We start from the raw sequence: 55,189 nt of genomic DNA on the forward strand, positions 1-55,189 counted from the left end.
GCCGCGCCATGCTCGGCTGGGGCGTTACCGGTAGAGCCTTTGCCGAGCATGGCTCGGCACTACGCCGGGTTTGCTTGTAAGGCCTCTGCCGAGCATGGCTCGGCACTACGCTGCTATGGCTTGCCGGCCTGGCGCTTGCGTTGCTGGCGGATGTAGGTCATTTCGTTCTCGGCGACTTTATTGCCGGGTTCCAGTGCCAACGACGCTTCGTATGCGGCCTGGGCCGCGTCCAGATCGCCAAGCTCAATCAAGGCGTAGCCGGTTCCGCGCAGGGCCAGCGCCTCGGCGTACGCGGCTTCAGGGTGGCTTCGGGTGAGTGCCAATGCCTGCTGGTAGCTACTCAGGGCGGCGGGCCAATCCTTGCTGATGTTCAGCGCCGCGCCGCGCTCGGTCAGTGCCTCAGGTTCATAGGGCGCGGTGGCATGGGCCTTGTCCAGCCACTGTATTGCGTGCGGCGCATCGCGCAGTTCAACGGCGATGTAGCCTAGTTGGATGTAGACGTTGGCACATGCGCTGTCCAGCCAGTCGATGGGCTCGCCGTCGCCGTGGTCGCGCAGGTAAAGCTCGTACTGGCGTTGGGTGCGGAAGCTCAGCGAACGTCGTCCTGGCGCTGCACGGTAAGCGTCACATTGTCGTGCGACGTCGAGTAGCAGGGCTTTGGCCTGGGCATGTTCACCCTTCAGATTCAGGGCGCTGGCCTCCTGCACGGAAGCGCGCAACTCCTTGCCCAGCGCTGGCTCACCGGGCCGGGAGTAGATCTGTGTGGTGCTGAGTCTGACTGGATCGTCGGGTTCGTCAGCAAGTGCGTTGGCGCAGGCCAAAGCCAGGGCAATACAAAGCAGATAACGCATACGTCCCCCGCGCAGCGATGTGGAGGCCAGCGTAGCCGGAGCCGCGGCGAATCGGTAGGGGGCTCCGGTGCAGGTGCTTAGCTGCGCGGTGCGATTGCCAGGATTGCCAACTGCTGCTGTGCTTCTTCATTGCCAGCTGCGGCAGCGGCCTGCACTTGAGCCAGGTCCGGGTGCTGAACCACCAGCAGCGGGTACTCGCATTCGGGGCAGGCGTATTCGGTCTGCTCGTCGTGCAGTTCCATTTCCATCTGTCGTGAGCTGCCTTTCCATTCGCAGGCCGGGCAGTTGTGCAGGTCATCGCGCCAGCCGGTCTGGTAGTAGTCGCTGACAGTGATGGTCATGGGTAAGGCCTGAAGCAAGGGCGGGGAAGTGTAGCCCGGGTAAGCGGAAGCGCACCCGGGGCTTTATGTGCGGAGTTCCCGGGTGCGTTTGCGCTTACCCGGGCTACGGCTCCTGCGGCGCCGCGACTAGTGCAGCAGCACCAACGTGGCCAGGCCGAGGAAGGTGAAGAAACCCATCGAGTCGGTGACTGCGGTCAGGAAGATGCCGCTGGCCAAGGCAGGGTCGAACCCCAGCCGCTTCAGCGTCAACGGCACCAGCACGCCGGCCGATGCGGCAAACAATAGATTGAAGGTCAGCGCGATGGCGATCACCAGCGACAGCCCGGGCATATGGAACCAGGCCAGTACGATCAGGCCAAGCACGGTGCCCAGTACCACGCCATTGAGCAGGGCTACGCGTAGTTCTTTCCACAGCAGGGTGCGGGCATTGGAGGCGCCTACCTGGCCCAGCGCCAGGCCACGGATCATCAACGCCAGTACCTGCGTACCTGCATTGCCGCCAAGCCCGGCGACAATCGGCATCAGCACCGCCAGCGCCACCAGCTTGTCGATGGTGCCTTCGAAATGGCCGACCACGCTGGAGGCGAGGAAGGCGGTGCAGAGGTTCACCGACAACCACATCAGGCGCCGGCGCATGGCGCGCCAGACCGGGCTGAACAGGTCTTCGTCTTCATCCAGACCGGCCGCGCCCAAGGCCTGGTGATCGGCCTGGCCACGGATGATGTCGACCACGTCATCGATGGTGATGCGGCCGATCAGGATGTTGTTGTCATCCACCACCGGTGCCGACACCCAGTCATGATCGGAGAACTGGCGGGCCACTTCGTCGGCGCTTTCGCCCACGTCGATGGCCGGCTGCTCGTCGTCGATCAGGCGGTTGATCGGGGTGGTGTCTTCGTGGGTGACCAGCGAGGCCAGCGACAGTCGGCCAAGATATTGGTGACGGCGGCTGACCACGAACAGGTGATCGGTGTGGTCGGGCAGTTCGCCGCGCAGGCGCAGGTAGCGCAGCACTACATCGACGTTGACGTCGGCGCGCACGGTGACCACGTCCGGGTTCATCAAACGGCCGGCGGTGTCTTCCGGGTAGGACAGCACCTGCTCCAGCCGCTCGCGGTTCTCGCGGTCCATCGACTTGAGCACTTCGTCGATGACGGTATCGGGCAGGTCTTCGACCAGATCGGCAAGATCGTCGATGTCCAGGTCTTCGACCGCGGCGATGATCTCGTCCGCGTCCATGTCCGCCAGCAGGCTTTCGCGCACGTCTTCACCGACATGCACCAAGACCTCACCGTCGTCCTCGGGGTCGACCAGACCCCACACCACTTCGCGCTTGCCCGGCGGCAGCGATTCGAGCAGATTGCCGATCTCGGCCGGCGACAAGGTGTTGACCAGGCGACGCACCGGTCCAAGCCGGCCACTGTCCAATGCATCGGAAAGCAGGCGCAGCTGGCGTGCGGTCTTGTCGTGGCGTACGGCTTCAGCCATGCGCAGCTCCCGGTATGGTGATGGCCGCTGTCCGTGGCGGTTGGGCGCCAACGGCGGTGTTTAGCCCGCCATTATCACGTGCGATGCGCAGGCTTGCATACAACCGTTGCGCCCGGAATCAGTTCCCGGCGCTGCCGGTGATCCAGCGTTCAATGCCGCGGCGGTCGCGTGCAGCCAGCAATTGCGGGGCCTGCAGGCGGAGCTCGGCCAGGTTGACCTCCCGGATGGCGCGGCGCACTTCCAGCAAGGTGGCCGGGTGCAGACTGAATTCGGTCAGCCCCAAAGCCAGCAGCAGGGCTGTCATGCGCGCGTCACCTGCCATTTCACCGCAGACCGCTACCGGGGTTTCATGCCGCTGTGCGGTTTCAATCACCTGGTACAGCAGCCGCAGTACTGCCGGATGCAGCGGCGAGTACAACTCGGCCACGGCGTCGTTGTTGCGGTCGGCGGCAAGCAGGTACTGAACCAGATCGTTGGTGCCGATCGACAGGAAGTCGACCTGGTCGATGAAGGTCTCCAGCGCGATAGCTGCTGCCGGCACTTCGATCATCGCCCCGACCGGGATGTTCTCCGCCACCTCATGGCCGTCATTGCGCAGGATCGCGGCCAATCGCGACAGCCGGCGCCGTACCGCCATGATTTCCTCACGGGTGGTCAGCATCGGCACCAGGATGCGCAGCGGCCCGTAGCCGGAGGCGCGCAGGATTGCCCGCAGCTGGGTGTCGGACACCTTGGGCCTGGCCAGTGACAGGCGCACGCCACGCAGGCCCAGTGCGGGGTTTTCTTCGCTGCTGAGCACCAGCCCGGTGCGATCGGCCTTGTCCGCGCCCAGGTCCAGGGTGCGGATGGTGACCGGGCGCCCGCTCATGCCCAGTACGGTGTCGCGGTAGACGTGGAACTGTTCTTCTTCGTCAGGCAGCTGGTTGCGCTGCATGAACAGGAATTCGGTGCGATACAGGCCCAGGCCACGGGCGCCCAGCGCATGCGCCTGGGCGACGTCGTCATGCGACTCTGCATTGGCCAGCAGGGTGATTTCGGCGCCATCGAGGGTGCGCGTGGGCTTGGCCCGCAAACGTCCCAGTTCGCGTTGTTCGCGCGCCAGCTCGCGCTGGCGCAGGCGGTACTGGCGCAGATCGTCCGGGCCCGGATCGACCACGATCTCGCCACTGCCGCCGTCCAGTATCAGTACGTCGCCATCGCTGACTTTCTGCAGCACCGCATTGGCCGCCACCACCAGCGGCATGTGCAGGCTGCGGGCGAGGATGGCGCTGTGCGAGAGCACGCTGCCGGCGCTGCTGACGATGCCGACCACGCCCTGCGCTTGCAGCTGGGCCAGTTCCGACGGAGCAACGTTCTCGCAGACCAGGATTTCGCCGGCCAGCCCCTTCATGGTGGTGGTGCGTTTGTGCAGGAAGGACTGGATGCGGCCGATCACATGGTCCAGATCATCCATCCGGCTTTTCAGGTAGGCATCTTCCATGCCTTCAAACACCTGTGCCAGGCGGTCGCGCTGCACGCGCAATGCATGGCTGGCGCTGTAGCGCTTGCTGCGTACCAGCTCGTCCAGGCCGGTCAGCAGCTCGGGGTCGTCCAGCAGCATGGCGTGCAGGTCGAGGAACTCGCCTACTTCGGCCGGCAATGCACCTTGCAGGCGGGTGCGCAGATCGCGCATTTCCTGGCGTGCCGCATCGGTGGCACGGTGCAGGCGCTCCAGTTCGTGTTCCACCGCAGCAGCCGCAACGCGCTTTTCACCAATGTCCTGCACATGTGGAAGGCGCACGCGCGCGCGGCCCAAAGCAGAGCCACGGGACGCCGGTAGGCCCGTTAGACGAGTCACCACTGCAGGCTCCTCATCATGGCTGCAGCTGCGCGCGCGGCTTGTGGCATCAGCTGTCCTCGTCGAAACGACGCTCGAACAGAGCGGCAACCGCCTCCAGTGCGGCAGCTTCGTCTTCGCCGTCCACGCGCACCGTTACCGGCGTGCCTTGGGCGGCGGCCAGCAACATCACGCCCATGATGCTTTTGGCGTTGACCTCGCGGCCCTTGGCCACAAGCGTGGCATTGGAGCGGAAGGCCGACAGCACCTGCACCAGTTTGGCGGTGGCCCGGGCATGCAGACCCAGCCGGTTGGAAACCATGAGTTCTTGTTCAAGCATCGTCGGTGATGACTCCGTTGCGAGCGCCCGCCGCCGCAGTGGCGGGCAGTTGGTCCAATCCCTGTTCCGGATAGTTCATTACCCGCAGCAACATCGCCAGACTCAATCCCGATACACGCCGGGTAGGTGTGCCCAAACGCGCCAGTTTGCCGGCAAGATTGCTCGGGCTGGCACCGTACAGATCGGTCAGTATCAACACGCCGCCTTCACCTTCCACCCGCCGCATCGCCGCCGAAGCAGCAGGCAACAGGGCATCAAGGTCGGCGTCGAAAGGCACTTCGAACGCTTCTGTTTTCAGCGGCAGTTGCCGCAACAAGGCCGTCGTCACTTCCAGCAGGGAAGTGCCGACACCGGTATGAGTTACTAGGAGAATGCCGCAGGTCATCCCTGAACGTTAACAGGTCAGGGCAAGTCCGCGATAGCGCTTAAAACTGTCTTCTGTGTGCCATTCAGGGCATGCGCGGAGAACCCGCATGCGCCCTTTCAATCCTGTTCGCGATGGAAGGTGGCCACATCCTGCCAACCCTGCTCACGCGCATGCCGGGCCAGGCGTTCGGCCAGGTAGACCGAGCGGTGTTTGCCGCCGGTGCAGCCAAAGGCCACGGTGACATAGCTGCGGGTCTCGCTGCCCAGCTTGGGCAGCCAGGTGTCGAGCAGGTCCTGCAGTTGGGTGACGTAGCGCACCACCTCGGGTTGGGCGTCCAGATATTCGCGGACTTCGCGGTCGCGCCCGGTCAATGAGCGCAGCTCGGGGTCCCAATGCGGATTGGGCAGCACCCGTGCATCGAATACGAAATCGGCTTCGGCCGGCACGCCACGCTTGTAGGCGAAAGACTCGAACAACAGCGACAGCTTGCTCTCATGGCTGAGTGCGAATTCGGTGATTACCCTGCGTCGCAGCTGGTGCACGTTGAGGCGGGTGGTGTCGATGATGGCATCGGCTTCGCGCCGCAGCGGGGCGGTCAGTTCGCGCTCGCGGGCAATGGCTTCCGGCAGCGACAGGCCAAGGTGGCTCAGCGGATGACGACGGCGGGTGTCGGCGTAGCGGGCCAGCAAGGTGTCGTCGTCGGCTTCGAAGAACAGCAGGCGCGCCTCGATGCCGTAATCCAAAGCGGTTTTACGCCAGGCAGCAAGTTGGCTGAGGTCGCTGCGGCCGCGTACGTCGATGCCGACCACCAGCCGCTGCGGGCGGTTCTCATCACGTTCGCCGAGTACACCGCGTACGAACTCCGGCAGCAGGTTTACCGGGATATTGTCCGAGCAGTAGTAGTCCAGGTCTTCAAAGGTCTTCAATGCCACCGATTTGCCCGAGCCGGACAAGCCGCTGACGATGATCAGTACCGATGCAGGGTGCGCACTCATGAACTACGTTGCTCCAGCAGGTTGCTATGGCGGGCGATGAACATCGCCGCCGGGTCGATGCCCTTGGTTCGCAGTATATGCAGGCGGGTGGCGGCTTCGGTCAGCACGGCCAGGTTGCGGCCGGGCATCACCGGCAAGGTGATCAGCGGCACGTCCAGGTCCAGCACGTGTCGCTTGCCGGAATCGCCGGTGAGGCGCTCATAGCCATAGCTGCTGGGCTCGGTCATCGGCTTGGTCAGGTGGACGATGAGGCGAAGGTACTTGTTCTTCTTTACAGACGTGTCACCAAACATCTGCCGCACATTCAGTACGCCCAGCCCGCGCACTTCCAGCAGGTCCTGCAGCAGCTCCGGGCAGGTGCCGTCGAGCACGTCGGGGGCGATCTGGGTGAATTCGGGGGCGTCATCGGCAACCAGGCGGTGGCCGCGTGACAGCAATTCCAGCGCCAGTTCGCTCTTGCCCGAGCCAGCTTCGCCGGTGATCAGCACGCCGATGGAGTAGATCTCCATGAATACGCCATGCAGGATCACCCGCGGCGCCAGCGTGCGGGCCAGGTGGTAGCTGAGGTGGTTGAGCAGCTCGTGGCCACGGCGCGGTGACACCCACAACGGGGTCTGCGATTCATCGGCGGCCGAGCGCAGGTCTTCCGGGCAGCCGTGGCTCTTGGTGATGACCATCGCCAGTGGCCGCGCCTGGATGATGCGCTCGATCACTTCCCAGCGCTGGCGGGCATCCAGCGAATCCAGCCAGGTGAGTTCCTCGGTGCCGAGGATCTGCACTTTGTTCGGGTAGATGGTGTTGAGGTAGCCGGCCAGCGAGGGCCGTCGCGAGACCGTATTGCCGGCCTCCAGCTCACGTTGCGCACCGGCATGGCCGGCGACCCAGCGCAGGTCGAGCTTCTCGCGTTGGTGGTCGAAGAGTTCCTGGGCGGTGATGCTGGTATTCATCCGCTACGCGCCTGCTGCGGGTTGATGATGATGTTCTTGAGGGTCTGCGCATCGGGGGCAATACGCAGTGCCTGACGGATGTCGGGGTCGGAGAAAATCTCCGCCAGCTCGGACAGTAGCATCAGGTGTTGATGGGTGTAATGCGCGGGTACGGCCATCGCAAAGACCAGGTCCACCGGTTCGTCGCCGCCGAAATCAACGGGTTGTTGCAGCCGTAGCAGGGCGCCGCGGGGCTCCTGCAGGGTTTCCGAACGCCCGTGGGGGATGGCGATACCGTGGCCAATGGCGGTGCTGCCGACGATTTCACGTTCGCGCAGGCTTAAAAACAGGCTGTCCGCACCGGCCTCACGACAGGCTAGCAGGCGGGAGGCGGCAATCAGGGTGCTGTCTCGATCAGCGACCGCGAGTACCTGGGTACTCACGGCCGCCATCAGGTCGGTCAACGGCATGTTGGCTTACGGCTGGGTATAAAGATCAGCCATTGTCGCGCAGAGCATGCGATGCGTGGGGAAGATGCTTTTCCTTGTGCTTTATGACCAGTCGGTCGAGCTTGTCGGCCAGCACGTCGATGGCTGCATACATGGTGGGTTCTGCAGCATCGGCGTGCAGGGTGCGCCCGGGTAAATTCACCGTGGCGACGACGAGGTAGTCAGGCTTGCGGGTGGACAACTGGACTCGTACTTCGCAGTGCTGGTCAAAGTGTCGACCCAGCCGCTCCAGCTTTGTTTCCACGTACTCCTTCAGGGCAGGCGTGACTTCAACTTGCTGGCCATACGTCTCGATACGCATCGGATTCCTCCTGTGGTTCGGGGTTGCCTAATGAACCCTGCGCTGCTCAACGAATGCTTCAGGCGATGCGGACGCGTTCGTGAGAGGCACAGATGTTCATGGCCTCACGATACTTCGCAACGGTGCGGCGCGCTACCGGTATGCCACTTGTTTTGAGCATCTCAGCCAGCTTGGCGTCAGAAAGCGGTTTGCGCGGGTTTTCCGCATCGATCAGGTTGCGGATCATCGATTGGATGGCGGTGCTGGAGGCCTCACCACCGCCTTCGGTATCAATGCCGGAGGCGAAGAAGGCGCGCAGCGGCAGGGTGCCGCGCGGGGTGCGCACATACTTGCGGGCGATGGCGCGCGAAATGGTGGATTCGTGCAGCTCAAGTTCGCCGGCGATTTCACGCAGCGTTAGCGGACGCAGTGCCTGTTCGCCAAATTCCAGGAAGCCTGCCTGGTGATGCAGCAGGCTGCTGACCACCCGTAACAGGGTTTCGCCACGCGCCTGCAGGCTCTTCAGCAGCCAGCGTGCCTCCTGCAGCTGTGCGCGCAGATAGCTGGCATCGGCGTCGCCACAGCGGCGGATCAGTTGCTCGTAGCTTTGATTGATGACCACCCGCGGACCTGCGTGGCCGGCCAGCGCACAGCGCCAGATGCCACGCTGGCGCCAGACCACGCAATCGGGCACCACATAGGTGTCCGAGGTCATCTGTCCCAATTGTTTGCCCGGGCGCGGGTCGAGAGAGCGCAATAGCTGCACGGCTTCTTCGACGTCGGCAACCGGCTGCTTGAGCTCCTGCGCGATGCCGCTGATGCCTGCGCGCGGCAGGCGCTCCAGTGGGCCATCGGCGATGCGCCGGGCCAAGGCCAGGGCAGGGGTTTGGCAGGGCAGTACGTCCAACTGCAGGCTCAGGCACTCGCCCAGGCTGCGTGCGCCTACGCCGGCCGGGTCAAAGCGTTGGATCTGACGCAGTACTGCGACGATCTCGTCTTCGTCGGCGCGGATCTCGGGCAACAGCGTCTGTGCGATTGCCGACAAGGGCTCGCGCAGATAACCGTCTTCATCCAAAGCGTCGATCAAGGCCACGCCGATGGCGCGATCACACGGACCCAGATGGGTCAGGTGCAGTTGCCACAGCAGGTGATCGGCCAGGGTGTCGCCGTCTTCGGCCTGTTCGCGCTCGTCGTCTTCGTCACCATCGAAGGAGCCGGAGCGACCACTGCTCCAGTCCTCATCGCCGCCGTCCCAATCTTCGCCATCGGCGTTGATGTCGCCTTGTGCGGGATCGATCGGGGCATCATCGTTGGCGCTGCTTGCGGGAGCTTCGTCGCCGTCGGCGCCTTCGGAATTCTCGGCCCATTCCAGCAGTGGATTGGTCTCCACCGCCTCGGTCAGTTCCAGTTCGAGCTCGGTGCTGGACATCTGCAGAAGACGGATGGCCTGACGCAACTGCGGCGTCATGACCAGGTTCTGTCCCATCGATGTCTGCAGCCGAGCTTTCATGCCTGATCCGTTCGGGTAGGGCCCGACGTGGCGCTGCGACTCAGAGGGTGAAAGCGTCCCCGAGGTAAACACGGCGCACGTCAGTATTGGCAAGCAGATCTTCCGGTGCCCCCTGCGCCAGTACGCTGCCTTCAGCGAGGATATACGCCCGGTCGCAGATTCCCAAGGTTTCGCGCACATTGTGATCGGTGATCAACACACCGATGCCGCGTTGCTTGAGGTGGGTCACGATGCGCTGGATCTCGCCGACCGAGATCGGATCGACACCGGCAAACGGTTCGTCGAGCAGGATCAGGCGTGGCTTTGCGGCCAGTGCGCGGGCGATTTCGCAGCGGCGGCGCTCACCGCCGGACAGGCTGGCGCCGGTCTGGTCGGCGACATGGCTGATCTGCAGTTCGTCCAGCAGCGAGGACAGTTCGCGCTCGCGGCCGACGTTGTCGAGGTCGGTGCGCAGTTCCAGCACCAGGCGGATGTTGTCGGCCACGCTGAGCTTGCGGAACACCGATGGCTCCTGCGGCAGATAACCCACGCCCAGCTTGGCGCGCTCGTACATCGGCTCGGAGGTGATGTCCTTGCCATCGAGCACGATGCTGCCGGCATCGGCGGCGACCAGCCCAACGATCATGTAGAAACAGGTGGTTTTGCCGGCACCGTTGGGGCCGAGCACGCCGACCACTTCGCCGGCATCCAGGGTCAGCCCGAAGTCCTTGACGACTTCGCGGTTCTTGTAGCGCTTGCGCAGGCCTTGGGCAACGAGCATTACTTGGCTTCTCCTGCCGCTGCCGGCGCCTTGTTCTTGGGCTGGATCACGGTGCGCACGCGGGTGCCATCGCCGCCGCTCTGCATCGCGCCGCTGCGGGTGTTGTAGACCATGCGCTGGCCGGCATTGGTGCCGCGCTCGGATTCAACCTTGTAGTTGCCGGTCAGGATGATGATTTCGCTGTTGATGTTGTAGTCCATGTTGTCGGCACGGGCATTCATCCAGGTGTTGTCATCCATCTGTTGCTTCAGCGTGGCTTGTTTGCCGGTGAGGATCACGCGCTCGGTTTCGCCGTTCTTGCGGATCACATCGGCGGTGTCGGCGTGGATCTCCATCGATCCCTGCGTGATGATCACGTTGCCGCTGAACTGGCATTTGCCGTTGTCGCTGAAATTGCAGTCATTGTTGTTGGAATCGATGGTCATCGGCTGGTTGCGATCCGATGCCTTGGACCACGCCAGGCCGGGTGCGAGCAGGACGGCGAGCAGCGTGATCGACGCGAGCTTAGCGGGCAGCTTTGGGTTCATAGCGGGTCTTGACCTGGGAAAGGAGTGAATACTGCTGGGATTTGAGATTGGCGCGGAATCCGACGCCGGTCTGCGACAGGCCCGGTCGGGTCAGCGTCACTTGTGCATCGGTGCGCGCCAGATTCTGTTCGGCGAACACGTCCAGCGCGTCAGTACGGAAAGTGGTTGGCGGGGTCTTGCCATCGGTGGGGCTGTCGCCAGCAACATTGCCGCGCAGGCGCAGCTCCTCACCCTTGGGGCTGACCCAGCCGGTATCGGCGCTCAGTTGCCAGTGCTGCCCGGCCGTGTCAGGCAACAGGAACAATGGCTTGGTTATGTTGGACGTCTGGTCGATGCGGTTGCGCACCATCGACGGTGCACGCAGGGTCATCGATTCCTGGCCCTGCTTGTCCAGGGTGACGATCTCGAAGTCGGTCAGGGTGAAGTCGGTGCTGCCCACTTCAACAGCGGTTGGCGCGGTGTTGGCGCGGTTGCGCCATGCCGACCAGCCGCTGAGCAGGGCGGCCAACAGCAGGCCGATACCAAGAACTGAGCGCCAACTCATCAGGAAAACCTCGCCAGGACTGCGTCAAGTTTGCCCTGCGCGGCCAGCAGGACGTCACACAGTTCGCGCGCTGCGCCACGCCCGCCTTGGGCACGGGTCTGCCAGTGCACGCGTTCGGCGATCCACGGATGCGCATCGGCCGGCGCTACCGCAAGCCCGGCCGCGCATAGCGGCGCCAGATCGGGAAGGTCGTCGCCCATGAAGGCGACCTGGTCCAGGCCGATGCCATGCTGTTCGCACAAGGCACGCACGCTGGCCAGCTTGTCGCCGACCGCGATCTGCGTGTCGATGCCCAGATCAGCCCCGCGCCGCTGCGCCGACAGGCTGTTGCGCGCGGTGATCAACACCGGATGGATGCCGTGCTGCTGCAGCAGCTTCAGGCCCAGCCCGTCCTGCACGTAATACGCCTTGCTCTCGTTGCCGGCATGGTCGTAGAACAGCCGACCGTCGGTCAGGGTGCCGTCCACGTCAAAGCAGGCCAGGCGGATAGCGCTGGCGGTGGCGTGCAGATTGGCGGGGAAAAGCGCTAGCGGCGAGTAAGGCATTGGCAGGCAGTATCCGTTGCGGCAGGTCGGGCTTTGGCCCGAGGTCGTTGATTGTGCGGGGTTTAGACGACTTTTGCCCGCAACAGGTCATGAATGTTCAGGGCGCCGACGGGGTGATTGTCGCTATCGACCACGATCAAGCCATTGATCTTGTGGGTTTCCAGCAGTCGCGCGGCTTCTGCGGCCAGTTGGTCGGCACCGATGGTGCGCGGGTTGCGGGTCATCACCTGGGCGATGCTGGCGGTGCGTACGTCCAGATCGGTGTCCAGCGCACGGCGCAGGTCGCCGTCGGTGAACAGCCCGACCAGCCTGCCCTGGGCATCGACCACGGCGGTCATGCCCAGCCGTTTGCGGCTCATTTCCATCAGTGCCTGGCTGAGGCTTGCCTGGTCACTGACGCTGGGCAGGTCGTCGCCGGCATGCATCACGTCGGTGATGTGCAGCAGCAGGCGCCGACCCAGGCTGCCTGCCGGATGGGAGCGGGCAAAGTCGTCGGCGGTGAAGCCGCGCGCGTCCAGCAGGGCCACCGCCAGTGCATCACCCATTGCCAATGAGGCGGTGGTGCTGGAAGTCGGGGCCAGGGCCAGCGGGCAGGCCTCGTGGTCGACGTTCACGTCCAGATGCACATCGGCAGCCAGCGCCAGACTCGATTGCGGCCGCCCGGTCATGGAAATCAACGGGTTGCCTTGGCGTTTGAACACCGGTAGCAGGGTCAGTACTTCGTCCGATTCACCGGAATAGGACAGCGCCAAAACCACGTCATCTTCGGTGATCATGCCAAGATCGCCGTGCCCGGCTTCGCCCGGATGCACATAGAACGAGGGCGTGCCGGTCGAGGCCAGAGTGGCGGCGATCTTGCGTGCGATATGCCCGGATTTGCCCATGCCGGTGGTGACCACGCGACCACGCGAAGCCAGTACCAGCCGGCAGGCCGCGGCGAACTCGGCGCCGATGCGACCGCCTACCCGGTCCAGTTCGTCGCGCTCGATCTCGAACACGCGGTGACCACTGGCCACCAGATCGGTGTCGCGCAATGTATCCAGGGAAAGCGGGGAAGCAGCCATACGGATGCCACTCGGAGAGTAGAATGGGGGTTCATTTTATTAGGAAAGCGCTTTGGACGCCGAGACCATCCGAAATCTGATCGAAGCCGGCCTGCCGGGCGCCCGCGCCGATGTGCAGGGCGACGACGGAGTGCACTTCGAGGCCACGGTGGTCTGTGAGGCATTTGCCGGCAAGATGCCGTTGGCGCGCCACCGCATGGTGTATGCGACGCTGGGCGATCTGATGGGCGGTGCGATCCACGCGCTGGCGCTGAAAACCATTACTCCGGGTGAAGCTGGCTGAGCCGGCGCACTCTCTTCTCCTTATACCGGCCTCAAAACCATGGCAAAAATCGTAGTCACCGGCGGCAATGCGCTGAACGGTGAGGTTCATATCTCCGGCGCCAAGAACGCCGTTCTGCCGATCCTGTGCGCCACCTTGCTGGCCGATGCGCCGGTGGAAATCACCAACGTGCCGCACCTGCACGACGTGATCACCACCGTCAAGCTGCTCGGTGAGCTCGGTGCCAAGGTCACCATCGACCAGGGCACGCTGTCGCGCGGCAGCGCGGTGGTGGTGGATCCGCGCACCGTCAATCAGCACGTGGCACCGTATGAGCTGGTCAAGACCATGCGCGCCTCGATCCTGGTGCTGGGTCCGTTGCTGGCCAAGTTCGGCAAGGCCGAAGTGTCGCTGCCGGGCGGTTGTGCCATCGGCTCGCGCCCGGTTGACCAGCACATCAAGGGCCTGCAGGCGCTGGGTGCGGAGATCACTGTCGAGAACGGCTTCATCAAGGCCCACGTCGACGGGCGCCTGAAGGGCGGTCGCTATACCTTCGACATGGTCAGCGTCACCGGCACCGAGAACGTGCTGATGGCCGCTGTACTGGCTGATGGCACCACGGTGCTGGAAAACGCCGCGATGGAGCCGGAAGTGGCCGATCTGGCGCATTGCCTGATTGCACTGGGCGCGAAGATTGAAGGCATAGGCACCGCGCGCCTGGTTGTGGAAGGCGTCGAGCGCCTGCACGGCGGCCGCCACGCGGTGTTGCCCGATCGCATCGAGACCGGCACCTTCCTGGTCGCTGCGGCGATGAGCGGTGGTCGCGTCACGGTGCGCAATGCGCGGCCGGACACGATGGACGCTGTGCTGCACAAGCTGACCGAGGCCGGCGCTGAGATCAGCACCACCGATGACAGCATCACCCTGGACATGCACGGCAAGCGGCCCAAGGCGGTGAACATCACCACCGCGCCGCACCCGGCGTTCCCGACCGACATGCAGGCCCAGTTCATGGCGATGAACTGCGTGGCCGATGGCGTCGGTGTGATCACCGAAACCATCTTTGAAAACCGCTTCATGCACGTCAATGAGCTGCTGCGTCTGGGCGCCGATATCCAGATCGAAGGTCATACCGCGATCGTGCGTGGCGTTGAGAGGCTCAGTGGCGCGCCGGTGATGGCGACCGATCTGCGCGCCTCGGCCTGCTTGATCCTGGCCGGGCTGGTGGCTGCTGATGAAACCAGCATCGACCGCATCTACCACCTGGATCGTGGCTACGAAAACATTGAGGAAAAGCTCAGTGGTCTGGGTGCCAACGTGCGGCGGATCGCATGATCCTCAAGGGGCGCTTCACCCCGCGTCGCAAGGCCCTGCTGGGTCTGGTGCTGCTTGCCCTGGCCTGGTTGGGCTGGGGCTGGTACAGCGGCGTGGCCATCACCCAGGGCGTTGAAAAGGAACAGATGGACTGGAATGGCGATGGCCAGGTCAGTCGTGACGAGTTCCTGCAAGCGTTCTATGCGGTGCAGGTGAAGGACAGCGAAGAGGGCGATCGCCAGTGCCGCAGCTTCATCTGGCGCAGCAGCGGTGAAGAATTCCGCCGCGATTGCCGCACGGTGTTCAAGAAGGCTGCAGCCGAATAGCAGGACTGCGCCACAGGGCTGCGGCGCTGTTCTCTGCCCAACCAATGCAACCCGGGTAAGCGCAGCGCGACCGGGTTGATGCAGCTCAGGCAGGGCGCAGCTCCCGCTTGAGCCCTGCCGTTACGTATTGCAGCTGTTGCCAAGGTCCCGGGTTCGCTGTTGCTTGCCCGGGCTACGTATGGGTAATGTTGTGCTCAGCGCGACCAGGAGTTCATCTGCAGGCTGATCGTGGTGGCGCCGTTCTCGCGCTGGACGATGCGTACTGGTGCCGGAATCCCGGCCACGATCCAGGCGATGGTCTGCTTTTCAGCGCCGCCCTGGGCAACCTTGGTGGCGTCGTAATTGCGGCCGCCGATGGTGACCTGCTCGCGACCGATCACCCGGTAGTTCATCGGCCGTGCGCGCCCGTTCTCGACCATGCGATAGGACAGAGGGCGCCCGGCGGGTACGTCGCGTGCCAATGCCAGGTTGATCAACAGTGCGTCCATGTCGCCATTCTGCAGGGCTACCGGCCCGGCGCGGCTAGGTTTGACGTCGCCGCTCCAGCGCGCTTGGCCGGCTGCCCAGTTGTAGCTGGTAATGACACCGCGCTGGACTGAGGCATAGCTGGTCCGGTCACTGCCGCCCAGTGGCCGGTACTGCGTTCCCATGTCCTGGAACACCGTGGCTTGGCTCAGCTTGGCAACCATGTGATCCAGGGTCAGCAAATACATCCAGGAACCATTGCGGGCCGGGGTGACAGTCATCCGGGCGGTTGCGCTGAGCCCCTTGTAGCTGGCGGTGTAGCGGCCATCGAAACGTTCTACGGCGGCATCGGCAGTTGGGGCCAGGGATGCCAGCAGGGCAGCTGCAAGCGGGAGAAGGACGGTTTTAAGCGTAAGTGTCACGGTGGCTCATCCATGAAAACGCCCGGCATCAGGCCGGGCGCGTCGGGGTGGGGGAGAGGGTCAGTTGATTGAACGGATGGTCAGGTCCAGTGCGTCCTGGCCGTTCTCGCGCTGCAGCAGGCGTGCCGGTACCGGCATGCCGGGGACGATCCAGGCGATCTGTTCCTTGTTGCCATCCACGCGCGAAACCTTGGTGGCTTCCTGTTGCTTGCCGGCGATGGTCAGGTTTTCCTTGCCGATCACCCGGTAGGTCATGGGCTTGATGCGGCCATCGTCAACCATGCGATAGGTCAGTGGCTTGCCAGCGGTGACATCGCGGGCGATGGCCAGGTTGATCAGCAGTGCATCCATGTCGCCGCTCTGCAGGCGGATCGGGCCACTGCGCTCGGGCTTCACATCGCCGGTCCAGGTGGCTTGGCCGCTGGTCCAGTCATAGCGTGCATCCACCTGCTTGCGCTTGATCAGCACCACCGAGCGATCATGGCTGCTGAGCGGGCGCAGTTTGCCGCCCTGTTCGTCGAACACGGTGGCCTGGCTCAGTTCCGCCATCGGGTTCTTGATCTGCAGGCTGTAGCGCCACTGGTTGTTGCCGGCAGGAGTTACCGACATCACGCCATTGGCCTGCATGCCCATGTAGCTGGCCTGGTAATTGGCGGTGAACGGCTCGAATGCCAATGCCGGCAGGCTGGCTGCGACCAGTGCGGCGGCAGCGAGGTAACGCAGGGGGCGGTGGGAAAGCTTCATGCTCAGGCTCCTTGGTATTCGATCAGGCGCAGGTCGATCTCGTCCTGCCCATCTTTGCGTTGCAGGATGCGCACCGGGGTGGGTACGCCGTTGGCGATCCACAGGATGGTTTCATCATTGCCGCCGTTGGTGCGGTACACCCGCAAGGCGTCATAGCTGAGATCACCAACCTGCACGTTTTCGGTGGTGTCGGCAGCGCGGTACTCGTACTGGCGCACCCGGCCGACATCGACGTAACGGTATTGCAGCGCCTGTCCCGGTCGTGCATCGCGCATCAGCGACAGGTTGAGCACCAAGGCGCTCTGGTCACCACGCTGCAGTGGAATGGGCCGCTGCCGTTCTTCCTTCAGGTCACCGTGCCACTGCGCGGTACCGGCCTGCCAGTTATAGACGCCGGTGACCTTCTTGCTCATGAACAGTGCCTTTTTGACCGTGCTCTGGCTCAACGGCGTGTAGACGCTGCCTTCGTTGTTGAACACGTTGCTCTGTTCGATGTTCAGCCCGAGCACGCTGGCAAAGCCGCGCTTGCCGCGCACCGCCATGTCCACCCGCCACTGCGTGTCGCTGTTGTGGACCACGCGCATGGTGGCATCGCCGGCTTCCTTGCCCTTGTACAGGGCCTGGTAGGTGGCGACGAAAGGTTCCAGTGCCGGCGGAGTCCACTCCAGCGCCGGTGGTGCCAGCGTAACCGGTGCCTGTTCCGGTGTGGCCGCAGCTGCGGGCGTTTCCTGGGCGTGGCTGACCGCTGATACCAGCAGGGCGGTCAAAGCCATTGGTTTGAAAAGCGCTATGGCCATGTGAGGACGAGGGCAGAAGAAAGGGAGGATCTTGCCAAACCACACATCAGCAGCCTGTGCGGGTCAGCGGCGGAGGGTTCCGGCGGAATCTAGGCGCAACGGACTAAACACAGACTGACCGTCGCAGTGGACCACGCCATCGCGTTCAGCAAGTTGGCCGGCGACCAGCAACTGTACGCTGGCCAGCAGCAGCGGATGTTCGACTGCCAGCACGCGTTTGGCCAGCGATTCGGCACTGTCGCCAGCCAGTACCGGAACCCGGGCCTGGGCGATCACCGCGCCGGCATCCAGTTCAGGCACGACGAAGTGCACGCTGGCACCGTGCTCGGCATCGCCGGCCTCGATGGCGCGTGCATGGGTGTGCAGGCCTTTGTGCAGTGGCAGCAGCGAGGGGTGAATGTTCACCAGGCGGCCGCTGAAGCGCTGTACGAAGGCGGCACCGAGGATGCGCATATAGCCGGCGCAGATGATCCAGTCCGGCTGGCTTGCGGCCACCGCGTCGGCCAACGCGCTGTCGAACGCCTCGCGCTCGGCGAAATCCCTGGGTGAGCGCGCCCAGCGCTGCGCGGGAGCCACTTTTTCCAGTGCGGCGGCGCCTGGCTTGTCGGAGAACACACCGACGATCTGCGCATCCAGCTGGCCTGCGGCAATCGCGTCCTGCAGGCATTGCAGGTTGCTGCCGCGCCCTGAGGCAAGCACGGCGAGACGGGGCAGGGGGCTCATGCGCGGGATTTCCGCAGCAGCGGCCATAGCGCCAGACTGCCAAGGGTGGCCAGCAGCATGTCGGCATGCGCGTCCCAGATGTCGCCCTGCTGGCCGTTGTAAGCCTCGGCCGCCTCAGGTGACAGCGCCAGGGCGATGCCCCATTCCAGCCATTCGTAGGCCAGGCTGGTACACATGATGGTCATCACCGCCAGCGTGAACGCCTGGCCCAGGCGCAGCGCCGGCCAGCCATGGCGGGCAAGCTGGGTCAGTGCCGGGGTGAAGCAGATGCCGTACAGCAGGTGGATCAGACGATCGAAGTGATTGCGTTCCCAGCCGAACGCGGCATTCGGCGACCAGCCAAACAGGGCCTGCGCCCATTGGTCATAGGGAATGTTGGAGTACAGCCAGCGCGCACCGATGCTGTGCAGGATGATGAAGCCGCAGATCGCCGCGAATGCGCCGCTGCCCAGAGGCCAGCGGCGATCCACCCACCACAGTGCCAGCACGCCGAGCACGGTCAGCGAGCTGTGCAGGGCCTGTTCCACAGGCCATAGCGGTTTGATCCAGGTAAGCGCGAATACAACAAGCACGCCGATGAAGGCGGCCTTCTTGGCGGCTGTCATGTAGGCGTTGGCTCAGCCGATGCGGACGCGTTCGGCGCCGTTTTCAGCCACCACTTCACCGATCTGCCAATGTGCCAGCTGCAGCGACTCCAGCGTGGCGTTGATGGCAGCGACCTGATCGGCCGGCACCAGCAGCACGAAACCGATGCCGCAGTTGAAGGTGCGCCACATCTCGCTGTTGGCCACATTGCCTTCGCGCTGCAGCCACTGGAACACCGGCGGCAGCGTCCAGCTGCTGGCGTCGATGGTCAGGCCCAGGCCTTCGGGCACCACGCGGATGATGTTCTCGGTCAGGCCGCCGCCGGTGACGTGGGCCATGCCGTGCACGGCTGCGCCATGGGTCTTGAGCAGCGACAGAATCGGCTTGACGTACAGGCGGGTCGGCGCCATCAGCGCATCGACCAGCTTCACGCCGTCTTCCAGCACCAGATCGGCCGGGCTGCCTGCACGTTCATAAATGCGGCGCACCAGCGAGTAACCGTTGGAGTGCGGCCCGGAGGAGGCAATGCCGATCAGCACGTCGCCGAGGGCGACGGCCGAGCCGTCCTTCAGTTCACTCTTTTCGACGCCAGCGACGGTGAAGCCGGCCAGGTCGTATTCGCCCGGGGCGTACATGTCGGGCATTTCGGCGGTTTCGCCGCCGATCAGCGCACAACCGGCCTCGGTGCAGCCATTGGCAATGCCGCCGACCACGGCCGCAGCGGTGTCGATATCGAGCTTGCCGGTGGCGAAATAATCCAGGAAGAACAGGGGCTCAGCGCCCTGTACCAGTACGTCGTTGACGCACATGGCGACCAGATCGATGCCGATCGTGTCGTGACGGCCGAGCTGTTGTGCCAGCTTCAGTTTGGTACCAACGCCGTCGGTGCCGGACACCAGTACCGGCTCGCGGTACTTGTTGGAGAGGTCGAACAGGGCACCAAAGCCGCCCAGTCCGCCCATCACCTCCGGGCGGAAGCTGCGCTTTACCAGCGGCTTGATACGCTCGACCAGTTCGTTGCCCGCGTCGATGTCGACACCGGCGTCACGGTAGGTCAGGGGGGAATTGGCAGAGGTCGAGGGGCTGGTCACTGGCGGCTGCACTGGCGGGGTGAACGGTCGATTTTAACAGGCCACGTTGGCGTGAAGGCCCCATTCGGGCAACAATTCCCTCCGGAATCGTCGAGCAATGGAAATTTCAATGCGCCGCAGCCTGGTCACAATCCTGTTTCTGGCGCTCTGCCTGCCTGTTTCACTGGTGCAGGCACAGTCGTCCGGCATGCGTACCGAAGGGGACGTGGCCGGCGCCAGCAGTGCCTATGAGGCCGAGGTGCCGGTCAACAGCCAAAGCGAGGCCGATCGCAACGGCGGGCTGGCGCGCGCGCTGGGCGCGGTGCTGGCCAAGCTGTCTGGCGACCGCAGCGCGCTGGCGCGGCCGGGCGTGGCGCAGGCCCTGCGCAGCGCCAAGGACATGGTCGAGAGTTACGACTACCGGCAGGATCAGAGCGTCAGCGCCAGCGGTGCACCCAGCTTCCGCACCATGCTGGTGGCACGTTTCCGCCAGGATGACGTCGACGGGCTGGTGGCGGCGCTGGGCTTGCCGGTGTGGCCGCAGCCGCGCCCGAAGCCGGTGGTGTGGCTGGCGATCGACGATGGCAGTGGTCCGCGTCTGGTCGGTGTGCCGCAGTCCAATGCGGCGCGGCCGTTGCTGGATCGGGCGGTTGAACGCGGCTTCAAGCTGGGTCTGCCGGCCGGCGGCGCGGCTGAGCAGGCCTTGGTCGGCGCGATCTGGCGGCAGGACACTGCTGCGGTAGCGCGGGCCTCATCGCGCTATTCGCCGCCGATGCAGCTGATCGGCAAGTTGTACCGCGGCAAGGGCGGTGGCTGGGTTGCTGACTGGGTGTTTGTCGACAATGGCCGTGAGCTGTCCAAGTGGACCACCAACGACGCCGATGCGCGACGGGCAATGATGGCCGGTGCAGATGGCGCCGCCGATGCGCTGGTGCGGCGCTATGCCAAGGCACCGGTCGGTGGTGCCCCGGGCACCTACCGGATCGTGGTCAGCGGAATCCGCAGCGCGGATGACTATCTGCGCCTGGCGGCTACCTTGCAGAGCGTGGCGGTGGTGAAGGGGATCACCCCAATCCAGGCCTCGGGTGACCGGCTGGAGCTGGATGTCGAACTGATGAGCGGTCTGCCCGGCTTCAACCGCATGCTGGGGCGCGATGCCGCCTTGCAGCCGGTGGGCGCGGTGGACGATGGTGATGCGGATGCATCAACGGATCAGAACAGCGGCAGCCGCCGCGCGGAGTACCGCATTCGATGAGTACTGATACAGCGGAAATGGAAATCGCGCTGTTCCTGCGCCGCCTCAAGTGGGTGGTGTTGAGCGCCTTCGGGCTGTGGGTGATGTGGCTGCTGGCACCGGTGCTGACCCCGTTCGTGGTCGCGTTGATGCTGGCCTGGTTGGGCGATCCGCTGGTGGACCGGCTGGAAGCCCGGGGCCGCTCGCGCAACACCGCGGTGGTGCTGGTGTTCGTGTTGATGATCCTGCTGCTGGCCTTGGCGCTGCTGATCCTGGTGCCCTTGATCCAACGCCAGATCATTACGCTGGTTGCCGCCTTGCCCCAAGGGCAGGAATGGCTGATGAACACTGCGATTCCGTGGATCGAGCAGAAGACCGGCCTGGAAATCATGGCCTGGCTCGACCCCGGTCGTCTGTTTGAGTGGGTACGTAGTCATTGGCAGCAGGCCGGCGGCGTTGCGACCACGTTCTTTGGCTACGTGTCGCGCTCGGGTTTTGCGATGGTGGCCTGGGTAATCAACCTGGCCTTGCTGCCGATCCTGGCCTATTACTTCCTGCGCGACTGGGACAAGCTGGTCGAGCGGGTTGCGTCGATGATCCCGCGCAACCATATCGAGGTGGTGACGCGCTTGGCGCGGGAGTCCAACGACGTGCTGGGTGCCTTCATCCGTGGCCAGATCGTGGTGATGATCGCATTGGGTGTGGTGTATGCAGCCGGCTTGACGCTGGTGGGTTTGAACCTGGGCCTGTTGATTGGCTTGGTTGCTGGCTTGATCAGCTTCATCCCCTATCTGGGGGCGACCACCGGCGTGGTGATGGCGGTGCTTGCGGCACTGGTGCAATCGCAGGGCGTGGACCTGCAGTTGCTGGTGCTGGTGGGTGTTGTCTTCACTGTCGGCCAGTTGCTGGAAAGCTATGTGCTGACGCCGCGCATCGTCGGTGACAAAATTGGCCTGCACCCGGTCGCGGTTATTTTTGCAGTGATGGCCGGTGGCCAGTTGTTTGGTTTTTTGGGAATGCTGTTGGCCTTGCCAGCGGCGGCGGTGATCAACGTGCTGTTGCGCTATGCGCACCAGCGTTATCGCCAAAGTGAGTTGTATGCCGGCCACGGGCCGACGATTGTGTTGGACCCGCGCAGCATTCAAGTGCCGGCGGATCTGAGCATCGTGTCGAAGGATGTAGAACCTAAGTGAGTGTGCCGCAGTTACCGCTGGCCTTGCGTTACCCGCCAGACCAGCGCTTTGAAACGTTCATCGGTGCGCCGGAAGGTGCGCTGCCGCAGTTGCGTGCCGTTGCCAATGGCAGCAGCCAGGATTGGATCTATCTGGTTGGCGCCGGTGCCACCGGCAAGACGCATCTGGCCTTGGCCACCTGTGCTGCCGCGTTGCAGGCCGGGCGCCGACCCGCTTACCTGCCATTGCAGGCGGCAGGTACGCGCCTGCAGGACGCATTGGAAGCGCTGGAAGGGCACGATGTGCTGGCGCTGGACGGGCTGGAATACGTAGCCGGCCGGCGCGAGCAGGAAGTGACCCTGTTCGAGTTCCACAACCGTGCACGTGCTGCTGACGTGACCGTGATCTATACCTCGCGCCTACCGCCTGATGGTCTGGGGCTGGTGCTGCCGGATCTTCGCTCGCGGCTGTCGCAGTGCAGCCGCATCACCCTGGAGCCGCTGGATGCCGAAGGGCGCGGTGCAGTGCTGCGTGAGCGCTCGGTGCGGCGTGGATTGGTGATGGATGAGGCGACGCTGGATTGGTTGCTGACCCGCACCGGCCGCGATCTGAGCGGGCTGGTGACCTTGCTGGAGCGACTGGATCGCGAATCGCTTGCGGCAAAGCGGAGGATCACTGTGCCGTTTTTGAAACGGGTGCTGGAGAACGGACCGGGTTGATAGCCGGGGCGTTGAATTCAGGGATTCTGGGTTTGTGGGAGCGGTGTAAACCGCGAAGCAGATACAGCATCGGCAAAAGAGATGCCTGCAATTGCAGGCATCTTTGTATCTGAATCTTCGGTGGCTTCGCGGTTTACGCCGCTCCCACAAACGATGCATCAGCCAGGGGTTTTTGTAGGAGCTGCGTGAGCCGCGAAGCCGGTACAGCACCCGCAAACAAAAATGCCTGCAATTGCAGGCATCCTTGCATTTGAAGCTTCAGTTGCTTCGCGGCTTACGCCGCTCCTACAAGTTCGGCTTCAAGCTGCTGCAAGCGCTCGGGGGTGCCTACGTCGGTCCAGCGGCCTTGGTGATGCTGGCCGCTGATGCTGTTGCTGGCCATCGCCGCGCGCAGCAAGGGCGCAAGTTTGAAGCGCGGTGGTGTTTCCGCGCTGCCATCTGCATTGCCAATCACTGCCTGCCAGTCCTGCAGCAGCTGCGGTCGATACACGCCGATGCCAGCAAAGGTCAGTCGCGCTTGTTCGCCGTTGTCGTGCAGCAGGCCATCGGCATCCAAAATGAAATCACCGCGCGGGTGCTGCACTGGATTGTCGACCATGACCAGATGCGCGCTGCCCTTCGGTTCCTGCGGCAAGGCAGCGAAATCAAAATCGCTCCAGATATCGCCATTGACCGCCAGGAACGGCGCATCGCCGAGCAGTGGCAGCGCGTTGTGCATGCCGCCGCCGGTTTCCAGCGGCACCGGGCCTTCGTAGAGATAGTGCAGGCGCAGGTTCCAGCGACTGCCATCGCCGAGTTTTTCCGGGAACTGCGTGGCCAACCAACTGGTGTTGATCACCACATCGCGGATGCCAAACGCAGCCAGTCGCTGCAGATGCCATTCGATCAGTGGCACACTGGCCACGGCCAACAGCGGCTTGGGTATGTGGTCGGTAAGTGGGCGCATGCGCTCGCCCAGCCCGGCGGCGAAGATCAGGGCCTTCATGCGGCCGCCTTTGCAGCCATCGCCGGTTTGAATCGACGTTCGAACAGTTCCTGCAGCGGCGCCAGCTCCGGATAGCGCGGCAGCACTTCATCCAGGTAACGGATGAAGCGTGGCGCGTCTTGGAAGTAATGGCCCTTGCCGTCGCGATCACGCAGGCGCACGAAGATGCCGAGGATTTTCAGATGGCGCTGCACGCCCATCCAGTCGGCATCGCGCAGGAACTGCGGCCATGGCCGTACCGGCAGGCCAGCGGCCAGCGCCTTGGCGTGATAACGCGCAAGCCAGGCGTCCACTTTTTCCAGCGGCCAGCTCAGGAAGGCGTCCTTGAACAGGCTGGCCGGATCATAGGCAATCGGCCCGCTGACCAGGTCCTGGAAATCCAGCACCGCCGGGCCGCCATCAACCGGCATCAGGTTGCGCGGCATGAAATCGCGATGCGTAAGTACCTGTGGTTGGTTCAAGGCGTTGTCCATCAGACGCCGTTGCACCAGCTGCAGCTGCTCGCTTTCGCCGCAATCCAGGCTGAGGCCAAGGTGGCGTTGCACGAACCATTCTTCGAACAGGCCTGCATCACGCTGCAGCAACGCCTCGCCAAACGCGCCCATGCCTTCGGGCACCGGAATCGACTGCAGGCGGATCAGTTGCGCGAAGGTGGCATCGAACCAGGCGTCGGCATTGTCGTCGTTGATGAAGCGGGCCAGGGTTGGTCCGCCCAGGTCTTCCAACAGCAGGAAGCCGTTGTCGACATCACGCGCCAGCACCTGCGGTACGCGAACGTCGTTGGATTCAAGCAGGTCGTGCATGCGCAGCCACGGGCGCACATCTTCCAACGCGGGCGGCGAGTCCATCACGATGTGGCTGCCGCGCGCGCTGGTGCTGCGCCAATAGCTGCGAAAACCAGCATCGACCGATGCGCGTTCGAGAGTGGTGGCAGGGTCGCCAAGTGCGGCGGCGGCCCACTGCAGGCGTTGTTCGGTGCGCAGCGGATCGGAAGCAGGATCGTTCATGGACACTACAAGTGAAGCGGCGCCCGCAGGCGCCGTTGGATGGAGTCAGCGCTTGCCGCCGCTGATCAGGCGCAACAGGCCGAGCAGGGCGATCGCACCGATGATGGAGCCAACGAAGCCGGCCGGTTGTCCTGCCGAATACCAGCCCATCTCACGGCCGAACCAGCCAGCAAACACTGCACCGGCCACGCCGAGCACGATGGTCAACAGACAGCCCATGCGGTTGTTGCCTGGCATGAAGAAGCGACCCAACAGGCCTACGAAGAAGCCGATCAGGATGATGTACAGCCAGCTGTCGCTGCCAAACAGTCCGCTCATGTTCTTGTCCGTGCCAAAGAAAAACGCAGCCTAGCAAGGCCAGGCTGCGTTCGTCATCAAACCATCAACATCCGACCAAAAGCGTCGGACCGATCAGCAGCAGCCATGGCCGCCGTGACGGGTGCCGCTGTCGGCGGCAACCGGCGAACCGCTGGTCTCGCCACGCAGGCTGGCGGCGTGGTGGTCGAACAGCACCTTGGACACGCAGGAGGTGACGCGCTTGCCCATCGGGATGTGCAGGAACTCGTTCGGACCATGTGCATTGGAATGCGGGCCGAGCACGCCGGTGATCATGAACTGCGCACCCGGGAACTTCTCGCCCAGCATGCCCATGAACGGGATCGAGCCGCCTTCGCCCATGTACATCGCCGGCTTGCCAAAGAAGGCCTGGCTGGCGGCGTCGATGGACTGCTCCAGCCACGACGCCATCGCCGGCGCGTTCCAGCCGGTGGAGGCCTTTTCCAGGTCCAGGCTGACGTGGGCGCCGTTCGGCGGATCACGCAGCAGGGCTTCCTTCAGCAGCTCGCCGCAGGCCTTGCCATTGGCGGTCGGCGGCAGACGCAGCGAGAGCTTCACCGAGGTTTCCGGACGCAGCACGTTGCCGGCCGATTCCAGCGGCGGCATGCCGCCGATGCCGGTGACCGACAACGCCGGTCGCCAGGTGCGGTTGAGGACCAGCTCGGTCAGCTCATCGCTCATCGGCTTGAGACCGTCGACCAGCGGGAACTTGTCGAAGATGGCGGTATCGACCACGTCGGCAGCACGCTTGGCCTGCTCCAGACGCTCGGCCGGGATTTCGGTGTGCAGGCCTTCCAGCAGGATGCGGCCGGTGTTTTCGTCCTCGATACGCGACAACAGCTGACGCAGCAGGCGGAAGCTGGACGGCACCACGCCGGAGGCATCGCCGGAGTGCACGCCTTCGTTGAGCACCTTGACGGTGAAGTTGCCACCGGTCAGGCCGCGCAGCGAGGTTGTGCACCACAGCTGGTCGTAGTTGGCGCAACCCGAATCCAGGCACACCACCAGCGACGGCTGGCCGATGCGCTCGGCCAGATGGTCGACATAGGCCGGCAGATCGTAGGAGCCGGATTCTTCGCAGGCTTCGATCAGGATCACGCAGCGGGCATGCGGCAGGCCTTGTTCCTGCAGCGCCAGCACGGCGGCCAGCGAGCCGAAGATGGCATAGCCGTCATCGGCGCCGCCACGACCGTACAGCTTGTCGCCGCGCAGCACCGGAATCCACGGGCCCAGGTCGTCGTCCCAACCGGTCATTTCCGGCTGCTTGTCCAGGTGGCCATAGAGCAGCACGGTGTCGTCGCCGGTTTCCGGGCCGGTGGCCGGGATTTCCAGGAACAGCAGCGGGGTGCGGCCTTCCAGACGAACCACCTCGACCTGCAGGCCGGGGATGGTCTGCGCCTTGGCCCAGCTCTCCATCAGGGTTACGGCCTGTTCCATGTAGCCGTTGGCGACCCAGTTGGCGTCGAACATCGGCGACTTGTTGGGGATACGGATGTAATCGACCAATTGCGGGACGATGTCGTTGTCCCACTTGTCGCTGAGAAATTGGCCGATCTTGGCGCTGTCCATCTGGATCTCCGGTAGCAATGTCAGGTGCAACCATTCTACGCCGCTCCCTTGTTCAGGGGGCTTGCGACGGTTTCATCAATGAATTTTGTAGGACTTTTCCTACAAGGGCCCGGGTGGTTGGCTGGCTGTCCGCCCGACCTGCTCCGGATATTCTAGGTTCATGTGGCGCGGGACACTGATTCGACCGGCGGGATAGCCAGCCAATCAGCCAACAAGCCACAAGGAGTACAGCGATGAAGCTTTTTACCGTAACGCTACAGTCTCTGATTCTCGCATTGATGTTGACTCTTACGGCGCATGCCAAGGACAAGGTCGATATCAATACCGCCTCCGCGGCGGAGCTGAATCAGGTGTTGGTGAACGTAGGCCCTTCCAAGGCGCAGGCGATCATCGAACACAGACAGGCCAACGGGCCCTTCAAAAGTGTCGAGGAACTGGCGCTGGTGAAAGGAATCGGATTGAAGACGGTCGAACGGAATCGTGACCTGATCGAAGCGAGGGCTGGAACTGCCCCCGCCAAGAACGCTACCGGGACGGTAGCTGCGCAGCCGGTTGAGAGGCGCTGAGCGGAAGGAATCGAATAGTGACCCGCCAGGATGGCGGATCACCAGGAACCCGAGAAGGGCAGGATGCTGGGGGCTGGCAGGAAGCCAACAAGGATGTGAGGTCGTCCGGTGTTGCACAGTGACGTGCAGCCGGGCGATTTTTCTGTCTCTGCTCCAAAGAACAAGGCCCGGGTCCTCCCGGGCCTTGTTTGTTTCTGTGCATTTAGCGCCAGGGCCGCCCGGCAACCTGCGTGTTGCCAAGCGCCGCCCCGGCGCTGGCCGGGGCGCGGGAACTCAAACCAGCCCGGTCGCGTAATACACGCCGATGATCGCGAACACCGCCAAGGTCTTGATGATGGTGATGGCGAAGATGTCCTTGTAGGACTGGCGGTGGGTGAGCCCGGTGACGGCCAGCACGGTGATCACCGCGCCGTTATGCGGCAAGGTGTCCATGCCGCCGGAGGCCATTGCCGCCACGCGGTGCAGCACTTCCATCGGAATACCGGCGGCCTGTGCGTTGGCGATGAAGCTATCGGCCATTGCTGCCAGCGCGATGCTCATGCCGCCCGATGCCGAGCCGGTGATGCCGGCCATGGCGGTGACCGAGACCGCTTCATTGACCAGCGGATTCGGGATTGAACCAAGTGCATTGGCCACCACCAGGAAGCCGGGCAGGGCGGCAATGACTGCGCCGAAGCCGTATTCGGAGGCGGTGTTCATTGACGCCAGCATGGCGCCGCCGATGGCCGACTTGGTCCCCTCGGCAAACGAGGCCACCACCGGCTTCCAGGCAAAGGCGATGACGCTGAGGATGCCCAGCAACAACGCGCCCTGCACGGCCCAGATTGCGCCCAGCTTGGAGACTTCCTGCACCACCGGTGCAGGGTTGCCGATCACCGCCGGGATGAAGGACTGGGTCTCGCCATAGAAGCCGGGAATCCAGCGGGTCAGGAAGAAGTTGGCCACGCCGACCAGGATCAGCGGGGTGATTGCCACCAGCGGATGGGCCAGGTTCTGGCCCTGGAAGGGCTCTGGCTCATTGCGCAGCTCGTCGTTGGCGCCGGCATAGCCCTCGCCGTTGCGTACCGCGACGCGGCGGCGCCATTCCAGGTAGCTCATGCCCAGGATCAGGATCACCACGGTGCCGATCACGCCCAGCCACGGTGCGGCCCAGCTGTTGGTGCCGAAGAACGCTGATGGAATGATGTTCTGGATCTGCGGTGTGCCGGGTAGCGCGTCCATGGTGAAGGTGAAAGCGCCCAGCGCAATGGTGCCGGGGATCAGGCGCTTGGGGATGTTGCTCTGACGGAACAGCTCGGCGGCGAATGGGTAAACCGCGAACACCACAACGAACAGCGACACGCCGCCGTAAGTGAGCAGCGCGCAGACCAGCACAATGGACAGCATCGCGCGTTTGGCCCCGACCAGTTTGATGGTGGCGCTGACGATGGACTTGGAGAAACCCGAGACCTCGATCAGCTTGCCGAACACCGCGCCCAGCACGAACACCGGGAAATACAGCTTGAGGAAGCCGACCATCTTGTCCATGAACAAGCCGGTGAACATCGGCTGCACCAGGCTGGGATCGGTCAGCAGTACCGCACCCAGCGCCGCCACCGGCGCGAACAGGATCACGCTGTAGCCGCGGTAGGCGACAAACATCAGGAAGCACAGGGCCGCCAATACGATCAGAAACGACATTCACAGCTCCCCGGCCAATACATTGCCGGCGAGTATCAGGATCAAGGCCAGCCCGGCCCACTGTACGAAGGGACTATACGCGGCCGGCTAACGCTCCATTAACGTGCGCTCCATGGCGACATTCGTGTGTCGCAACGTCATACCCGGGAGGAGGGAGACCAATGAAGCGCAAGTATCTGAGTATCGCCATCGGTGGCATTCTGCTGGCACCTGCCGCATTCGTGCAGGCGCAGGAGCAGCAGGCGGTGCCGGCCGGCACCAAGGCGACGCAGCTGGACGAAGTGACCGTGACCGCACGCCGTCGCAGCGAATCCATCCAGGACGTGCCGGTGGCGGTCAGCGCCTTCGGTGAGGAGCAGATCAAGGATCTGCAGGCCTCGACCGTGGAAGGCCTGCAGGGCGCCGTGCCCAACATGAACATCGCCCAGGGCCGCGGTTCGGCCAACAGCGTCAACGTATTCATCCGCGGCATCGGCCAGCCCGACGCGCTGCAGACCTTCGACCCGGGCGTGGGCATGTATGTGGACGACGTCTACTACTCGCGCATCAATGGCGCGCTGTTCTCGCTGTTCGACATCCAGCAGCTGGAAGTGCTGCGCGGCCCGCAGGGCACGCTGTACGGCAAGAACTCCACCGGCGGTGCGATCAAGCTGACCACCAAGAACCCCTTCGACAATGAAGGCGGCGCGGTTGAAGTGACTGCCGGTGATTATGGTCGCCTGGAAGGCCGCTTCTATGTCTCGGGTAAGCTGAGCGATACCTTGGCTGCGAGCATCGCCGGTGCCAAGATCACCAACGATGGCTACGTCAAGGACGCGGTTACCGGCAAGCGTTACAACGACGACGACACCGAAGCGCTGCGCGCAAAGCTGGCATTCCAGCCGACCGACAACTTCAGCGCGGTGCTGTCGCTGGATACCACCAAGCAGGATGCCGCGCTGACGCTGGGTCGACCGATGGCCGACCTGCGCCAGACCAGCCTGGCGCCGGCTGGTGTGATCGTGCTGCAGCCGGGCGAAACCGGCGAGTGGAACCGACGTGCGCAGACCTCGTTCAAGGATGGTCAGGGCCAGTACCTGAAGCATTCCGGTGCATCGCTGTCGATGAGCTGGGACATCAACGAGCAGTTCACGCTGAAGAGCATCAGCTCCTACCGCAAGCTCAAGACCAAGTCCTACATCGATATCGACGCCTCCGAGTACGAGCTGGGCGACGTGCTGGTGGCGCTGGATCAGAACCAGAAGAGTCAGGAATTCCAGCTGCATTACGACAACGGCTCCAATCTGCATGCCACCTTTGGTGCGTACTACATGAAGGAGAACGTGCCGTCGTACCAGGAAGCCTATGCCGATGACCTGTTCTCGTTCCTGGGCGGCAAGGTGCCTTTCCTGCGCACCATCGAAGATGACCTGAGCACCACTTCGACTGCTGCTTTCGCGCACGTCAACTGGGAATTCGTGCCGACCTGGACCGTCGCTGCCGGCGTGCGTTGGACCAAGGACAAGAAGGACTACGATCGTTCCACCAGCACCTTCTGGGGCGCACCCTTTGCTGGCTTGAACGGCACGGTTGCCTTCGACGCGAAGGCATCATGGACTGCGGTAACGCCGTCGATCAGCCTGCAGAAGGAATTCAGTGACAACCTGATGGGCTATGTGTCGGCCAACCGTGGCTTCAAGTCCGGTGGCTTCAACGGCCGCGCCAACACCGTGTATGACACCCAGCACGCCAAGTTCGATCCGGAATACGTGTGGACCTACGAGCTGGGCCTGAAGGGCAGTTCGGCCGATCACCGCCTGCGCGGTACCGCCACTGCGTTCTACAGCAACTACAGTGACTTCCAGGCACGCGTATCGCAGGACGTGGGCACCTTCCCGGTGTTGAACGCAGCCAAGCTCAATATCAAGGGCATCGAGCTGGAAGGCAGTGCACTGCTGGGAGAGTCCACCACCTTGAGTGCACAGCTGGGTTGGATGGACGCCAAGTACGACCGTTTCGAGGATTTCCGTCTTGATCCGTCCTACGCCGGCTACGACCCGACCGTTAACCACGACCATGTGCCGTTCTCGCCGGACGTGACCGCCCGTGTGGCCCTGCAGCATGTGTTCTCGCTGGGTGACAACGGCAACCTGACCTTTGGTGGTGACGTGTCGTATCGCAGCGACACCTGGTTGTCGGTGGACAACCGCAAGGTGCTGAGTCAGGACGCTTACACCTTGTTGGGCGCCTACGGCGTGTGGGATTCGTCGCAGCTGACCTGGCAGGTGCGTGCAGGCGTACGCAACCTGACCAACAAGGAGTACAAGACCGAGGGTCAGGAGTTCGCCAGCGTTGGCAACATCCAGACAGCGTATTACGGTCTGCCGCGCAACTGGTATGTGTCGGTGCGTTACAACTTCTGATGATGGAGCCGGTGACGGCTACCTGACAGGAACGCAAAACAGCCCTTTCCCGCTTGGCGGGGGAGGGTTTTTTTGTTTGTTGCTGGTCCTCTGGATGTAACTGCGGCGGTTGCCGGTGCCGGTGCCGGTGCTGTTGCTGTTGCTTTGGTTTTGGCTTTGGCTGTTGCTGTTGCTGTTGTAGTTTCTTGAAGCCCCTCTCCCGCTAGCGGGAGAGGGGTTGGGGTGAGGGGGCCTTTGCTCTTGGTTTCTAAGCTCTGGCTTTTGATACACAAGCTAAAAAGCAAACTCCTGGCGAACCGCGCCCTCACCCCAACCCCTCTCCCGGAGGAGAGGGGCTTCAAACCTGCTCCGCTTCATCCTTCTTCCCTAACTCCGTATCCTGCCAAGCAGCTTCCCGGAAACGTATTCCATGTTGAGTCTGGTAACCGTGGCCTTGGCGGGCCTGGCCTGGTTGGCCTTGATGTTCGGCGTGGCCCTGTACGGCGAGCGCCGACCAACCGCATTCGCCCGCCACTGGCGGCATATCTATGCACTGTCGCTGGCTGTGCACTGCACCTCATGGACCTTCTACGGCACCGTTACCCAGGCCGCACGACATGGTTGGCCGCTGCCGCCGACCTTTGTCGGCGCGATCCTTTTCTATGCGCTGGCGATCGGCGTGATGATGCGGTTGGTACGGTTGGCGCGCGAAACCAATGCTACTTCGCTCGCCGATTTGATCGCCGCGCGGCTCGGTCGCGATGCATGGTTGGCGGCAACGGTGACGTTGGTGACCGTACTCGGTTTGATTCCCTACATCGCGCTGCAACTCAAAGCGGTGGCGATGAGCTTCGGCATGATCACCTCGCGAGCAGTGGAAGCCGGGCAAAGCGGTTCGATCTGGCAGGACAGTGCCTTGTATGTGGCACTGGCGATGGCCTTGTTCGCGATGCTGTTCGGTGCGCGTCGCGCCGATGCCTCCGAGCACAATCGCGGGCTGGTGCTGGCAATGGCAGCCGAATCGGTGTTCAAGCTGGGCGCGATGCTGGCGCTGGGTGTGTTCGTCTGGTTCGGTTTGAAGGGCCTGCCCGCAGCACCGGTGACGCCGGTGAGCGCGCCAGAAGGTGGCTTCATCCCGCTGGTGATACTCGGTGGACTGGCGATGTTTCTGCTGCCGCATCAGTTCCATATCGGCGTGGTGGAATGTCGAGATCCGGCCGACGTGCGCACCGCGCGCTGGTTGTTCCCGCTTTACTTACTGCTGATCGCACTGCCGATTCTGCCACTGGCACGGGCTGGCACGGCGCTGCTGGGCAACAGCGTTCCCTCGGATATGTACACCTTGGCGCTTCCGTTCTCGGCCGGCCATGAAGGCGTCGCGCTGTTCGCCTTCCTCGGCGGGCTGAGTGCGGCCACCGGCATGGTGGTGGTCAGTACACTGACGTTGAGTCTCATGATCGGCAACCATTGGTTCGCGCCTGGCTTGGTGCGCAGCGCCTGGGCGCGTGCGGGTGGTGGCGACCATCGCCGTGAACTGGTTTGGCTGCGGCGTGCCGGCATCTGCGTGATCATGCTGTTGGCCTGGGGGTACAGCCGTTTGATTGGCGGCAGCAATGTGCTGGCCGATATCGGCGCGGTGTCGTTCTCGGCGATGGCCACCCTGGTGCCGGTGCTGGCGTTCGCCATCTGGCGTCCGCAAACACCGCCGCGCGCTGCGATTGCCGGCGTGCTTGCCAGTTTCGCTACATGGGCTTGGGTGCTGTTGCTGCCTTCCTTGTTGGAAAGTGGTGGGCGCGCGCCGACCTGGTTGCTGCAAGGGCCGTTCGGATGGCAGTGGCTTGCCCCGCAAGGCCTGTTTGGTCTGACCGGCTGGACGCCGCTGGGACGCGCGGTCGGCGCGAGCCTGTTTGTCGGCACGGCGGTGACCTTGCTGGCGATGGCATGGCGTCGCGATACGCCAGACCGCATCAGTCGCAATCTGGATGCCGATACCTTGCGCAATGCCGGCCGTCGCTTCCTGCCTGACGAACGCGTGCAACAGTTGTTGGCGGACGCGCCACGCAGCGGCGCGGTGCCGGCTTCGATCGAGGCCAGCGTCGAACGTGAGTTGTCGGCGGTGCTCGGTGCCGCGTCCGCACGTCTATTGCTGGATGCCGCACGGCGCGAAGGCAACGAACTTGCCACAGTCGCAGCCATCGTCAGCGAAGCCTCGCAGGATCTGCGCTTCAGTCAGCAGGTATTGCAAGCTGCGTTGCAGAACATGAGCCAGGGCATCAGCGTGATTGATCGCGAGCAACGGTTGGTGGCGTGGAATCGCCCGTATGCGCGCATGTTCGGTTTCCCGGATGAGCTGTTGCAGGTGGGCCGGCCAATCATGGACCTGACCCGCTGGGCGCTGCAGGCGATGCCCGCACGCGGCGGCGACGAGCGCGCAGTGGATCGGCGCTTGGCCTTCATGCGTGCCGGTACGGCACATCTGACCGAGCGCGTGTTTCCGGATGGCAGCATTGTCGAGATCCGCGGCAATCCGATGCCGGGCGGCGGCTTTGTTGCCACCTTTACCGATGTGACCGAATTCCGCCGCAGTGAGCGCGAACTCAAGCGCAGCAACGAGACGCTGGAGCAGCGCGTGGGCGAGCGCACTGCATTGCTGGAATCTGCCAAGCGTGAGGCCGAACGTGCCAATGACGCCAAGAGTCGCTTCCTTGCTGCGGTGGGTCACGACCTGCTGCAGCCATTGCATGCCGCACATCTATTCACCGATACGCTGGCGCAACAAGTGGAGTCCAGCCAGCAGCAACAGGCGGTGGTGCAGATCCGTGGCGCTTTGGATTCCACTACCGATCTATTGACCGGTTTGTTCGATATGTCGCGGCTGGAAGCCGGCGGGCTGGTGCCGCAGCCGCGTGATCTGCCGCTGGCCGAAGTGTTGGATCCTTTGGTATCCGAATTCCGCGCACTGGCAACCGCGCGCGGGCTGGAGTTTCACTACATACCTACTTGTGCATGGGTGAACAGCGATCCGCAACTGCTGCGGCGTGTGCTGCAGAACTTCCTGGCCAATGCGGTGCGCTATACCAGTCAGGGGGGCGTGCTGTTGGGCGTGCGCCGCGAGGCTGACCGCTTGCGCGTTGAGGTACACGACACCGGTCCGGGCATTGCCAAGGAAGAACAGCAGCGCATATTCGAGGAGTTCCGGCGTGGTGAGGACAGCAGTGGGCAAGGGCTCGGCCTTGGTCTGGCGATCGCCGATCGCATTGCTGGCTTGCTGCATGCACCGCTGCGCCTGCGTAGTGAAAAGGGGCAGGGCACCGTGTTCTCGGTGTCATTGCAGCGCGTTGCCTCGCCGCAGATAGCGAATGTGCCACGTGTACGCAGTGCAGCAACGTCGGGGGGCGTACCTGTGCTGGTGGTCGACAACGATCCTGCTGCCTTGCAGGGGTTGGCCGGGCTGTTGCGCGGTTGGGGCTATAGCGTGGCCGAGGCTTCAGGTGAGGCGCAGGCGGTGGCGGCACTGCAGCAGGCACCTGCGAGCTTGTGGTTGTTTGATTACAACCTGGATGACGGCGACACCGGCACTGCACTGCAGTTGCGGTTGGGCGAACGTTTTGGTGCAAGGCCAACTTTGATTCTCAGCGCAGATGACAGTCTGGCAACGCGCCGTGAAGTGCTGGAGCAGGGGCTGACCCTGCTGCACAAGCCTGTGCGACCGCTGGCGCTGAAGTCGATTCTGGATCGGCTGTTGGCGGCGGATGCTTTGAGGCCGGGAATAGGGAATAGGGAATAGGGAATAGGGAATAGGGACAGCGTGGCCGGCTGGAGTCCGCAGCCCGGCTAAGCACCGCGCACCCGGGCTTCCCGCAAAGAGCTCCGGGTGCGTTGCACCTACCCGAGCTACAAATCTCAACGGCTTGCGCTCTCGCCAATCCCCAATCCCGACGCCCCAATCGCCGCACCACCGCAATACGCCGCATGCAATGCGTGCATCACGCCCAATGCCGGGCTGTCCGCGAGCGCGTAATAGATGGTCTGGGCTTCACGACGGGTGCTGACCAGCGCCGCTTCACGCATCACCGCCAGGTGCTGTGATAGCGCAGACATCGACAGGCCAACCTGCGCCTGCAACTCACCTACCGAGGCTTCACCTTCCACGAGGCGGCACAGCACGCGCAGGCGGGCCGGATGGGCCAGCGACTTCAGCAGCTGCGCGGCCTGCTCGGCATGCACCTGCATCTGCTCCATATCCATGTCTGAAGCGCGCATCATGAGAGTTGTGGTTCGGGCTTGTGCTTTGGAAAGTACTAGCCTAATTTAGAAAAAGCTAAATTAAAAGCGAGGCACCCCATGAGCCAGGCGCAGATGTCATCAACCTTGGTCGAGCCGTTCTACGACAAGGACACCGGCACCTTCAGTTACGTGGCCTATGACCAGGTCGGCGGCATGGCCGTCATCATCGATCCGGTGTTGGATTACGAACCCGCTGGCGCGCGTATCAGCACCGCATCGGCCGATGCGTTGTTGGAGTTCGTGCGAAGCAAGCTGCTGACGGTGGCGTGGATTCTGGAAACCCACGCCCACGCGGATCATCTCAGTGCCGCTGGCTATCTGGCCGATCAGCTGCAGGCGCCGGTGGCCATCGGTCGCGGCATCGTACAGGTGCAGCAGCACTTCAAGACGGTGTTTGGGCTGGGCGATGAATTCATTGCTGACGGCAGCCAGTTCGACCGGCTGTTCGATGATGGCGACACCTTCAACGTTGGCGCCTTGAGCGCGCGGGTGATCGCCACGCCGGGGCACACAGACGACAGCCTGACCTATGTGATCGGTGATGCCGCGTTTGTCGGCGACACGGTATTCGCGAGTGATACCGGCACCGCGCGCTGCGATTTCCCCGGCGGCGATGCGCATCGTCTGTATGCGTCTATCCAGCGCATCCTGTCGTTGCCTCCCGATACCCGCATCTGCCTATGCCATGACTACCCGGGCAACCGGCGCGAGGCGCAGGCACAGACCACGATTGACGAGCAGCGGCAGAACAACGTGCATCTGAAGGGCGGCACCGACGAGGCCACGTTCGTACAGATGCGCCAGCAGCGGGATGCAACCCTGCCGGTGCCGAAGCTGATCCTGCCCGCACTACAGGTCAACATCCGCGGTGGCCGTCTGCCCGAGCCGGATGCCAACGGCGTGCGCTACCTGCGGCTGCCGCTGGATCAGATCGGAAAGGCGCAATGAACACTTGGATGATGGCGTTGGCCGGCGGCGTACTGATCGGCATAGCTGCCACTTTGCTGCTGTGGTTGACCGGTCGCATCGCTGGTATCAGCGGCATTCTTGGTGGTGTGTTGATGCCACGCAATGGTGAAGTCGCTTGGCGTGTCGCGTTTCTGATTGGTTTGATTGGCGCAGGTGCTGCGTATCTGTGGCTGGTGCCGGGGGCCTATTCGCCGAGACAGGGCTTTTCACCGTTGTTGCTGGTGATTGCAGGCCTACTGGTGGGCTTCGGTACGCGCATGGGCAATGGTTGCACCAGCGGTCATGGTGTTTGCGGTTTGGGGCGGTTGTCGATGCGTTCGTTCGCCGCCATGCTGACCTTCATGGCTACCGCGATTGTGACCACTTACATCGTGAGGCATGTGGCATGAGCACCTTGCGCATCAGCTTGGCTGCACTGGTTTCTGGCGCGCTGTTCGGGCTGGGGCTGGCGGTGTCGGGCATGACCGATCCGCAGCGCATCCTGGGTTTCCTGGACGTCTTTGGTGACTTCAATCCGGCGCTGCTGTTTGTGCTGGGCGGCGCGGTTGGGACGACCATGCTGTTGTTCCGCTTTGTGTTGCGGCGGCCGACACCGGTGTTTGCCGAGCGCTTCCAGATATCGGATCTGCACAGCATTGATCGGCGGCTGCTGATCGGTGCGGCTTTGTTTGGTATTGGCTGGGGATTGGCTGGCTATTGCCCGGGCCCGGCGCTGGTTGGCCTGGGTGTGTTGTCACCGGAGGCATTGTGGTTTGTGCCGGCGATGGTGGCTGGTATGTTGCTGCACAAGGCGGTAAGTCGGAACACCAGCTTGTAGGAGCGGCGTGAGCCGCGAAGCTGGCATCGGTTCCGATACCGAAATAAATGCAGTCAGGAATGCGTGGGATTGGTTTGGCTGAAGCTGGGAGGTCTACCAGCTTCGCGGCTTACGCCGCTCCTACAAGGCTTCAGCCTGGATCACAGCGCCTGACGCGCCGGGTCACTCAATTCCAGTTCGCGCAGCACCACGCTGGCCTGGGTGCGGTTGCGCACCCCCAGCCGCTCGAAGATGGCGGACAGATGCGCCTTGACCGTGCGCTCCTGCACATCCAGGCGGTCGGCGATCTGCTTGTTGAGCAGGCCTTCGGCGACCAGTGCCAGTACGCGGAACTGCTGCGGTGACAGACTCGCCAGCCGCGCGGCCAGTTCGCTGTCATGCGTCGACGATTGCGCACGCGACACCGATGCGCGCAGCGAGGCCGGTAGCCATTGCTCGCAGGCCATCACGCTACGGATCGCCTCGCGCAGCTCGTTCAAGCCGGAACTCTTGGGCAGATAACCCGCAGCACCATGGTCGAGCGCACGCCGCACCACGCGCGGGTCATCGTTGGCCGAGACCACAATCACTGCCACACCCGGATGCTGGGCGCGGATCGCGGCCAGCCCGGCCAGCCCGTGATTGCCTGGCATGTGCAGGTCGAGCAGGATCAGGTCGGTATCTGGCGCGGCATCCAATGCGGCCAGCACGCCTTCCAATGATTCGGCTTCGCGTACCGATAGATCGCTGACGGCCTCGCTGGCGGCCTGCCGCAGGGCGGCACGGAACAAGGGATGGTCGTCGGCAATCAACAGGCTGGGCATGGCAGTGCTAACTGGATGGAAGGAAGCGGGCGCCCGCTCGTCTGCAGCGTGTGCCCGGGGCAGTATGCCGTGGATTTCAGCCATTGCCCGCTTCCTCCTGTATTTCCAGACTTACTGCGCGGTCCAGCCACCGTCCATCGGCATTGCCGCGCCGGTCAGGTTGTGCGACTCGCGGCGGCACAGCCACACCACCATTGCGCCGATATCCTCCGGCAGCGACATGCGCAGGCTGGGCTGCTTTTCTTCCAGTAGGGCGCGCACGCCGTCATCGCGGCTGCCACCGTTGCGGTGGGCCTGGATCTGCGGCTCGATCAGCGGGGTTTCCACCCAGCCGGGGCAGACACAATTGACGGTGACGCCGCCGCTGTCGCGGCTGCCGGCAGCGGCGTATTCCAGTGCGGCCACCTTGCTCAGGCCGACGATGCCGAACTTGCTGGCCACATAGGGGGCTTTGTTCTTGGAGGCGACCAAGCCGTGCACCGAGGCGATGTTGACCACCCGGCCGTAGCCGCGCTCGGCCATGCCCGGCAGCGCGTGCTGCATGGTGTGGAAGGCGGCGCTGAGGTTGATGGCGATGATGTCATCCCACTTCTGCGGCGGCTGCTCGGCCAACGGTGCGGCGTGCTGGATGCCGGCGCAGTTCACCAGGATGTCGATGTTGCCCCAGGCCTGCACGGCTTCAAGCATGTGCGCGATCTGGTCGGGTTTGCGCAGGTCGGCATCGAAGTGCTGCGACTCGCTGCCGGTATCGGTGACGCTCTTCAGCGCCGCCTCGATCTGTTCGGGGCTGCCAAGGCCGTTGATGGCCACGCGTGCACCGGCACTGGCCAGGGCCTGGGCGATGGCCAGGCCGATGCCGGAGGTGCTGCCGGTCACCAATGCGGTGCGGCCTTGCAGGAAGCGGTCCATGGGGGACTCCGATTGCTATGGGGGATGGTGGAAACGTAGCAGCCGCCGCGCTAAAAACGTGTGGTACTTAAGTACGATGAGTCGGGTGGCGCAGCTCTGCTAGGGTGCGCCCATGAGCCAATCCCTATTGCGCGCCGCCTGCGGCCTATTCGTCGGACTGAGCCTGGCCTCCTGCGCCAGCGGCCCAGCATCCAAGTCCGTGGAGCCTTCCATGTTCAGCAACGAACTCCGCAGCGAACACCGCGGCAGTGATGACCTGCTTACCGCCGGGCTCGGCCTGGCTGGCCTGCGCAGCATGGCGCCGCCGGCCTTTGCCGACGCCAGCGCACCGACTGTGGACGAGCTGCGGCGGCGTGCGCTGTGGGGTAGCTGGCGCGGCATTGCCGACCTCGCTCCGGGCGGCGGCTACGGCGAACTGTTCGGCAGCCTGCAGAGCGTGCCTGGCCGCGAGTATTCGGCATTTGCGCGGCTGCCCGGTGCCAAGCAGCCGCATCGCGTGTTGGCGCAGGTGCCGGACAACTTCGACACCTCCAAGCGCTGCGTGCTGGTAGCGCCTGCGTCGGGCTCGCGTGGCATCTATGGCGCAGTCTCGGTCGCAGCTGCGTGGGGCCTGCCCAAGGGCTGCGCCGTGGTCTATACCGACAAGGGCGCTGGTAGCGATTATTACGACCTCAACGCGCAGATCGGCGTGCGTGCCAACGGTACGGTCGGCGCATTGGGTGAAGTGAACGATCTGGCCTTCGTGCCGGACGCGCCGATCAACGCCTCGGGTGTTGCGTTCAAACATGCCCATTCCAAGGACAACCCGGAGGCCGATTGGGGGCGGCATGTAAAGCAGGCTGCCGAGTTCGCGCTGTTGGCGCTGGCCGAAGCCTATCCACAGGCCGCCCCTTTTACTTTTGAAAACACCCGCATCATTGCCGTCGGTATTTCCAATGGTGGCGGCGCGGTGCTGCGCGCGGCCGAGCTGGAAGGTGATTGGCTGGACGCCGTGGTGGCGGGCGAGCCCAGCATCTACTCCAGCGGCCCCGGCGCACGTGCGCTGTATGACTACAGCACCGAAGCGGGGCTGTTGATGCCGTGCGCGCAGCTGCATATGAGCAACCTGCCGCAGCCGCCGATGACGGCTGCCTTGCAGGCTGGCGCGGCAGTGCGCTGCGCGACGTTGGCGGCCGAAGGCGTGATCAGCGGTGAGACCCCGGCCGCGCAGGCCAAGTCGGCTTACGACCTGATGTTGAGCAAGGGCTGGACCGATGCCTCGCTGCGTGCGGGTGCCTTGTCCACCGGCTTTGATCTGTGGCGTGCGATTGCCGCGACCTATGCCTCGGCCTACGGGCGCTATGGCGTGGGCGAGCATCCCTGCGGCTTCAACTTTGCCGCACAGAATCCGGATTTCTCGCCGCGTGCGGCAACAGCAGTTGAGCGTGCGGCGTGGATCTCCGACGGCAGCGGTATTCCGCCGGGCGCTGGCGTTGGCCTGCTCGACAGCAAAGTCGCCTTGCCGGACCTGACCTACGCTGGCCTGAAGTGCCTGCGTGGTATGTGGGACGGGCAGAGCGAAGATGCTAAACGTGTGCAGGCGGGCATCCAGGCCACCCATGCTGGTTTGCCGCGCAAGGGCCTGCCGGTGATGGTGGTGCACGGTGCTGACGATGGTTTGATTCCACCGGCTTTCAGCAGCGCGCCGTATGCGGCTGCAGCGAAGACTGCCGGGCGCGAGGTGAGCTATTGGAAGGTGCAGAACGTGCAGCACTTCGATGGTTTCCTCGGCCTGCCGGATTACGGCTCGCGTTACCTGCCGCTGTTGCCGTATGTGTACGAGGCGTTGGATCGGGTGCAGGCACGCCTGGACAAGGGCACGGCGCTGCCGGCGGATGCGGTGATTGCGACCACGCCGCGGGCAGGCAAGCCGTTGACGGCTGAGAACCTGGCGATGCCGAAGTAAGCAGAGCTTCTGCCCCCTCTCTTTTGCGTAGCAAAGGGAGGGTTGGGGAGGGGTTGGCTTTGAGCCCCCTCCCTTTACCGAAGGCAAGGGGAGGGCTGGGGAGGGGTTGCCGTTGCTCTGCGCTGTTGGTCCAGTGGCTTCGCGGCTTACGCCGCTCCCACAAAAGAAACAGTCGCCTGCGCGGTAATGGCATCATTGCCCGATGCATACACTGAACTCTCCTTCCCGCGTCATCCCGTCTGCTCTCTACCAGCGCGAGCGCTGGCGCAATGGTCTGGGTTGGACGCGCGAGATCCTGCGCCTGCCCGAACAGGGCGACTGGCAGCTGCGCCTGTCCATCGCCGAGATCGAACAGGATGCGGCCTTCTCCGCCTTCCCTGGTGTAGAACGTGAGCTGGTGCTGCTGCAGGGCGAAGGCCTGCGCCTGCGCTTTGCCGATGGCCGCTGCGAAACCCTGCTGCCGCCGTATCAGCGCCTGCACTTCGCTGGCGAGGCGGAGCTGGTGGGCGAGCTGGTCGACGGCGTGACCCAGGACTTCAATCTGATGTGGCGCCGTGATGCCCTGCAGGCTGAACTGCTGCATCGGCCGTTGGTCGGGCCCATGTTGTTCTTCACCGAGCCGCAGGCCGCGTGGGCGATCCATCTGCTGGCAGGGCAGGCCGAATTCGAAGGCGGCGTGTTGCCAGCGATGTCGGCAGGCGATACCGCGTGGTTGGCTGCCGGTGAAAGGCAGCGTTATACGCTTAGCGGTGGCGGGGAGTTGTTGGCGATAAAGGTAGCCCCGGCTGTTGTAGGAGCGGCGTAAGCCGCGAAGCCGCAGAACCAACAGCACAAGGCTTCACCTGTAGTGCCGAGCCATGCTCGGCATTGGGCACTACCGGGAAAGCCTCTGCCGAGCATGGCTCGGCACTACGGTTGGGATTGCTTGTAAGGCCTCTGCCGAGCATGGCTCGGCACTACAGCTGGGGTCGACATTCAATAAACGTCGCGGCGATAACGCCCGGCGATGCGCAGTGCTTGGTGTGCGTCGGCGCCAATCGCGTCGATGATGACCTTGTCCACCGCCGGGGCCATGCCTTGCAGGCTGCCGCAGACCAGGATGGTGGCGCCGTCGTCCAGCCATTGCCGCAGTACATCGCTGTGCGCGGCCAGTGCGTCCTGCACGTAATGGAACTGACCATCATCGCGGCTGAAAACGGTGTCCAGCCGCTCGATCCCACCTTCGAGCTGCCATTGCTGCAGCTCGGCACCAAAATGGAAATCGTGGGCCGCGTTGCGTTCGCCGAACAGCAGCCAATTGCGTCTCGCACCGGCATCGATGCGGGCGCGCAGGTGCGCGCGCAGGCCGGCAATGCCGGTGCCGTTGCCGATCAGGATCAGCGGGGCATCATTGCCCGGCGGATGGAAGTTGCTGTTGCTGCGCAGGCGCAGATCAATGCTGTCGCCGATAGCGGTGTAGTCGCAGAGCCAGCCACTGGCCAGACCCGGTGTGCCGTCCGGACGCAGCTGCCGGCGCAGCATCAGCTGCAGGCTGCCTTCGCCCGGCATTGAGGCAATCGAGTACTCGCGGTGCGGCAGTGGCTTGAGGCTGGCGGCGAGCGCGTTGGCATCGTGGTTGTCGACGCTGTCTGGCAGATGGGAGTGGGCGAGGGCGTCACCCAGCTTGCGGCCATCGGCAAGCACGGTTGCAGCATCGAAGTTGTTGGCGCGCAGCCAATGCGCCACCGCATCCGCAGATTGGCGTGGGCCGATCTCGGCAATATCACCGGCCTGCCAGGTCGGCAGCTTTCCGTCCGCGGGCTGCAGCTGCAGGTGGAATACTTTGCCGCCGATGCTGCCGGGATTGAGTACTTCACGCCTGCGCAGCAACCACGATTGATAGGCCGGCGCACTCCAATCGGTGGCATTGGCTGCTTCGCCGCCAAGCTGGCCAAGCAGTTGCTGCCAATGGCGCAGCGCGTCGGCATCGGCGTTGTCTACTTCCACCGTATCGAACAGCGGTTGTGCGCCGTGCGTGCGCAGCCATTCATCGAGTTGATGGCCGAACGCGCAGTAGTGTTCATAGGTTTTGTCGCCCAGTGCCAGTACCGCGTATTGCAGCTGCGGCAGCTTCAGCGGCTGCGGCATCACCCGGCTGAGGAAGGCGAGTGCATGGTCGGGCGGATCGCCTTCACCGGTGGTGGCGGCGATGAACAAGGCCTGGCGGCTGCTGGCCAGCAGGGCCGCATCGACCTGATCGATGGCGCGCAGTCGGGTCTTGTGGCCGGCCGCGCGCAGGTGCGCGGCGGTGCGCTGCGCCAGCTGCTGGGCAAAGCCTGTCTGGCTGGACCACACCACCAGGATCGGCGGTTCCTTGCTGTCGCCGCTATCGTCATCGCGTTGGCGGGTGCACCACCACAATGCGAAGCAAGCTGCCGCATAGATCGCCAACGCTGCCAGTGCCATCCACCATTGCGGTGCCAGCGGCGCGGCCGGCCACCAGCTTTCGCCAAGATGCAGGCGCAGCAGCAACAAGGCGATCAGCAGCAGGCCGAGGCCAACGGCGAGATTGCCGAGCAGGGCGCGGGTGGAGCGATTGGGGTTCATTGCGTGCTGGCGTCCAGGTAACGCTGGAAGGCGGGCGTCATGGTTTCGACCAGGCCATTGCTGCTGCGGGAGATGAAGCGTGCAGCCAAGTCATGGTCGTTGGCAAAGGCCAGGCCTTCGTCAGCGCCCATCACGGTCAATGCGGTGGCCCAGGCATCGGCAAGCATGGCGTCGCGCGCGATCACGGTGACTGCTGCTGCGGCGCGGCTGACCGGGGCATGGCTGCGTGGGTCCAGGGTGTGGCTGTAGGAAACGCCATCGCGTTCGAACTGGTGCCAACGGTCGCCGGAGGTGGCTACTGCAAGATCATCCAACGCGAGCACGCGTGGTGGGTAGTCGGCGCCGGCATCTTCTTCGGGCGCGGATTCGACCAGTACGCGCCAAGGTTGGCCATCGGGTTTCAAACCGTAGCCATGCAGTTCGCCGCCGACTTCGACCAAGGCAGCGCTGATGCCGATGCGGCGCAGCCAGCGACTGACCAGATCCACGCCGTAGCCTTTGGCGATGGCAGATAGATCCAGTTGCAGGCCGCCGGGTTGCAGCGCGCTTTGCGTTTGTGGGTCGAGCTGCAGTTTGTTCCAGCCGCAGCGAGCGGCGACGTCGGCCAGACGTGCGGGATCGGGTACAACCTGTGTGCCCGCATCGGCACCAAAGCCCCACAGCGCGACCAAGGGGCCGATAGTGGGATCGAAGGCGCCAGCGCTGCGTTCGGCGATGTCGCGCGCGGTGACCAGCACGTTCCAGAAATCATCGGGTAGCGCATGCCAGGTATTGGCGGCGGCGCGGTTATAGCGGCTGATGTCCGAGTCGGCTTCCCAGGTGCTCATTTGCGCGACAACGCGGTCGAGCTCGGCCTGGATGCCGGCGTGCAGCGGGTGCAGGTCACGGCTGCGCGCGGCGACCAGCTTGACGCTCCAGCTGGTGCCCATGGTGTGGCCGCCAAGGGCGGCGATGTCGGAGTTGGAGGACATCGGTATCAAAAAAGCCGGCTGGGGCAGGTGTTTCTTCTCCCGTTTACGGGAGAAGGTGCCCCGAAGGGGCGGATGAGGGGAGCTTTTGCTTTTTCATGCCGTCAGCGAATTTCAGCAATGCGGCTTCGGTCTTGCCCTCACCCCAACCCCTCTCCCGCAGGCGGGAGAGGGGCTTTGAGCCTTACTGCGGCAGCACTTCCAGCGTGCCTACGTAGCTCAGGCGGCGGACGCTGGCCTGCGGGATCGAGGTCTTGTTGTCCTCGGTGCCGGTTTCCAGCCAGTACATGCCAGCCTGCGGCCAAGTCACCGAGAACTCGCCGTTGGCGTCGGTGGTGACCTTGATCTCTTCCTGGGCGTTGCGGTAACGGGTGCCACCACGGGTGATCTCGACTTCCAGGCCAGCGTGCGGCTTGCCGTCGACCAGCAGCTTGAACTTGGCCTGCTCGCCTGCGAACAGATCGTTCGGGTGGCCCAGGGCAACCAGCTCCATGCCCTTGCCGGTCGGCTGCAGCGCGGTGTCGTTCGGCTTGCCGTTGGTGACGAAGGTTTCGATGCGGCCGGCGGTCTCGGAGACCTTCAGGTCCTTGGCGTCCTTCGGCACTTCGGTGGCGAAGGTGGCGGCGTTACCGCGCCAGCGCTTGGGCTTGCCGTCTTCCTGCCAGTTGGCCGACAGGCCGGCATTGACGGTGGCCAGGCGGTAGGTGCCCTGCTGGGTCAGCTCGACGTCGAACACGCTGCGGTACTTGCCGGTGGCGGCGTTCTGCGGCTGCACGGTGCTGCCGTCCGGTGCGGTGATCACCAGGTTGTCCAGGCGCAACGGCACGTGGTTGAAGTAGAACAGGTCGTTGGACACGGCCGCGTCCACGGTGATCCACGGGTTGGTACCGGCAATCACGGTCTGCGACGGTTGCAGCCAGGCCTTGTGGGCGGCGGCGGAGAACGGCAGTACGGCGGCGATGGTGGCAGCAAGCAGGAGGGAACGCTTCATCGGTTGGCTCCGTTGGTAATGGGGATCAGGGCTTGACGGCAAGGGTGACGGTGCCGAGCTCGGAGGTGCCTTGGGCACGGCCGTTCTGTGCGGCACGGGCCGGCCAGGTGAAGGGAATCTTGACCAGTTCGCGGCCACCGACTTCGCGTGCGGCTTCCACCACCAGCGAGTACTGGCCGGCGGGCAGGGCGCGCAGCTGCGGCTGGCGGTCGCTGAAGCTGAGCTGGTGCTTGCCGACCGGGCGGGTCGGGCCGGTCACGCCATCGACCGGCACCTGCAGGGTGCGGCCGCTCTTGCGCCACCACTGGCGCAGGTCTGGCAACCATTTGGTGCCATGGCCTTCGGCGGTGTCCTTGAGCTGGTACCAGATCGACAGGTTGGCGGCGACCTGCTGGTCGGCACCTTCGATCCACACCGCGACATACGGGCGGTGGTATTCGGCCACGTTGAGCTTGGGCACTTCGACGTTGACGTCGAGGCTGGCGGCGTAGGCGGCAGGAGCGGTGGCAATCAAACCGCTCAGGGCGATGGTCAGGGTGACGCGCATAGTGCGACTCCGGAGAGAAAGACGGTCAATGGATAAGGAGCAGGGCGATCAGCAGCGGGATCAGCAAACCCAGGCCGACCAGCGGCCAGGTCATGCGCCGCTGCCGCGCATGCAGATGCAACAGGAACAGGCCGGTGATGCAGAACACCAGGCAGGCCACCGCGAACACGTCGAGGAACCAACCCCAGCCCGGGCCCGCATTGCGGCCCTTGTGCAGATCATTGAAGTACGAGACCCAGCCGCGACGGGTTTTTTCAAACTCCACCGCACCGGTTTCGCGGTCGATGCTCAGCCAGGCATCGCTGCCAGGGCCGGGCATGGACAGATAGATTTCTTCCGGCGACCACTCGGCTTCACGGCTGCCGATGGACACTTCCAGACGATTGGACAACCAGTCGGCGACGCGCGCTGGCAGCGGCGCATTGCCGTCTTCGCGCTCGCCCAGCGCCTTGAGCACGGGAGCTGGCAATTCCAGCTGCAGGTTCTGCACCTGTGGCTTGGCTTCGATCTTGGACGCGTGGTTCAAGGTGATGCCGGTGAGGGAGAACAACAACATGCCGATCAGGCAGACCGCCGAGCTGATCCAGTGCCACTGATGCAAGGTGCGCAACCAGAAACCACGGCTGGCTTGTTGTTGCACGGTAGTGGCGGTGCTGCGGTCTGCGGACACGGGAATCAGGGGAAGTGAAGGACGACGATTAGAGCACTAATGAGAATGATTCGCAATTTGTGCGATGCATTGCCCCCTCCCTTTGCCGGAGGCAAGGGGAGGGCCGGGGAGGGGTAGCTTTTGATCTGGCTGCTGCTTTGGTTCTTTGCTTCAAGTCAGAAGCAAGATCAAAAGCTACCCCTCCCCAACCCTCCCCTGTGCGTTGCACAAGGGAGGGAGTTGTTCTGCTTGTGCTGGAAACGTTTGCGGGGCTGCGGCGTTGACAGGGTGGAGAGCAGAAGCCAGAAGCTACCCCTCCCCAGCCCTCCCCTGTGCTACGCACAAGGGAGGGGGCCGATCTCCGCTCCGCCTCGGCACTCTGCGTCAGCTAAATCAGAACTTTGCGTTCAAGGAGAGCCAGTAGCTGCGACGCTGTTCCTTCACCGCGTAGTCGTCAACGCAGCTGTACTCGCTGGGCGAGGTCAGCACGCAGGACTGCGAGACGAAGTCCTTGTCGAACAGGTTGTTGACGCGTGCGTTGACGGTCAGCCAGTCATTGAGCTTCCAGCTGCCACCCAGATGGAAGGTGGTGTAGTCCTCGTAGTAACGCACGGTCGAGCTGGTGACGCCGCCCACGTTGGACAGCAGGGTGTCGCGGTAGCGGTCGTAGCGGCCTTCGCCGATCAGGCTCAGGCTGATGGCGTCGTTGAGTTGCCAGTTCAGGCTGGCATTGGCCATGTGCTTGGCCGGGTTGCCGGCGATCGGCTGGCCCTTGGTGGCGCCGCTGGTCTGCTCGCTCTTGGTGTAGGTGTAGTTGCCGCGCAGCTGCAGGTTGTCCAGCAGGTCGACGTGGCTGGCCAGTTCAACGCCGCGGGTCTCGGCCTTGTCCAGGTTCACACTCTGGCTGAAAACGCTGTACCCAAGCGCCGCCCAGCCCGGGCCTACGTCAATGCAGTAGCCGCTGTTGGCAGGCGCCACTTCGCAGTTGGCGAAGCTGCCGCCGCTGGCGATCTTGTCGTCGAAGCGGTTGAGGAAGGCAGTGGCGTTGAAGCCCCAACGGCCGCCGTCGTAATACGTTGCGATCTCATAGTTGGTGCTGGTTTCCGGCTTCAGGTGCGGCGAGCCGACAAACGGGATCACACCCTGGCCGCCGAAGCCGGTGACACCTGGGAACAGCTGGTCCGGACGCGGGGTCTTGTAGCCGGTGCTGACGCCGCCCTTGACGGTCCAGGCATCGCTGGCATTCCACACCAGGTAGGCGCGCGGGCTGACATGGCTGCCGAAGATGTTGTGGTGGTCATAGCGCAGGCCGAGCGTGGCGGTGAGTGCGTCGGTCAAGGCCCAGTTGTCCTCGGCGAACACCGACCAGGTGCGGTGCTTCTGCTTGACGTTGTCGCGGTAGCCGTTGCCGTCCATGCCGAACACGCCATCAGTCATGTCGGTGTTGTTGTACTGGCCGCCCACGGTGACCTTGTGTGCGCCGAAGCTCAGGTCGAGCATGGTGTCCAGCACCATCGCGTCCAGTTCCATGGTACGCAGCGGGCGCGGCAGGAACGCCTGCAGGCGTGCGCGCTCGGCGTCATTGAGCACCGACAGGTTGCCGCTGGCCATATTGCAGTTGGCGGCCTGGCCGCGACGACGGCAGACATCGTTCCACAGGGTCTGCAGGTCGGCGCGCTCGTCCAGGGTCAACGGCAACGAGCGGCCCAGGTTGTTGCTCTGGGTGCGCGACAGGCTGGTCTGCCACGTGCCGAAGTCGTAGCGGCCCTGATGGGTCAGCGCCAGCTGGTCCAGCTCATAGCGCTGGTAAGCGGTATAGCCAACGCGCGGTTGCACCACGCGGCGGGTGGTGGTGCCACCGCTGCCGTTGGGGATGGTGGCTACGCCGCTGCGCCACAGGCTTGCGGCGCTGTCCAGGGTGCCGGTCTGGCCCTTGCTGTTGTCGTACTTCTGGCGCGAGACGTCGTAGTCCAACCACAGGTCGTGGTTGTCGCTGGCCTTGAAATTCAGGCGGATGCCGCTGTTCCAGTTGGTGTTGGCAACGGCCTTGCCGCCGCCGCCAAAGCCCAGTGCACGTTCCCACTGGCTGCCATCGGGCAACGGCAGCGAATCCCATTCCGGGCTTGATTCGTCGATGTCATACCAGCTGCCGCGCACGCTCATGCCCAGACGGTCCTTGATCAGCGGGCCGCTCAGGTAGACGTCGGTGGTACGCGCATCGCCGAACGCATCTTCCTGCTGCACGGTGAAGCCCTGCGTCACCGAGCCATGCCATTCGCTCTGGTTGCGACGGGTGATGATGTTGATCACGCCGCCCATGGCGTCGGCACCGTACAGGGTCGACATCGGCCCGCGCACCACTTCGATACGTTCGATGGCATCCAACGGCGGCATGTAGGCGAACTGGCCACCACCGAAGTTGTTCGGGTACAGGTTGCCGACGTTGCTCTGGCGACGGCCGTCGATCAGTACCAATGTGTACTCGGACGGCATGCCGCGCATGGAGATGGTGGCGCGACCGTTCTTGTCGGTGGTTTCCATGCCGACGTCGATGCCTTCCACGTCACGCAGCGCGTCGACCAGGCTGGTGTACGGACGCAGTGCCAGTTCCTCGCGGCTGACCACGCTGATGCTGGCCGGCGCGTCGGTGATCTTCTGCTCGAAGCCGCTGGCGGTGACGACCACCTTGTCCAGCGTGGTCGGCGCACCGCTGCCGTTGGCATGGGCGCTGGCGCTGATGGCACCGAGCACGGCGAGGCTGAGCAGTTGGCGGGAAACGGACACACGGTGACGCTGGCGCAGGGCCATGGGAATACCTCGATCAAGGAATGCAGGTTGCAGCCGTCATCACCGCAGGCGCGCACGCGTGCAGGGACGAGCTGGGAAAAAGAGAGGAGTGAAGCGGAAACGACTTGGCGCGGAGCTTCAGCTCAGCGGCGGCGCTTGCCCACGCTGTTGGCGCGGGCTGGCCAGTGCATGGGCAGTGACCGGCTCGGATGCCGGGATGAGCGTGCGGATGGGGACAGCGCCGTCCGCTGCAGACAGCAGCTGCTGCACATCAGGCTGGGGCTGGACTGCGCGTGGTGCGCGCAGCTGTGCTACCCGACGCAGCTTGGCCGGGCTTTCTTCTTCGAGGTGGCGTTCGCCGCCTTGACGCTCTTCAGCCGGCGCCGAGGCATGGCCATTCTGGGCCAGGCCGAGCCGGGAAAGCTGGGTGCCGCTCTGGCATAAGGCCGCCAACAGCGACAACAGCAGCAACATGCACAAAGCCAGCGGACGCAAGCTGACAACGCCGGAAGCGGCGTTGTTGTATGCGTGCTGGCGCTGTGATTGCTGCATGCGTATCTCCGGATTGCAGGCGCGGCGACAGGGGCCAGCGTTTGCGGTGCGGTATTGTAGATACGATTCGTTAACTTTTGCAAATGAGAATTGATATCAACTTGACGGATATCAATCCTGATCGGTCAGCAATGCCCGGATCACTGCATGCGGTGAGTTGGCAAGCTGTGGCCGGATCTGCTGCAGAAAGGACGGGCTGCCATGCAGTAGTGCTTTGCCCAGCCAATTGACGGCTTCATCGATCTGACCGGCGGCCAACAGTATCGAGGCGTGGCTGGCCTGTCCGCGAAAATCGCCAGCTTGGGCCGAGCGCAGATACCAGGCCGGAGCGGCGCCAGGATTGGCGGTGACGCCACGGCCTTCTTCCAGGCAACGCCCGACCAGATTCATCGATTTTGCGTGACCGTCGTATGCCGCGCGCAGGTACAGCGCGTAGGCGCCGGCTTCATCCTTGCCAATGCCGCGGCCGGTGGCCAGCAGGTTGGCCAGGTTATACATGCCCCAATCCAGACCGTTGTCGGCAGCTTTGCGATACCAGACGGCTGCCAGTTCGTGATTGACCGAGGTGCCGTGGCCAAGCTCATGGCAGCGGCCCAACATGTTCATCGCCAACGGCAAGCCGCCATTGGCGGCACGTTCGAACCAAGCCATGCCGGTGCTGGTATCCATGGCCCGCCCGCGGCCTTCCATGCAGGCCTGGCCGAGCAGGAACTGGGCGACGGCGTCGCCGTTCTGCGCGCGTTGTTCAAGTGCGCGCAATGCACCATCCGGGTCATCGACCAGTTGCTGCAGCAATGCCTGGATGTCGGCTTCGTTGTCGCTCACGCCTCGGCCCATTGTCGCAGCAGGTTGTGATAAACGCCGGTCAGGCTGACCAGAGAGGGGTGTTGCGGATGATCCTGGGTGAGCTGACGGACCGAACTGTCCAGCTCCCACAACAGACGCCGATGGCCGTCATCGCGGATCATGCTTTGAATCCAGAAGAACGATGCCACGCGCGCACCGCGGGTTACTGGCGTGACCTGATGCAGGCTGGTGCCGGGATACAGCACCATGTGCCCTGCGGGCAGCTTCACACGCTGGTTGCCGTAGGTGTCTTCGATGACCAACTCGCCGCCGTCGTATTCGTCCGGGTCCGCCAAAAACAGGGTTGCCGACAGATCGGTACGTACCGGCTGCGGATCATTGGGGCGAGTTATGTGGTCGTAGCGGATGGCATTGTCGACGTGGAAACCGAAGGTCTGGCCTTGCTGATAACAATTGAACAGGGGCGGGTAGACCCGCCTCGGCAAGGCTGCAGCAAAGAAAGTGTCGTTGCGCCCCAGCGCATCCAGAATCATCGAGCCCAGCGCACGTGCGGCAGGGTCCGATTCGGGTAACTGCAGGTTCTGCTTGGCCTGTGCCGATTGATAACCAGCAGTGGCCTTGCCGTCTGCCCAGCCCGCCTCCTGCAGGCGCTGGCGGGCCAGTGCCACCTGTTCGCGCGTGAGTACATCGGGGATGTGCAGCAGCATGGTGTTTCCTTGTAGAGACGCCCCCGGCGCGATGCCGGGGGCGTGTGTATCTAAAGCTGACGATCAGTACGCCGGTATCTGAGCACCGGTATCAGAACTTGAAGTTGAAGGTCAGCGTTGCTGCGCGGCCCGGTGCGATCGCCGCGTAGTGCGAAGCATACGCCTTGGTGAAGTACACCTTGTCGGTCAGGTTCTGCACGTTCAACTGCAAGCTGTAAGTGTCATTGAACGTGTAGCTGGCCATCGCGTCCCAACGGGTATACGACGGAATCCACTTGGTGTTGTTGACGTTGCCGTAGACCTTGTCGACGTAGTTGGCGCCAGCGCCCACGGTCAGGCCCTGCACGAAAGTCGGTGACCAGGTGGTCCAGATGCTGGCGCTGTGCTTGGCGGTGTTCGGGAACGCATTGCCATTGAATGGCGACGGCACGTAGGCACCGTTGACCAGGGCAAAACCGTTGTCTTCAACCACGGCATCCAGATAGGTGTAGCCGCCGAATACCTGCAGGCCTTCAACAATGGTGCCGCTGATGCCGATTTCGGCACCCTTGACCTTCTTGCGGCCCGCGTTCTCCATGGTGCCGGCGTCGCTGGTGACGCGCGCGTTGTTCATTTCGGTCTGGAAGATGGAGCCAGTCAGCGACAAGCGCTGGTCCAGCAGATCCCACTTGGTGCCCAGTTCGATGTTGCGACTGCGCTGCGGTGCCAGGTTCTTGATGTTCGCGCTGATACCGTCGGCGCCATCGCCGCCGTCCATGCCGACCGGCGTGGACGAGGTGCCCCACGACAGATAGATGCTGCCATTCGCAGCCGGCTTGAACACCAGGCCGGCCTGACCGTTCCAGAACGACTGGGCATTGCGCAGGTCATCGGTACCCGCGGCGATGGCGGCCGGGGTCGGGGTGATCAGGCGTGCATCGTAGTCGTCAAAGCGCACGCCCACATTCAACAGCCATTGCGGGGTGAACTCCATGGTGTCGAACAGGTAGGCAGAGCGCGTGCGGTTGGTCTGGCGCACGTCGACTGCAGGGTTGCTGCGGGTGACAGTGTGCGAAGCCGACCACGGATCATGCGGGTTCGGGTTGGCGAAGTCGGTGCAGTTATAGCCGGTGGCGGCGCCGGTGGTGGCGCAGACCTGGTTGCCGGTGAGCGGGTTGTTGGTGCCCGCAGTGGTCTGCCCGTTGGGGCGGCGCACATCGCCGATGAGATAGCTGCCGCGACGGGTCTTCTCTTCGGAGTACTCGATACCTGCGTTGATGTTGTGCTTGATCGCGCCCGTGCTGAACTCGCCGGTCAGGCTGGTCTGGTTGATGAAGCTTTCAGTGCGGGTAGCGCGGCTGTTGGTACGGCGCCACAAGGTGCCGTACAGGTTCGGGTTGCCCTTGCTGTCGTCTGGCTGGGTCCACAGGTAGTCATTGGTGGTACGGCCGAAGCGGGCAATGTTGCGGGCAGTGAACGCGCCGAACTCATGCGACAGGTTGGCGGTGGTGATGTCGGCCTTGGTTTCCTGGAAATCGCGGTCCACCAGACCGTAGAAGTTGTTGCGGTCCGGCACAATCGGGCTGCCGTCGCCGTTCTTGGGAACGTTGACGCCGCTGGTGAACGGGTTGTTGTACGGGAAGCCGCCGGCATCGGGCAGGTCGTCGGTTTCCATGTGGTAGTGGCCCAGGGTGAACTGGGTCGGGCCATTCAGGCCCCAGGCGATGGACGGCGCGATGCCCCAGCGGCTGACGTTTACTTCGTCGCGGCCGGCGATGTCGCTGTCGTGCTTCATCAGGTTGATGCGGGTGGCGATGCCATCACCGATCACCGCATTGGCATCCACCGTGGCGCGCTGGTAGCTGTCGGTACCCAAACCCACCGAACCCTGCACGAAGTCGCGCAGCTTCGGCGATTTGCTGACCAGGCCGATGCTGCCGCCGGCCGAGCCGCGACCGCTATAGGCCGAGCTCGGCCCCTTGAGCACTTCAATCTGCTCGATGGCAAACACTTCGCGGGTCTGGCTGCCGACGTCACGCAGGCCGTCCACGTAGATGTCCGATGCCGAGTCGAAGCCACGGATGAAGGGGCGGTCGCCGGTCGGGTTGCCGCCTTCGCCAGCGCCAAAGGTGATGCCCGGTACGGTGCGCAGGGCATCCAGCAAGGTGGTGGCTGCGGTCTGCTCGATCACGTTCTGCGAAATCACCGAAACCGACTTGGGCGTATCCAGCAGCGGCGCGGTGAACTTGGAGGACTGCAGGCGCGCCTGTTCGGCGTGTACGTCTACCGCATCCAGTTCAGTGGCTTTGCGCTGATCAGTGGCTGCGTCGGCAGCGGTATCCGGGGCGGCGTGGGCGGCAAGCGGAGCAATGGCGAGCAGCAGGGCAGAAGTGAGCGGGGTACGCACAGGGGTCATGGTTGGACTCGTAGGCAGACAAATAGGGCGCACCGGCAGATCCAGCCGATGCAAAGGGGGGGAAGCAAAAAGGGGGGGGCCGGCGCAGCAAAGGTGCAGCGGCAAGGTAAAGCGATGGCTCAGGCGTGCGGCGGGGCGTGGCCGGGATTGAGCAGCAGGTACGGTGCCAGCGGATAGCGCTGGGCACGTTCAACCGCGTGCTGCAGCAGCGTGTCGCTGGCGGCAGTCAGGAAGACGTGGCTGGGTGTAACAGGAACAAGCTGGACCGGGCTGGACAGCATCGGTGCCGGGCGTTGCTTGCTCAGGCGTGATGTCTCACCGCCGGATTCACTGATCGCGGTCATCTGCAGCGGTTGCTGCGGATGGCCGGGCTCAGGCGAAACCAGGATTTGGTCGAAACCTTCCAGCGTCAGCGGGACGGCGACTGCGGCCTTGGCCTGGAGTGCCACGGCCCAGACCAGCAACATGCCGAACACCAGCATCAGCCAAGGCAGGCGCCGTCGCACGGTGGCGACAGTCAGCGTTTGAACCTTGGTGGACGGGGAAGACATGGGGAAAAGACGCGGGCCGTTAATTTCGCGTTATCGCGATAGATGCGCATCTTATTGAGAATTGTTTGCGTTTGCAATGCCGATGTGCCTAGGACAGCCGTGCCTTTTATGGGTACAGGCGATTCGCTGGAGGCGGTGTGGGGCTATACAGATGCCTGCGGTCAGACAACCGATTTCTGGGCTGTCAGGATTGCCCGTGCCGCGAGTCAGGTTGCAGTGCATGCGGCTGGCTGGCGTGTTGCGCTGGATTGGCAGAGGGGAGCCGCTGCTGCAGCTCCCGTGACCGGGGCCGGGCTCAGTCGCGGTCGTCGCGCGACCAGATGCCGCCGTGTTCGCGCTTGACCGGGAACTTGGGCACGGCCGTGTAGGCCGGGGCACACAGGGCGCGGCCGTCGCGAATGTCGAAGCGGGCGCCGTGCAGTATGCACTCGATGCTGCCTTCGTCCGGGTCCAGGGTGCCGGAGGACAGTTCGAATTCTTCGTGCGTGCACTGGTCTTCCAGTGCATACAGTTCGCCGTCCAGGTTGAATACGACAATCGGTGAGCCGGTGACTTCATCGAAGCCGGTCTTCAGTTCGCCCGGCAGCAGCTCTTCGCTGGCGCAGATGAAGGTCCAGGTCTCGCTCATGCGGTGGCCCCGAGCGGCTTTTCCAGGATTTCGAACTGCAGGTCGTCGCGCTTGGGGATGCCGAAGCGTTC

Annotated in this window: 57 protein-coding genes (1 of these 57 cut by a window edge); 14 read left to right on the top strand and 43 right to left on the bottom strand. The window is 63.8% G+C overall.

Features of this window, described 5'->3' with window-relative positions:
• Positions 1-113 precede the first annotated feature (113 nt).
• The 16 genes from ACVOLZ_RS12220 to ACVOLZ_RS12295 all read right to left on the bottom strand — a co-directional run bounded on the left by ACVOLZ_RS12220 (position 114) and on the right by ACVOLZ_RS12295 (position 12,863).
• Positions 114-851, bottom strand: a complete 738-nt coding sequence (locus tag ACVOLZ_RS12220; protein ID WP_481516383.1) for a hypothetical protein — start codon at positions 849-851, stop codon at positions 114-116.
• Between the two features lie 77 nt (positions 852-928).
• Complete coding sequence (locus ACVOLZ_RS12225) at positions 929-1,192, bottom strand: hypothetical protein (protein WP_481516384.1); 264 nt, start codon at positions 1,190-1,192, stop codon at positions 929-931.
• A 126-nt stretch (positions 1,193-1,318) separates the two neighbouring features.
• On the bottom strand, positions 1,319-2,680 hold the full coding sequence (mgtE, locus tag ACVOLZ_RS12230; protein WP_282267877.1) for a magnesium transporter: 1,362 nt from the start codon (positions 2,678-2,680) through the stop codon (positions 1,319-1,321).
• Positions 2,681-2,798: 118 nt separating this feature from the next.
• Positions 2,799-4,520, bottom strand: a complete 1,722-nt coding sequence (gene ptsP, locus ACVOLZ_RS12235) for a phosphoenolpyruvate--protein phosphotransferase (RefSeq protein ID WP_481516385.1) — start codon at positions 4,518-4,520, stop codon at positions 2,799-2,801.
• A gap of 46 nt (positions 4,521-4,566) precedes the next feature.
• Positions 4,567-4,836, bottom strand: coding sequence for an HPr family phosphocarrier protein (locus ACVOLZ_RS12240; RefSeq protein WP_282267872.1), 270 nt, complete (start codon positions 4,834-4,836; stop codon positions 4,567-4,569).
• Positions 4,829-5,221: a PTS sugar transporter subunit IIA gene (locus tag ACVOLZ_RS12245; RefSeq protein WP_313170341.1), complete on the bottom strand. Its 393-nt coding sequence runs from the start codon at positions 5,219-5,221 to the stop codon at positions 4,829-4,831. The genes ACVOLZ_RS12240 and ACVOLZ_RS12245 overlap by 8 nt, the downstream gene beginning before the upstream one ends.
• Before the next feature lie 98 nt (positions 5,222-5,319).
• Positions 5,320-6,198, bottom strand: a complete 879-nt coding sequence (gene rapZ, locus ACVOLZ_RS12250) for an RNase adapter RapZ (protein WP_481516386.1) — start codon at positions 6,196-6,198, stop codon at positions 5,320-5,322.
• A complete protein-coding gene (hprK, locus tag ACVOLZ_RS12255) occupies positions 6,195-7,145 on the bottom strand; it encodes an HPr(Ser) kinase/phosphatase (protein WP_481516387.1) in 951 nt (316 codons plus the stop codon). The genes rapZ and hprK overlap by 4 nt, the downstream gene beginning before the upstream one ends.
• The gene (locus ACVOLZ_RS12260; RefSeq protein ID WP_481516388.1) at positions 7,142-7,594 is read right to left on the bottom strand and encodes a PTS sugar transporter subunit IIA; all 453 of its coding nucleotides are present in this window, start codon (positions 7,592-7,594) and stop codon (positions 7,142-7,144) included. The genes hprK and ACVOLZ_RS12260 overlap by 4 nt, the downstream gene beginning before the upstream one ends.
• Positions 7,595-7,619: 25 nt before the next feature.
• Complete coding sequence (gene hpf / locus ACVOLZ_RS12265; RefSeq protein ID WP_282267862.1) at positions 7,620-7,934, bottom strand: ribosome hibernation-promoting factor, HPF/YfiA family; 315 nt, start codon at positions 7,932-7,934, stop codon at positions 7,620-7,622.
• Positions 7,935-7,992: 58 nt separating this feature from the next.
• Positions 7,993-9,423, bottom strand: a complete 1,431-nt coding sequence (locus ACVOLZ_RS12270; protein ID WP_481516389.1) for an RNA polymerase factor sigma-54 — start codon at positions 9,421-9,423, stop codon at positions 7,993-7,995.
• 40 nt (positions 9,424-9,463) lie between these two features.
• Positions 9,464-10,183 (bottom strand): LPS export ABC transporter ATP-binding protein, encoded by a 720-nt coding sequence (gene lptB / locus ACVOLZ_RS12275; RefSeq protein ID WP_481511445.1) that lies wholly within the window; start codon positions 10,181-10,183, stop codon positions 9,464-9,466.
• A complete protein-coding gene (lptA, locus tag ACVOLZ_RS12280; protein ID WP_282267857.1) occupies positions 10,183-10,710 on the bottom strand; it encodes a lipopolysaccharide transport periplasmic protein LptA in 528 nt (175 codons plus the stop codon). Before lptA ends, lptB begins: the two co-directional genes overlap by 1 nt.
• On the bottom strand, positions 10,688-11,254 hold the full coding sequence (gene lptC / locus ACVOLZ_RS12285) for an LPS export ABC transporter periplasmic protein LptC (RefSeq protein WP_481516390.1): 567 nt from the start codon (positions 11,252-11,254) through the stop codon (positions 10,688-10,690). Before lptC ends, lptA begins: the two co-directional genes overlap by 23 nt.
• Positions 11,254-11,799, bottom strand: coding sequence for a KdsC family phosphatase (locus tag ACVOLZ_RS12290; protein WP_481516391.1), 546 nt, complete (start codon positions 11,797-11,799; stop codon positions 11,254-11,256). Before ACVOLZ_RS12290 ends, lptC begins: the two co-directional genes overlap by 1 nt.
• 62 nt (positions 11,800-11,861) lie before the next feature.
• Positions 11,862-12,863: a KpsF/GutQ family sugar-phosphate isomerase gene (locus ACVOLZ_RS12295; RefSeq protein WP_481516392.1), complete on the bottom strand. Its 1,002-nt coding sequence runs from the start codon at positions 12,861-12,863 to the stop codon at positions 11,862-11,864.
• Between the two features lie 52 nt (positions 12,864-12,915).
• Here ACVOLZ_RS12295 and ACVOLZ_RS12300 point away from each other — a divergent pair, with 52 nt between their 5' ends.
• The 3 genes from ACVOLZ_RS12300 to ACVOLZ_RS12310 are packed head-to-tail and all read left to right on the top strand — an operon-like array spanning position 12,916 to position 14,765.
• Entirely contained in the window at positions 12,916-13,146 is a 231-nt protein-coding gene (locus ACVOLZ_RS12300) for a BolA family protein (RefSeq protein ID WP_296251001.1), read from the top strand.
• A gap of 39 nt (positions 13,147-13,185) precedes the next feature.
• On the top strand, positions 13,186-14,460 hold the full coding sequence (gene murA, locus ACVOLZ_RS12305; RefSeq protein ID WP_481516393.1) for a UDP-N-acetylglucosamine 1-carboxyvinyltransferase: 1,275 nt from the start codon (positions 13,186-13,188) through the stop codon (positions 14,458-14,460).
• The gene (locus ACVOLZ_RS12310) at positions 14,457-14,765 is read left to right on the top strand and encodes an EF-hand domain-containing protein (RefSeq protein ID WP_481516394.1); all 309 of its coding nucleotides are present in this window, start codon (positions 14,457-14,459) and stop codon (positions 14,763-14,765) included. The genes murA and ACVOLZ_RS12310 overlap by 4 nt, the downstream gene beginning before the upstream one ends.
• Before the next feature lie 194 nt (positions 14,766-14,959).
• Here ACVOLZ_RS12310 and ACVOLZ_RS12315 read toward each other — a convergent pair whose 3' ends face one another.
• The 6 genes from ACVOLZ_RS12315 to purM all read right to left on the bottom strand — a co-directional run bounded on the left by ACVOLZ_RS12315 (position 14,960) and on the right by purM (position 19,559).
• Positions 14,960-15,652, bottom strand: a complete 693-nt coding sequence (locus tag ACVOLZ_RS12315) for a DUF3108 domain-containing protein (protein WP_481516395.1) — start codon at positions 15,650-15,652, stop codon at positions 14,960-14,962.
• Between the two features lie 60 nt (positions 15,653-15,712).
• Positions 15,713-16,396: a DUF3108 domain-containing protein gene (locus tag ACVOLZ_RS12320; protein ID WP_481516396.1), complete on the bottom strand. Its 684-nt coding sequence runs from the start codon at positions 16,394-16,396 to the stop codon at positions 15,713-15,715.
• A 2-nt stretch (positions 16,397-16,398) separates the two neighbouring features.
• The gene (locus ACVOLZ_RS12325) at positions 16,399-17,169 is read right to left on the bottom strand and encodes a DUF3108 domain-containing protein (protein ID WP_481516397.1); all 771 of its coding nucleotides are present in this window, start codon (positions 17,167-17,169) and stop codon (positions 16,399-16,401) included.
• 87 nt (positions 17,170-17,256) lie between these two features.
• Positions 17,257-17,916 (bottom strand): phosphoribosylglycinamide formyltransferase, encoded by a 660-nt coding sequence (purN, locus tag ACVOLZ_RS12330; protein WP_481516398.1) that lies wholly within the window; start codon positions 17,914-17,916, stop codon positions 17,257-17,259.
• Positions 17,913-18,521 (bottom strand): DUF2238 domain-containing protein, encoded by a 609-nt coding sequence (locus tag ACVOLZ_RS12335; RefSeq protein WP_481516399.1) that lies wholly within the window; start codon positions 18,519-18,521, stop codon positions 17,913-17,915. The genes purN and ACVOLZ_RS12335 overlap by 4 nt, the downstream gene beginning before the upstream one ends.
• A 12-nt stretch (positions 18,522-18,533) precedes the next feature.
• A complete protein-coding gene (gene purM, locus ACVOLZ_RS12340) occupies positions 18,534-19,559 on the bottom strand; it encodes a phosphoribosylformylglycinamidine cyclo-ligase (RefSeq protein ID WP_481516434.1) in 1,026 nt (341 codons plus the stop codon).
• Between the two features lie 130 nt (positions 19,560-19,689).
• Between purM and ACVOLZ_RS12345 the strand changes: the two genes are divergently transcribed.
• The 3 genes from ACVOLZ_RS12345 to hda are packed head-to-tail and all read left to right on the top strand — an operon-like array spanning position 19,690 to position 22,696.
• Entirely contained in the window at positions 19,690-20,826 is a 1,137-nt protein-coding gene (locus ACVOLZ_RS12345; RefSeq protein WP_481516400.1) for a DUF2066 domain-containing protein, read from the top strand.
• Positions 20,823-21,998, top strand: a complete 1,176-nt coding sequence (locus ACVOLZ_RS12350) for an AI-2E family transporter (RefSeq protein WP_481516401.1) — start codon at positions 20,823-20,825, stop codon at positions 21,996-21,998. Before ACVOLZ_RS12345 ends, ACVOLZ_RS12350 begins: the two co-directional genes overlap by 4 nt.
• Positions 21,995-22,696, top strand: a complete 702-nt coding sequence (gene hda / locus ACVOLZ_RS12355; RefSeq protein ID WP_481516402.1) for a DnaA regulatory inactivator Hda — start codon at positions 21,995-21,997, stop codon at positions 22,694-22,696. Before ACVOLZ_RS12350 ends, hda begins: the two co-directional genes overlap by 4 nt.
• A gap of 274 nt (positions 22,697-22,970) precedes the next feature.
• Here the strand turns inward: hda and murU are convergent, their stop codons facing one another.
• The 4 genes from murU to ACVOLZ_RS12375 form a co-directional block, all read right to left on the bottom strand.
• On the bottom strand, positions 22,971-23,681 hold the full coding sequence (gene murU / locus ACVOLZ_RS12360; protein WP_481516403.1) for an N-acetylmuramate alpha-1-phosphate uridylyltransferase MurU: 711 nt from the start codon (positions 23,679-23,681) through the stop codon (positions 22,971-22,973).
• The gene (locus ACVOLZ_RS12365) at positions 23,678-24,688 is read right to left on the bottom strand and encodes an aminoglycoside phosphotransferase family protein (protein WP_481516404.1); all 1,011 of its coding nucleotides are present in this window, start codon (positions 24,686-24,688) and stop codon (positions 23,678-23,680) included. The genes murU and ACVOLZ_RS12365 overlap by 4 nt, the downstream gene beginning before the upstream one ends.
• 45 nt (positions 24,689-24,733) lie before the next feature.
• Positions 24,734-25,006, bottom strand: a complete 273-nt coding sequence (locus ACVOLZ_RS12370) for a GlsB/YeaQ/YmgE family stress response membrane protein (RefSeq protein ID WP_481516405.1) — start codon at positions 25,004-25,006, stop codon at positions 24,734-24,736.
• Between the two features lie 93 nt (positions 25,007-25,099).
• Positions 25,100-26,593 (bottom strand): M20 family metallopeptidase, encoded by a 1,494-nt coding sequence (locus tag ACVOLZ_RS12375; RefSeq protein WP_481516406.1) that lies wholly within the window; start codon positions 26,591-26,593, stop codon positions 25,100-25,102.
• 233 nt (positions 26,594-26,826) lie between these two features.
• Here ACVOLZ_RS12375 and ACVOLZ_RS12380 point away from each other — a divergent pair, with 233 nt between their 5' ends.
• A complete protein-coding gene (locus tag ACVOLZ_RS12380; protein ID WP_481516407.1) occupies positions 26,827-27,159 on the top strand; it encodes a ComEA family DNA-binding protein in 333 nt (110 codons plus the stop codon).
• Between the two features lie 273 nt (positions 27,160-27,432).
• Here ACVOLZ_RS12380 and ACVOLZ_RS12385 read toward each other — a convergent pair whose 3' ends face one another.
• Positions 27,433-28,839 (bottom strand): GntP family permease, encoded by a 1,407-nt coding sequence (locus ACVOLZ_RS12385; protein ID WP_481516408.1) that lies wholly within the window; start codon positions 28,837-28,839, stop codon positions 27,433-27,435.
• Positions 28,840-29,000: 161 nt separating this feature from the next.
• On the opposite strand from ACVOLZ_RS12385, the gene ACVOLZ_RS12390 reads away from it, so the two are divergent.
• Together ACVOLZ_RS12390 and ACVOLZ_RS12395 are read left to right on the top strand one after the other, a co-directional pair.
• Positions 29,001-31,241, top strand: coding sequence for a TonB-dependent receptor (locus ACVOLZ_RS12390; RefSeq protein ID WP_481516409.1), 2,241 nt, complete (start codon positions 29,001-29,003; stop codon positions 31,239-31,241).
• A 409-nt stretch (positions 31,242-31,650) separates the two neighbouring features.
• Entirely contained in the window at positions 31,651-35,007 is a 3,357-nt protein-coding gene (locus ACVOLZ_RS12395) for a hybrid sensor histidine kinase/response regulator (protein ID WP_481516410.1), read from the top strand.
• A 116-nt stretch (positions 35,008-35,123) separates the two neighbouring features.
• Here ACVOLZ_RS12395 and ACVOLZ_RS12400 read toward each other — a convergent pair whose 3' ends face one another.
• The gene (locus ACVOLZ_RS12400) at positions 35,124-35,483 is read right to left on the bottom strand and encodes an ArsR/SmtB family transcription factor (RefSeq protein WP_481516435.1); all 360 of its coding nucleotides are present in this window, start codon (positions 35,481-35,483) and stop codon (positions 35,124-35,126) included.
• Between the two features lie 96 nt (positions 35,484-35,579).
• On the opposite strand from ACVOLZ_RS12400, the gene ACVOLZ_RS12405 reads away from it, so the two are divergent.
• Genes ACVOLZ_RS12405 through ACVOLZ_RS12415 form a run of 3 tightly spaced genes read left to right on the top strand, consistent with a single transcriptional unit; the run spans position 35,580 to position 37,293 of the window.
• A complete protein-coding gene (locus ACVOLZ_RS12405; protein WP_481516411.1) occupies positions 35,580-36,455 on the top strand; it encodes an MBL fold metallo-hydrolase in 876 nt (291 codons plus the stop codon).
• Positions 36,452-36,865: a YeeE/YedE family protein gene (locus ACVOLZ_RS12410; RefSeq protein ID WP_481516412.1), complete on the top strand. Its 414-nt coding sequence runs from the start codon at positions 36,452-36,454 to the stop codon at positions 36,863-36,865. Before ACVOLZ_RS12405 ends, ACVOLZ_RS12410 begins: the two co-directional genes overlap by 4 nt.
• Positions 36,862-37,293: a DUF6691 family protein gene (locus ACVOLZ_RS12415; protein ID WP_481516413.1), complete on the top strand. Its 432-nt coding sequence runs from the start codon at positions 36,862-36,864 to the stop codon at positions 37,291-37,293. The genes ACVOLZ_RS12410 and ACVOLZ_RS12415 overlap by 4 nt, the downstream gene beginning before the upstream one ends.
• 140 nt (positions 37,294-37,433) lie before the next feature.
• Here the strand turns inward: ACVOLZ_RS12415 and ACVOLZ_RS12420 are convergent, their stop codons facing one another.
• Together ACVOLZ_RS12420 and ACVOLZ_RS12425 are read right to left on the bottom strand one after the other, a co-directional pair.
• Entirely contained in the window at positions 37,434-38,096 is a 663-nt protein-coding gene (locus tag ACVOLZ_RS12420; RefSeq protein WP_481511517.1) for a response regulator transcription factor, read from the bottom strand.
• 111 nt (positions 38,097-38,207) lie between these two features.
• Complete coding sequence (locus tag ACVOLZ_RS12425) at positions 38,208-39,005, bottom strand: 3-hydroxybutyrate dehydrogenase (protein WP_481516414.1); 798 nt, start codon at positions 39,003-39,005, stop codon at positions 38,208-38,210.
• Between the two features lie 112 nt (positions 39,006-39,117).
• Between ACVOLZ_RS12425 and ACVOLZ_RS12430 the strand changes: the two genes are divergently transcribed.
• On the top strand, positions 39,118-40,950 hold the full coding sequence (locus ACVOLZ_RS12430) for a 3-hydroxybutyrate oligomer hydrolase family protein (protein WP_481516415.1): 1,833 nt from the start codon (positions 39,118-39,120) through the stop codon (positions 40,948-40,950).
• Between the two features lie 202 nt (positions 40,951-41,152).
• Positions 41,153-41,755, top strand: coding sequence for a HutD/Ves family protein (locus tag ACVOLZ_RS12435; protein ID WP_481516416.1), 603 nt, complete (start codon positions 41,153-41,155; stop codon positions 41,753-41,755).
• A 170-nt stretch (positions 41,756-41,925) separates the two neighbouring features.
• Here the strand turns inward: ACVOLZ_RS12435 and ACVOLZ_RS12440 are convergent, their stop codons facing one another.
• From ACVOLZ_RS12440 to ACVOLZ_RS12500, 13 genes are all read right to left on the bottom strand, one after another.
• Positions 41,926-43,536 carry a sulfite reductase subunit alpha gene (locus tag ACVOLZ_RS12440; protein WP_481516417.1) on the bottom strand — a complete coding sequence of 537 codons (1,611 nt, stop codon included), beginning with the start codon at positions 43,534-43,536 and terminating at the stop codon, positions 41,926-41,928.
• Positions 43,533-44,513 (bottom strand): FAD:protein FMN transferase, encoded by a 981-nt coding sequence (locus tag ACVOLZ_RS12445; protein ID WP_481516436.1) that lies wholly within the window; start codon positions 44,511-44,513, stop codon positions 43,533-43,535. Before ACVOLZ_RS12445 ends, ACVOLZ_RS12440 begins: the two co-directional genes overlap by 4 nt.
• A 175-nt stretch (positions 44,514-44,688) precedes the next feature.
• On the bottom strand, positions 44,689-45,495 hold the full coding sequence (locus ACVOLZ_RS12450; protein ID WP_481516418.1) for a DUF4198 domain-containing protein: 807 nt from the start codon (positions 45,493-45,495) through the stop codon (positions 44,689-44,691).
• Positions 45,496-45,520: 25 nt separating this feature from the next.
• Positions 45,521-46,042, bottom strand: coding sequence for a DUF2271 domain-containing protein (locus ACVOLZ_RS12455; RefSeq protein WP_481516419.1), 522 nt, complete (start codon positions 46,040-46,042; stop codon positions 45,521-45,523).
• Positions 46,043-46,067: 25 nt separating this feature from the next.
• A complete protein-coding gene (locus tag ACVOLZ_RS12460; protein ID WP_481516420.1) occupies positions 46,068-46,712 on the bottom strand; it encodes a PepSY-associated TM helix domain-containing protein in 645 nt (214 codons plus the stop codon).
• Between the two features lie 372 nt (positions 46,713-47,084).
• A complete protein-coding gene (locus ACVOLZ_RS12465; protein WP_481516421.1) occupies positions 47,085-49,499 on the bottom strand; it encodes a TonB-dependent receptor domain-containing protein in 2,415 nt (804 codons plus the stop codon).
• Between the two features lie 117 nt (positions 49,500-49,616).
• The gene (locus ACVOLZ_RS12470) at positions 49,617-50,030 is read right to left on the bottom strand and encodes a hypothetical protein (protein WP_481516422.1); all 414 of its coding nucleotides are present in this window, start codon (positions 50,028-50,030) and stop codon (positions 49,617-49,619) included.
• A gap of 111 nt (positions 50,031-50,141) precedes the next feature.
• The gene (locus ACVOLZ_RS12475) at positions 50,142-50,855 is read right to left on the bottom strand and encodes a tetratricopeptide repeat protein (RefSeq protein WP_481516423.1); all 714 of its coding nucleotides are present in this window, start codon (positions 50,853-50,855) and stop codon (positions 50,142-50,144) included.
• Positions 50,852-51,544: a Fe2+-dependent dioxygenase gene (locus ACVOLZ_RS12480; protein WP_481516424.1), complete on the bottom strand. Its 693-nt coding sequence runs from the start codon at positions 51,542-51,544 to the stop codon at positions 50,852-50,854. The genes ACVOLZ_RS12475 and ACVOLZ_RS12480 overlap by 4 nt, the downstream gene beginning before the upstream one ends.
• A gap of 91 nt (positions 51,545-51,635) precedes the next feature.
• Positions 51,636-53,939 carry a TonB-dependent receptor gene (locus ACVOLZ_RS12485; protein WP_481516425.1) on the bottom strand — a complete coding sequence of 768 codons (2,304 nt, stop codon included), beginning with the start codon at positions 53,937-53,939 and terminating at the stop codon, positions 51,636-51,638.
• Positions 53,940-54,058: 119 nt separating this feature from the next.
• On the bottom strand, positions 54,059-54,490 hold the full coding sequence (locus ACVOLZ_RS12490; protein WP_481516426.1) for a hypothetical protein: 432 nt from the start codon (positions 54,488-54,490) through the stop codon (positions 54,059-54,061).
• Positions 54,491-54,785: 295 nt separating this feature from the next.
• Complete coding sequence (locus ACVOLZ_RS12495; RefSeq protein ID WP_282272227.1) at positions 54,786-55,118, bottom strand: non-heme iron oxygenase ferredoxin subunit; 333 nt, start codon at positions 55,116-55,118, stop codon at positions 54,786-54,788.
• Positions 55,115-55,189 carry the 3' end of a GNAT family N-acetyltransferase gene (locus tag ACVOLZ_RS12500; RefSeq protein WP_481516427.1) on the bottom strand. Its footprint extends 462 nt past the window's final position, so 75 of the gene's 537 nt are visible here — the last part of the coding sequence; the start codon falls outside the window, past its right edge; its stop codon occupies positions 55,115-55,117. Before ACVOLZ_RS12500 ends, ACVOLZ_RS12495 begins: the two co-directional genes overlap by 4 nt.

The organism is Stenotrophomonas sp. STEN020, assembly GCF_056760195.1.

Bases quoted from the DNA above. Each gene is read 5' to 3' on its own strand.
- lptB (WP_481511445.1), bottom strand. From the start codon at position 10,183: ATGCTCGTTGCCCAAGGCCTGCGCAAGCGCTACAAGAACCGCGAAGTC.
- ACVOLZ_RS12490 (WP_481516426.1), bottom strand. From the start codon at position 54,490: ATGTCTTCCCCGTCCACCAAGGTTCAAACGCTGACTGTCGCCACCGTG.
- ACVOLZ_RS12270 (WP_481516389.1), bottom strand. From the start codon at position 9,423: ATGAAAGCTCGGCTGCAGACATCGATGGGACAGAACCTGGTCATGACG.
- ACVOLZ_RS12440 (WP_481516417.1), bottom strand. From the start codon at position 43,536: ATGAACCCCAATCGCTCCACCCGCGCCCTGCTCGGCAATCTCGCCGTT.
- purN (WP_481516398.1), bottom strand. From the start codon at position 17,916: ATGAGCCCCCTGCCCCGTCTCGCCGTGCTTGCCTCAGGGCGCGGCAGC.
- ACVOLZ_RS12320 (WP_481516396.1), bottom strand. From the start codon at position 16,396: ATGAAGCTTTCCCACCGCCCCCTGCGTTACCTCGCTGCCGCCGCACTG.
- ACVOLZ_RS12245 (WP_313170341.1), bottom strand. From the start codon at position 5,221: ATGACCTGCGGCATTCTCCTAGTAACTCATACCGGTGTCGGCACTTCC.
- ACVOLZ_RS12400 (WP_481516435.1), bottom strand. From the start codon at position 35,483: ATGCGCGCTTCAGACATGGATATGGAGCAGATGCAGGTGCATGCCGAG.
- ACVOLZ_RS12495 (WP_282272227.1), bottom strand. From the start codon at position 55,118: ATGAGCGAGACCTGGACCTTCATCTGCGCCAGCGAAGAGCTGCTGCCG.
- ACVOLZ_RS12345 (WP_481516400.1), top strand. From the start codon at position 19,690: ATGGAAATTTCAATGCGCCGCAGCCTGGTCACAATCCTGTTTCTGGCG.
- ACVOLZ_RS12350 (WP_481516401.1), top strand. From the start codon at position 20,823: ATGAGTACTGATACAGCGGAAATGGAAATCGCGCTGTTCCTGCGCCGC.
- ACVOLZ_RS12260 (WP_481516388.1), bottom strand. From the start codon at position 7,594: ATGCCGTTGACCGACCTGATGGCGGCCGTGAGTACCCAGGTACTCGCG.
- ACVOLZ_RS12385 (WP_481516408.1), bottom strand. From the start codon at position 28,839: ATGTCGTTTCTGATCGTATTGGCGGCCCTGTGCTTCCTGATGTTTGTC.
- lptC (WP_481516390.1), bottom strand. From the start codon at position 11,254: ATGAGTTGGCGCTCAGTTCTTGGTATCGGCCTGCTGTTGGCCGCCCTG.
- hpf (WP_282267862.1), bottom strand. From the start codon at position 7,934: ATGCGTATCGAGACGTATGGCCAGCAAGTTGAAGTCACGCCTGCCCTG.
- ACVOLZ_RS12395 (WP_481516410.1), top strand. From the start codon at position 31,651: ATGTTGAGTCTGGTAACCGTGGCCTTGGCGGGCCTGGCCTGGTTGGCC.
- ACVOLZ_RS12380 (WP_481516407.1), top strand. From the start codon at position 26,827: ATGAAGCTTTTTACCGTAACGCTACAGTCTCTGATTCTCGCATTGATG.
- ACVOLZ_RS12365 (WP_481516404.1), bottom strand. From the start codon at position 24,688: ATGAACGATCCTGCTTCCGATCCGCTGCGCACCGAACAACGCCTGCAG.
- ACVOLZ_RS12240 (WP_282267872.1), bottom strand. From the start codon at position 4,836: ATGCTTGAACAAGAACTCATGGTTTCCAACCGGCTGGGTCTGCATGCC.
- ACVOLZ_RS12480 (WP_481516424.1), bottom strand. From the start codon at position 51,544: ATGCTGCTGCACATCCCCGATGTACTCACGCGCGAACAGGTGGCACTG.
- ACVOLZ_RS12410 (WP_481516412.1), top strand. From the start codon at position 36,452: ATGAACACTTGGATGATGGCGTTGGCCGGCGGCGTACTGATCGGCATA.
- ACVOLZ_RS12290 (WP_481516391.1), bottom strand. From the start codon at position 11,799: ATGCCTTACTCGCCGCTAGCGCTTTTCCCCGCCAATCTGCACGCCACC.
- ACVOLZ_RS12435 (WP_481516416.1), top strand. From the start codon at position 41,153: ATGCATACACTGAACTCTCCTTCCCGCGTCATCCCGTCTGCTCTCTAC.
- murU (WP_481516403.1), bottom strand. From the start codon at position 23,681: ATGAAGGCCCTGATCTTCGCCGCCGGGCTGGGCGAGCGCATGCGCCCA.
- ACVOLZ_RS12485 (WP_481516425.1), bottom strand. From the start codon at position 53,939: ATGACCCCTGTGCGTACCCCGCTCACTTCTGCCCTGCTGCTCGCCATT.
- ACVOLZ_RS12450 (WP_481516418.1), bottom strand. From the start codon at position 45,495: ATGAAGCGTTCCCTCCTGCTTGCTGCCACCATCGCCGCCGTACTGCCG.
- mgtE (WP_282267877.1), bottom strand. From the start codon at position 2,680: ATGGCTGAAGCCGTACGCCACGACAAGACCGCACGCCAGCTGCGCCTG.
- ACVOLZ_RS12405 (WP_481516411.1), top strand. From the start codon at position 35,580: ATGTCATCAACCTTGGTCGAGCCGTTCTACGACAAGGACACCGGCACC.
- ACVOLZ_RS12375 (WP_481516406.1), bottom strand. From the start codon at position 26,593: ATGGACAGCGCCAAGATCGGCCAATTTCTCAGCGACAAGTGGGACAAC.
- ACVOLZ_RS12420 (WP_481511517.1), bottom strand. From the start codon at position 38,096: ATGCCCAGCCTGTTGATTGCCGACGACCATCCCTTGTTCCGTGCCGCC.
- hprK (WP_481516387.1), bottom strand. From the start codon at position 7,145: ATGAATACCAGCATCACCGCCCAGGAACTCTTCGACCACCAACGCGAG.
- ACVOLZ_RS12390 (WP_481516409.1), top strand. From the start codon at position 29,001: ATGAAGCGCAAGTATCTGAGTATCGCCATCGGTGGCATTCTGCTGGCA.
- lptA (WP_282267857.1), bottom strand. From the start codon at position 10,710: ATGAACCCAAAGCTGCCCGCTAAGCTCGCGTCGATCACGCTGCTCGCC.
- murA (WP_481516393.1), top strand. From the start codon at position 13,186: ATGGCAAAAATCGTAGTCACCGGCGGCAATGCGCTGAACGGTGAGGTT.
- ACVOLZ_RS12225 (WP_481516384.1), bottom strand. From the start codon at position 1,192: ATGACCATCACTGTCAGCGACTACTACCAGACCGGCTGGCGCGATGAC.
- ACVOLZ_RS12310 (WP_481516394.1), top strand. From the start codon at position 14,457: ATGATCCTCAAGGGGCGCTTCACCCCGCGTCGCAAGGCCCTGCTGGGT.
- ACVOLZ_RS12295 (WP_481516392.1), bottom strand. From the start codon at position 12,863: ATGGCTGCTTCCCCGCTTTCCCTGGATACATTGCGCGACACCGATCTG.
- ACVOLZ_RS12470 (WP_481516422.1), bottom strand. From the start codon at position 50,030: ATGCAGCAATCACAGCGCCAGCACGCATACAACAACGCCGCTTCCGGC.
- ACVOLZ_RS12430 (WP_481516415.1), top strand. From the start codon at position 39,118: ATGAGCCAATCCCTATTGCGCGCCGCCTGCGGCCTATTCGTCGGACTG.
- rapZ (WP_481516386.1), bottom strand. From the start codon at position 6,198: ATGAGTGCGCACCCTGCATCGGTACTGATCATCGTCAGCGGCTTGTCC.
- ACVOLZ_RS12455 (WP_481516419.1), bottom strand. From the start codon at position 46,042: ATGCGCGTCACCCTGACCATCGCCCTGAGCGGTTTGATTGCCACCGCT.
- ACVOLZ_RS12325 (WP_481516397.1), bottom strand. From the start codon at position 17,169: ATGGCTTTGACCGCCCTGCTGGTATCAGCGGTCAGCCACGCCCAGGAA.
- ACVOLZ_RS12220 (WP_481516383.1), bottom strand. From the start codon at position 851: ATGCGTTATCTGCTTTGTATTGCCCTGGCTTTGGCCTGCGCCAACGCA.
- ACVOLZ_RS12425 (WP_481516414.1), bottom strand. From the start codon at position 39,005: ATGGACCGCTTCCTGCAAGGCCGCACCGCATTGGTGACCGGCAGCACC.
- ACVOLZ_RS12370 (WP_481516405.1), bottom strand. From the start codon at position 25,006: ATGAGCGGACTGTTTGGCAGCGACAGCTGGCTGTACATCATCCTGATC.
- ACVOLZ_RS12465 (WP_481516421.1), bottom strand. From the start codon at position 49,499: ATGGCCCTGCGCCAGCGTCACCGTGTGTCCGTTTCCCGCCAACTGCTC.
- ACVOLZ_RS12415 (WP_481516413.1), top strand. From the start codon at position 36,862: ATGAGCACCTTGCGCATCAGCTTGGCTGCACTGGTTTCTGGCGCGCTG.
- ACVOLZ_RS12335 (WP_481516399.1), bottom strand. From the start codon at position 18,521: ATGACAGCCGCCAAGAAGGCCGCCTTCATCGGCGTGCTTGTTGTATTC.